This is a genomic window from Priestia sp. BR_2 (genome assembly GCF_041954005.1).
Taxonomy (GTDB): Bacteria; Bacillota; Bacilli; order Paenibacillales; family Paenibacillaceae; genus Paenibacillus_AQ; species Paenibacillus_AQ lautus_A.
Genome location: NZ_JAVFHM010000188.1, coordinates 519,044 through 560,024 on the forward strand (window position 1 = coordinate 519,044; position 40,981 = coordinate 560,024).

The 40,981-nt window shown below is 52.2% G+C and carries 30 protein-coding genes and 1 pseudogene; 30 read left to right on the forward strand and 1 reads right to left on the reverse strand.

The features are described from left to right. Positions 1-136: 136 nt before the first annotated feature. Both RB298_RS12650 and RB298_RS12655 read left to right on the forward strand, forming a co-directional pair. The gene (locus RB298_RS12650) at positions 137-703 is read left to right on the forward strand and encodes an RNA polymerase sigma factor (RefSeq protein ID WP_228468897.1); all 567 of its coding nucleotides are present in this window, start codon (positions 137-139) and stop codon (positions 701-703) included. Beyond that, entirely contained in the window at positions 696-2,000 is a 1,305-nt protein-coding gene (locus RB298_RS12655) for a hypothetical protein (protein WP_486047234.1), read from the forward strand. The genes RB298_RS12650 and RB298_RS12655 overlap by 8 nt, the downstream gene beginning before the upstream one ends. 192 nt (positions 2,001-2,192) lie before the next feature. Here RB298_RS12655 and RB298_RS12660 read toward each other — a convergent pair whose 3' ends face one another. Beyond that, positions 2,193-3,794 carry a hypothetical protein gene (locus tag RB298_RS12660; protein WP_486047235.1) on the reverse strand — a complete coding sequence of 534 codons (1,602 nt, stop codon included), beginning with the start codon at positions 3,792-3,794 and terminating at the stop codon, positions 2,193-2,195. Positions 3,795-3,925: 131 nt separating this feature from the next. On the opposite strand from RB298_RS12660, the gene RB298_RS12665 reads away from it, so the two are divergent. The 28 genes and pseudogenes from RB298_RS12665 to RB298_RS12800 all read left to right on the forward strand — a co-directional run. Beyond that, positions 3,926-4,981, forward strand: coding sequence for a GntR family transcriptional regulator (locus tag RB298_RS12665; RefSeq protein ID WP_375120068.1), 1,056 nt, complete (start codon positions 3,926-3,928; stop codon positions 4,979-4,981). A gap of 198 nt (positions 4,982-5,179) precedes the next feature. Next, positions 5,180-6,256, forward strand: coding sequence for a GntR family transcriptional regulator (locus RB298_RS12670; protein ID WP_375120067.1), 1,077 nt, complete (start codon positions 5,180-5,182; stop codon positions 6,254-6,256). Positions 6,257-6,391: 135 nt separating this feature from the next. After that, complete coding sequence (locus tag RB298_RS12675) at positions 6,392-7,777, forward strand: ABC transporter substrate-binding protein (protein WP_375120066.1); 1,386 nt, start codon at positions 6,392-6,394, stop codon at positions 7,775-7,777. 93 nt (positions 7,778-7,870) lie between these two features. Next, entirely contained in the window at positions 7,871-8,764 is an 894-nt protein-coding gene (locus RB298_RS12680) for a carbohydrate ABC transporter permease (protein ID WP_015735775.1), read from the forward strand. 11 nt (positions 8,765-8,775) lie between these two features. After that, positions 8,776-9,612, forward strand: a complete 837-nt coding sequence (locus tag RB298_RS12685) for a carbohydrate ABC transporter permease (protein ID WP_015735774.1) — start codon at positions 8,776-8,778, stop codon at positions 9,610-9,612. A gap of 5 nt (positions 9,613-9,617) precedes the next feature. Next, complete coding sequence (locus RB298_RS12690) at positions 9,618-12,086, forward strand: family 43 glycosylhydrolase (RefSeq protein ID WP_486047236.1); 2,469 nt, start codon at positions 9,618-9,620, stop codon at positions 12,084-12,086. 37 nt (positions 12,087-12,123) lie between these two features. Then, complete coding sequence (locus RB298_RS12695) at positions 12,124-13,890, forward strand: glycoside hydrolase family 2 protein (protein ID WP_404564504.1); 1,767 nt, start codon at positions 12,124-12,126, stop codon at positions 13,888-13,890. A gap of 389 nt (positions 13,891-14,279) precedes the next feature. Continuing rightward, complete coding sequence (locus RB298_RS12700) at positions 14,280-16,397, forward strand: family 10 glycosylhydrolase (protein ID WP_486047237.1); 2,118 nt, start codon at positions 14,280-14,282, stop codon at positions 16,395-16,397. Further along, the gene (locus tag RB298_RS12705; RefSeq protein ID WP_096774076.1) at positions 16,384-17,361 is read left to right on the forward strand and encodes an ABC transporter permease; all 978 of its coding nucleotides are present in this window, start codon (positions 16,384-16,386) and stop codon (positions 17,359-17,361) included. The genes RB298_RS12700 and RB298_RS12705 overlap by 14 nt, the downstream gene beginning before the upstream one ends. A 56-nt stretch (positions 17,362-17,417) precedes the next feature. After that, positions 17,418-18,299, forward strand: a complete 882-nt coding sequence (locus RB298_RS12710) for a carbohydrate ABC transporter permease (protein ID WP_096774075.1) — start codon at positions 17,418-17,420, stop codon at positions 18,297-18,299. Positions 18,300-18,456: 157 nt separating this feature from the next. Next, positions 18,457-20,007: an extracellular solute-binding protein gene (locus tag RB298_RS12715; protein ID WP_096774074.1), complete on the forward strand. Its 1,551-nt coding sequence runs from the start codon at positions 18,457-18,459 to the stop codon at positions 20,005-20,007. A gap of 152 nt (positions 20,008-20,159) precedes the next feature. Then, complete coding sequence (locus RB298_RS12720) at positions 20,160-22,259, forward strand: hypothetical protein (RefSeq protein WP_486047238.1); 2,100 nt, start codon at positions 20,160-20,162, stop codon at positions 22,257-22,259. A 110-nt stretch (positions 22,260-22,369) separates the two neighbouring features. Beyond that, a complete protein-coding gene (locus RB298_RS12725; protein ID WP_486047239.1) occupies positions 22,370-24,706 on the forward strand; it encodes a helix-turn-helix domain-containing protein in 2,337 nt (778 codons plus the stop codon). A gap of 34 nt (positions 24,707-24,740) precedes the next feature. Then, positions 24,741-25,646: an NAD(P)-dependent oxidoreductase gene (locus RB298_RS12730; RefSeq protein WP_486047256.1), complete on the forward strand. Its 906-nt coding sequence runs from the start codon at positions 24,741-24,743 to the stop codon at positions 25,644-25,646. A 386-nt stretch (positions 25,647-26,032) separates the two neighbouring features. Continuing rightward, positions 26,033-26,443: a DUF6157 family protein gene (locus RB298_RS12735; protein WP_096774070.1), complete on the forward strand. Its 411-nt coding sequence runs from the start codon at positions 26,033-26,035 to the stop codon at positions 26,441-26,443. A gap of 269 nt (positions 26,444-26,712) precedes the next feature. Further along, the gene (locus tag RB298_RS12740; RefSeq protein WP_486047240.1) at positions 26,713-27,726 is read left to right on the forward strand and encodes a LacI family DNA-binding transcriptional regulator; all 1,014 of its coding nucleotides are present in this window, start codon (positions 26,713-26,715) and stop codon (positions 27,724-27,726) included. Between the two features lie 13 nt (positions 27,727-27,739). After that, a complete protein-coding gene (locus RB298_RS12745; RefSeq protein WP_486047241.1) occupies positions 27,740-29,182 on the forward strand; it encodes an extracellular solute-binding protein in 1,443 nt (480 codons plus the stop codon). A 70-nt stretch (positions 29,183-29,252) separates the two neighbouring features. Next, the gene (locus RB298_RS12750) at positions 29,253-30,125 is read left to right on the forward strand and encodes an ABC transporter permease subunit (protein ID WP_486047242.1); all 873 of its coding nucleotides are present in this window, start codon (positions 29,253-29,255) and stop codon (positions 30,123-30,125) included. 8 nt (positions 30,126-30,133) lie between these two features. After that, positions 30,134-31,000 carry a carbohydrate ABC transporter permease gene (locus RB298_RS12755; protein ID WP_192571616.1) on the forward strand — a complete coding sequence of 289 codons (867 nt, stop codon included), beginning with the start codon at positions 30,134-30,136 and terminating at the stop codon, positions 30,998-31,000. A 22-nt stretch (positions 31,001-31,022) separates the two neighbouring features. Beyond that, positions 31,023-32,339, forward strand: coding sequence for a CehA/McbA family metallohydrolase (locus tag RB298_RS12760; RefSeq protein WP_486047243.1), 1,317 nt, complete (start codon positions 31,023-31,025; stop codon positions 32,337-32,339). A 62-nt stretch (positions 32,340-32,401) separates the two neighbouring features. Next, positions 32,402-32,986 carry a TetR/AcrR family transcriptional regulator gene (locus tag RB298_RS12765; protein ID WP_096774064.1) on the forward strand — a complete coding sequence of 195 codons (585 nt, stop codon included), beginning with the start codon at positions 32,402-32,404 and terminating at the stop codon, positions 32,984-32,986. Between the two features lie 139 nt (positions 32,987-33,125). After that, entirely contained in the window at positions 33,126-34,343 is a 1,218-nt protein-coding gene (locus RB298_RS12770) for an MFS transporter (protein WP_213578893.1), read from the forward strand. A gap of 168 nt (positions 34,344-34,511) precedes the next feature. Next, positions 34,512-35,765 (forward strand): MFS transporter, encoded by a 1,254-nt coding sequence (locus RB298_RS12775; protein ID WP_375120054.1) that lies wholly within the window; start codon positions 34,512-34,514, stop codon positions 35,763-35,765. 142 nt (positions 35,766-35,907) lie between these two features. After that, positions 35,908-36,384 (forward strand): YqeG family HAD IIIA-type phosphatase, encoded by a 477-nt coding sequence (locus RB298_RS12780; protein WP_486047244.1) that lies wholly within the window; start codon positions 35,908-35,910, stop codon positions 36,382-36,384. 453 nt (positions 36,385-36,837) lie between these two features. Next, positions 36,838-39,456, forward strand: a complete 2,619-nt coding sequence (locus tag RB298_RS12785; protein ID WP_486047245.1) for a family 16 glycosylhydrolase — start codon at positions 36,838-36,840, stop codon at positions 39,454-39,456. A 340-nt stretch (positions 39,457-39,796) separates the two neighbouring features. Further along, positions 39,797-40,249, forward strand: coding sequence for a hypothetical protein (locus RB298_RS12790; protein WP_486047246.1), 453 nt, complete (start codon positions 39,797-39,799; stop codon positions 40,247-40,249). 173 nt (positions 40,250-40,422) lie between these two features. After that, on the forward strand, positions 40,423-40,905 hold the full coding sequence (locus tag RB298_RS12795) for a DUF2975 domain-containing protein (RefSeq protein ID WP_096774057.1): 483 nt from the start codon (positions 40,423-40,425) through the stop codon (positions 40,903-40,905). A gap of 11 nt (positions 40,906-40,916) precedes the next feature. Continuing rightward, positions 40,917-40,981 (forward strand): annotated as a pseudogene (locus RB298_RS12800) (helix-turn-helix domain-containing protein); the annotation flags it as partial.

The following is a 40,981-nucleotide window of genomic DNA, read 5'->3' on the forward strand; positions in this document are numbered from 1 at the left end:
CATGTGATGATATATCCATTGTAAAAAGCTGCATTACTACAATGCACCAATATGTATGAACCTATGCAAATTTATATAATTTCGGGAACTTTCATCGACCCTAAGGAGTCTGTTTTGTTGAGGGGGGAGAACTGCTTTGAAGGAAATGCAGATGCAGCATTCCGCGGAGCTGAAAACTTCGGACATTCGGATGCTTATGGAATCCTACGGGGAGGACGTCTGGAACTATGCTTTCGTCATAACTAGAAACACGCACACGGCGGATGATGTCGCGCAGGATGTGTTTATTAAAGCCTATCAACATTTTGCTTCCTTTCGGGGGGAGGCTTCCGTCAAGACCTGGCTTTTGAAAATCACGCGCAACACCGCGCTTTCCTATCTGAAGCGAGCGTTCCTGCGCAGAGTGGTGCTGATGGGCGAGCAACCTCCCGGCACCGGGCAGAAGGGGACGATACGGACCCCGATTTCGCCATCAGCCGAAGCGGAATATTTGGAACGGGCAGAGGCCGATGAATTGTGGAAGCAGGTACTGAAGCTGCCAGCTAAATTTCGAGATCCGCTCGTGCTTAGTCTGCATCATCAGCTATCCATAGATGAAATATCCGCCATTACAGGCCTTTCGCCAGGCACGGTAAAGTCCAGAATTTTCAGGGCCAAACAGAAGGTGGCCGCCGCATGGAAAGGAGCGATCGAGGATGAATGATTGGAGACCGGATTGGAATCGAAGGCTGGCTGATCCGCCATTTAAGAACCAGCGTTTCCGGACGGACATGATGGAGGCCGTGGAGGAACGTCTTCAGGCTGTTGAAAAGAAACGATTCCGCAGGGACTGGATCCGAACTATCGGTGCCTTTGTTCCCGTAGTGCTGCTCTTGTTCGGGGTTGGAATCTGGTTCGGTTACCAGGCTGCACCCAACGCTAATCCGGTAAGCCCAGGTCCGGTTGTACCAAAGGGCGGGACGTTCCAATCCGGCTTCGTATCCGGGTCAGGAGGCGATTTCGAGTGGTGGAACCTTGCAGACCGTGAAGTCTCGCAGGAGAGTGACCGTACGATCGTGACGCTGGCAACAGCGCTTTTAAAGCGGGAGATTGGCATCTGGGGCGGCCCGACGCCGGACATCTGGGAGCATCCCGAGGTGAAATGGCCGCTTGAACGCTATGATGTGTCCAGTCCCTGGGTTTATGAAATATACGTAAACGAGATTACGACAAATGTTGAACAAACGGTATACAAGCTCCGTCTGCTGCTCCGGGATTCGATCCCGATGGTATATGAGGAAACGATAGATGTAACGATTCGTAATGATACCCACCGAATCTCGCAAATCCAACTAATAAGCACTGACGAAAAGGGAACACCACGGGACGATTTCGAGGCTGGAGACGATCAAGGAACAACCGTTACTTTAAAGGAAGATGCAGCCTTGGATCTGAAGATTACGGGTACTCTGTTCAAGGAGGCAGGAACCATTCGTTCGATCAATGTTCAATATGGCGACAGGGAACGAACCTTCGCAGATTGGAGCAGCGTGAGTAACGAATCCTATTATCCGGAAACCGCGATACTGTCCCCAGGCAGCAGTGGGAAGGAGAAGGATATACTGGCAATCGTTTTGACAACCGGTTACGGAACAGGGATGCGCGAATCCGCATTGAAACTTCTTACCGACGATCTCATCGAAGTGATGGCAGCCGACCCGGTCCTTGCGTCACAATCCAGACTAAGCTACCATATGACGGCGGAAGACGGGAAAAGGATATTTCAACTTACGTTGAGCGGCGTAACCCGCAGCTTTGAATACAAAGAGGAGGACGCCGGTTTTTGGCTGGACCAGCCCGCACTTGGCAGCATTGTCAGGTATTCCGTGGAAGAAAACACCCTCTATGCTTCGGTGCCGATCCAGGTATCGCCGGGCAACTTTCCGGCAGAGGTCCGGCTGCGCTACGAATACGACGGGAACACGTATCTTGTGGCGGAGGCAACATTAGAGGAGATGTAAGAAGGGCGTGAAGTGCGGGAACCATCATGATTGTCAGACTGACTGGGAAAAGAGGAAACTAAAAAGCCGCTCTTAGCGGCTTTTTAGTTTTCATTATTCGCTTTCATGGATTTATTAGCTGGCGTGTCCCTTTACGACAGTCTGCCAATGTTTGTTTGACCCGGATGGGATTCGGCAGAGAGCTGACTTCATTCAGTTACGAAAAAACTCAACCTGATCGATATCTGCCCACTGGGAAGAGGAGGAGTTCGACACGTAAAACCCGATCGTTGCCTTGCCCGCCGTCACTTGGATATTCGAGATCGTGACAGGCGTCCACGCCGTCGTGACCGGGCAGCCCGTTTGGCGCATCCCGCCGCCATAGTCCTTCACTTCCATGACGCAGCTGTTCTGGCCTCCGCTGCTACGCATGCGGGCCCTCATCGTATACGTACCGTTATCGAGACCGGTAATGGTCTGGCCTACGTAGGCGGTTGCAGGCCCGCTCGTGCCCGCAAGTCCAACAAAGTAAGAGCCTTCCGCCGCGGGCAGCCCGACGCCGTCATTGGCTCCGTGAATCAGGATGCGGTTCGGGTAATCGTCGCCGTACGTGGTCCAGCCAGCTACGTTCGCCGTTTCAAATCCGGGATTGTTAACGAGATTCGTCTGCGAAGGAGTAACGGTATAGCCAAAGCGCAGATAGATTCCGCTAACCGGATCAGTCGCGCTCGTCACGGCTGCGACGCGGGTCGAATCGACGGTCATCAGGGAGTTCCAATTGGAAGACTTCGTATCGGATACCGGAAAAACGTTGGTTTTGTACTGCCATGTCGCACCGTTGTCGGAACTGATCATGGTAAACATCGAAGTGTAGGGATCTCCTGTATTTGCGCTGCTCTCATCGGTTTGGAATGCGGCCATCAGACGGCCGTCGGGAAGTGTTACGACAAAAGGAGCGCCGGCTTTTTTGCCGTTGCCGACCGGCACGTACAGCGTTTGGCGCGGAACCGACCAATTCAAGCCGTCCGGGGATATTTTATATTTAATGACAAAAGGGTGGCCTGCGACGTCCGACGCTTCGAATACGGTCATATAGCGGCCGTCTTGCATCCGAGTGATGACCGGCATGCCATCGCGAGAACCGGCGGCAACGCCGTCGCTGACCGTAATCCGGCTGCCCCAGCCGCTTCCGTTCCACGTTTTCATGTACAAATTTTGCCGCCCGGTCGTACCTACCGCCGCCGGACTGTCATCTGCATAAAGGACGGCTATCGTGCCGTTAATCATTTCCAAATGCGGCTCCCACAGACCTTTAAAACTGGAGGCGGTTGAACTTCCGATCAAGCCGCCAGGCAAATCGCTCCAAGTATACCCGCCGTCGACGCTCCGCCGGACGTTTAGCTGGATATCATAGGTCGAGCCGCTCTGCACGACACGACGGTAGGCCAACCAAATTTCTCCGCTCGGCAGCCTCATCATCTGTCCGTTCCCAACATTTCCCGCGCTGCTTGAGACGGCCGTAGCCGGATTGCTCCATGTGTAGCCGCCGTCCTGCGTCCGGGAAACCACGATGCGGGTGTTCCCTCCGCCGGCGTTGGTGTCAAACGATACGAGCCATTCGCTCGGCGTTAGTTTGAGCAGCCGAGGATACCATACGCCGCCTGAAGGCGGCGTATAGACAGCAATCTTCTGCGAAGCCCATGCCATACCGGATGAGGCAGCATGAGCCGGCGACAACGGAAACGACGTTAAAGCAAGCGCAAGCATCACGATAAAGGCAAGCGGTTTCTTCCAAAAGCGTTTGTTCCGTTCCATAAGCAACAATCCTTCCAATCCAGATTAGAAAGCGCTTTCTAAAATGGATTGTATCGCAGTTAGTATAAATTAAGATATACTAAATATATATTATTTTTCAGTTTGGACTGTCGTAAAAAGCGAGGTATGACATGGAGCATCCGTTATATAAACAAATACAGAACGATATACGGCGCAGTATTCAGAGCGGCGAGCTTCCGGCAGGTGCCTTGGTACCGTCGGAGAAGGAGCTGGCTCAGCGGTACGGCGTAAGCCAGATCACATCCAAAAACGCGCTCAACGGTTTGGTGGAGGAAGGTTTTCTGGTGCGTTACCGGGGAAAAGGCACCTTTGTTAGGGAGCAGGGCTCTTCGGAAGGACCGCAGCCCCGGACGGATACGAAAAAAACGATTGCGATCATATTGCCAACGATGAAAACCAAGATCGACCAACAGCTGCTGGACGGTCTGGAACGCTACTGCGCGGAAAGAGAATATGATCTGTTGATCCGTATCTCACGCGAATCGCAGGAGGAAGAATCCCGGGCGATCGAGCAGTTCCGGGAACGGGGAGTCGACGGCTTTTTGATATTTCCGGTCGAGCAGGAGAGCTACAATAACGCAATATTGCGTTTGTCGCTTGATCGGGTCCCCCTGGTGCTGGTCGACCGTTTTTTGAAGGAGATTCGGACCTATAGCGTCAGCTCTGATAATTACGAGGGCGTACGCGAAGCCATATCCGGTTTGCTTGCGGAGGGGCACAGGCACATTGCCTTCCTGTCTCCGGAGATCACGAATTCGGTTACGGACGAAAGAGCCAAAGGCTTCGAAGCCGCATTTCTGGAGCAGGGCTTGCCGATAGACAAAAGGCTATGGTGCTTGCTGGATTTGGTTACGATTCAGGAGGGGCACGGACCGCAGGAGGTCCTCCGTTTTTTGCAGGGCTGCAGTGATGTAACCGCGGTCTTTTGCGTGAATGCGGAGCTGGCCCGCTATGCCCATTACGCCATGCGGGAAATTTGGCCGGCGACGGAGAGCAAACCGCAGCTCGCCGCCTTTGACGATCCTGATATTGAAGGCGTTCCTTATATCCGTCAGCAACCGGATGAAGTATCCCGGCGTGCCGTCGATCTGCTGTCGGAACAGCTGGCCGGTAAGCACGAGCCTCGAAGGGAGGTCGTCCCGGTCCAATGGATTTGGCCGGAATGATCAAAGTTCATCAAGGATACTGGCTTGATACACAGGAGAAATATCATCGTGAAAACGGTCTGAACTTCGTTCAGCCGTTTTTTTTCGTATATTTTGAGGCAAATCACTGGTTTGTTCAGTTTTATATTTACATTTCGAACGTTATATTATAATAATATACTAAATATACTATTTACAATATAAAGGTTGTGATGCGCGTTGAAATCGTTGCCGCTATATAAAAAAATTCAGGAAGACATCAAGCGGCTGATCGCCATCGGCAAGCTGCGGGAAGGGGACCGGGTCCCTTCCGAGAAGGAACTGTCTGAACGTTACCGCGTCAGTCAAATTACAAGCAAAAACGCGCTGGTCGGACTCATGGAGGAAGGTTTGCTCGTCAGGATCCAGGGCAAGGGTACCTTCGTGATGAGCAGGCCGGAGAACGCTTCCGCACTCGATCAGTTAGGCGAATGGACGGCAGGTCCGGGCAGAAGCGGACGGATCGGACTCGTACTGCCCACGATGAAAACGAAAGTGGACCAGCGATTTTTGGACAACATCGAGAAATATGCCACCGCCGCCGGCTTTGAGCTGATGCTGAGAATTACGCGAGAATCCCAGGTCGAGGAGTCCAAGGTCATCTCGTCCTTCTTGAACCAGGGGGTGGACGGCATCATCATTTTTCCGGTTGAAAACGAGACATACAACGATTCGATTTTAAGGCTGTCGCTGGACCGCTTCCCTTTTGTCCTGATCGACCGGTTTTTGAAGGAAATCAAGACGTACAGCGTAAGCTCGGACAACGTCAACGGGACAAAGGAAGCCGTGGAGCATTTAATTAACAATGGCCATTCGTCGATCGCGTTCATCTCACCGGAGATTACGAATACCGTGACGGACGAGAGAGCCCAAGGGTTCGAGCAGGCTTTTCTGGAACGCGGGATGTCGATCGACAAAAGCTTATGGTGCCTAATCCCGTTAGAGGAGATCGCCTCGGGGAACTCCGTCGATAAAATCAGGGAGTTTTTAGACGGCAATCCCGAAATTACCGGCATCGTTACGGCCAATACGGAGCTATGCCGAAGTGCATATAAAGCGGCGGTTGCATCCCGTAAGCGCGTACCGGAGGATCTGGAGCTGATTACGTTCGATCCGCCGGATCTGCCGCACGTGCCGTTTATCCGTCAAAATGAAGAGGAAATGTGCCGCTTGACCGTCGAGCTGCTGATCGAGCAAATTGAAGGAGCCTTTGAGGCAAGAAGGATTATGGTGCCGGTCATGCTGGTAAACGAATGAAAGGTTCGTCCGTGAAGCCGCTGAAAACCACTAATTTTATAATAAATATAGTATATAAAATTATAATAATATAAGTTATTATGATTCCGTAAAGCGCTTACAACCAAATCATTTGTTAAAGAAGAGGGGGATCGCATGAAAACGAAAAGCAAATTTGCAGGTATGTTGATGCTGCTGCTGGTGTTTGCGCTATCGGCTTGCAGCGGGGGCAGCAACGGAACAAACGGAGGGACTGCTACAAGCAACCCGGACGCGTCGAAGCCAGGTCAGGAAGCGTCCACCGGTACGGACCAGAAGGAACCCGTCACGATTGAGTTTATGGGCCACGGCAATCCGAACGAAAAAAAGATTTTCGAAAAGCTGATCGCTTCCTTTGAGGAGAAGTATCCGCACGTCACCGTTAAATACACTTCGGTGCCGCCGGGCGAATACTCGCAGAAGATGACAACGCTGATCAGTTCAGGCAAAGTGCCGGACGTATTCTATGTCGGCGGTCCGGAGTTTTACCGTTTCGCCGAAGCCGGCACCCTTCTCAACATCCAGTCATACCTGGATCAGACGTCATTGTTTAATCCCGATAACGTATGGAAGCAGGCCATGGACCGCTATCGTTTTGACGGCAGCAAGGTCGGGGCGGGCGATTTGTACGGCCTGCCGAAGGACGTAGGTCCGTGGGCTTTTGTCTACAATAAAGATTTGTTTGACAAAGCGAATGTGCCGTATCCTTCGGCCAAAGCCGGGGAATGGACCTGGGACGACATGCTGGAAGCTGCCCAGAAGCTGACGGTCGACAACAACGGCGACGGAAAGCCTGAACAGTATGGTGTAGGCGCTTACAGTCTGGAATCGGCGGTTTGGGGCAACGGCGGCGAATTCATCGATTACGCCACCGGCACGGTAAAGGTCAACGAGCCCGCATTCTACGAGGCGATGCAATTTGTTGCCGACCTGAACCTGAAGTATAAGGTCAGCCCGAATCAGGAAGCCGAACAAGCGATGAATGCGTATACGCGCTTCATTAACGGACAGCTAGGCATGTTTGCGATGGGTCCGTGGGATCAGCCGGCATTTTGGGAGCTGCCGTTCGATTGGGATATTGCGGCATGGCCTGCAAGCCCGAACACGGGACAAACGGCGACCTGGCTCGGCTCAATGGGATTTGCCGTATCGGCAAAATCCAAGCACCCGCAGGAAGCGTTCGATTTGGCCGCCTTCTTATCGCTGGATGAGCAAGGCCAGCGCGAAAACTACCAGCTCGGCCAGGCGGTTCCCAACCTGATCAACATGGCCGAAGGCGAATTTAAGGAAATGGACAAAGGACCGCAGACGCGCCAAGTCTTTCTGGACATTATCCAAGATTACGGACGACCTAACGTTATAGCTTTCTCCAAGGATACGCAATGGATGGATACGTTCAATCAGAACGCGAGTAAAGTGTGGAACGGCGAGATGTCGGCCAAAGACTTTACGGCCCAAATCCAGCCGAAGATGCAGGAACTCTACGACAAAGGCAATAAATAATGAAGCAGGCGGGGCGCCAGCCATGGATATCGGCGCCTCCCGCCGTATCAAGACGTCCTGATCAATCGAATACTGGCGAAGGTGGAATGGAATATGGGTACCAAGCTTGGCGGGTATCGCAGAAGAGAACTGGCATGGTTGTATCTGTTCGTCGCTCCGCCGGTTCTCGGGTTTCTTTTGTTCGGCCTTGTGCCGATCTTGTTCTCCATATATATCAGCTTTCACAAATGGGATATGCTATCCGATCCGCAGTGGGCGGGACTCGCCAACTATAAGGATCTTATGGGCGACGAGAAAGTGTACAAATCAATGTACAATACGATTTATTTAATGATCGGCATTCCGATCGGCATGGTGCTTTCGATGCTGCTGGCCATCCTGATGAACCGTAAATTCGCCGGCATCTCGTTCATGCGCACGATCTATTATCTTCCGGTCATTTCGCCGGTCATCGCCGTATCGCTGTTGTGGCAGTGGATATTAAATCAGGATTACGGCTTGCTCAACAATTTTCTGTGGGAAACGTTCGGCATTGCCGGCCCTAACTGGCTGGGTAAGCCGGAGTGGGTGAAGCCTTCGTTAATCCTGATCGGGCTTTGGAGCGGCATCGGCGGCAACATGGTGCTGTACCTTGCAGGTCTGCAATCCATCTCCTCGACGTATTATGAAGCCGCGGAAATCGACGGCGCTGGCGCATGGCACAAGCTGACGCGGATTACCATCCCGCTGCTCACGCCTATTCATTTTTTCGTCGTGGTCATGGGAATCATCGGGGCGTTCCAGTCGTTCAGCCAAATTTACGTGCTGGCGGTAGACGGCGGGCCTGAATACAGCGGGGCCACGGTGGTCTATTATATTTTCCAGCATGCGTTCCAGTACTTTAACATGGGTTATGCAAGCGCGGTTGCCTGGGTGCTGGGCATTCTCATCTTTGTTGTCACGCTTATACAATTCAAGCTTTCCAATCGCTGGGTTTACCAAGACTAGGGGGGAAATCTGTGAAACGGGAAAAAATGACGGACCTCTGGTCGCTGCTGCTGCTGCTTTTCGGATCGATCTTTATGATCGCTCCGTTCATCTGGACCATCTCGACTTCGTTGAAGGATCGGCGAAACGTATTCGAAATTCCTCCGCAATGGATTCCCGAACCGATTACGTTCGGCAACTATGCGAAGGTTTGGCTGGAGTCGCCTTTGCTGCATGGATTCATGAACAGCTTGATCATCGTGGTGATCGTCCTGACCATCGGAATGCTGGTATCCGCAATGTCGGCCTATGCATTCGGCAAATTCGAATTCCCTTACAAAGGCATGCTCTTCATGGGCTTGCTCGGAACGATGATGATTCCGTATTCGGTGGTAATGATACCGCAGTATATCGGGTTTTCCAGGCTGGATTGGGTAGACACCTTGCTGCCGCTCATCGTACCCGGCCTGTTCGGCAACATCGTCGTCATCTTTTTTATACGCCAATATTTGCAGAGCGCGATGCCGACCGAATTGATCGAAGCGGCGAAGATCGACGGCTGCAGCTTTCCGGGCATCTTCTTCAAAATCGCGCTGCCGATCATGAAGCCGGCGCTCGCTGCCCAAGCCGCTCTCGGCTTTATGGGCATCTGGAATGATTTCCTCGGCCCGCTGATTTACCTGCATACGCCCGAGAAGCAAACGATTCAAGTGCTGATCGCTTCCATGCAGGCGATGTACATCGGCCAGTCGGATTATCCGATGATCATGGCCGCAGCCATCATTTCCATGGTGCCGGTGATCATCGTGTTCTTTTTCTGCCAAAGATACTTTATCGAATCGATGGCAATCAGCGGAATCAAGGGGTGAGGCGCATGGCGATAAGAATGCCGCGCCTGTCAAAAATCGCATGTTGTATCGGAGCGTTAGGTTTAGCGGCCGGATTGGCATTGTCGGGATGCGATACAACCACGAAACCGGAGGCGGTCGATATGGAAATATACAATGAAATGTATGCCAATCCCTTTCCGTCGTTGGAGGAAGAATGGGAGGATTACGGCAATGGGGATCCGTATGTGCTGCGGCATGACGGCCGCTATTACCTGTATGTGAGCACTAAGGATCATCGGACGGGAATCAAGGCTTGGATGTCGGACAATCTGGTCGATTGGAGCTATGCGGGGCTTGTGACGGAAGATCCCGTATCGACCGGAGCCTATGCCCCCGAAGTGATTTACTCGAACGGGTGGTTCTATCTATACACTTCTCCGGCGGGAAGGGGACATTACGTGTTCCGAAGCGAATCGCCGACAGGCCCGTTCGAAAGAATCTCCGAGAATGTCGGAATGAGCATCGACGGCTCGGTCTTTATCGACGATGACGGCTCCTGGCTGTTTACCCATGCTGGATCGTCGGGCATTGTCGGCGTTCCGATGGACGGACCCGCCGAATTCGGCGTCGGTCAGACGATTCCCGGGCCCTATCTGGGGCATTGGACGGAAGGGTCCATGATCATCAAGCGGAACGGTACCTATTACATGACATATACCGGGAATCATGTATTCAGCAAAGGCTACCGCATTCATTATGCCGTATCGCATGATTCGCCGCTCGGTCCGTACAGCATTCCGGCCAACAATCCGCTCGTCATCAGCACTAAGCCGGACTTTTACGGGCTTGGCCACAGCTCGACGGTGATGGGACCCGATCTGGACTCCTATTATCTCGTCTATCATAACTTGACGGGAAGATCCCAGGAAGGCCCGCCTGTCCGCCGCATGAACATCGACCGGCTGGTATTCAACGGAGACAAGATGGAGATTCTGGGTCCTACGAATTACGATCAGCCTATCCCGAGAGGGCCGGTCTTTGCCGATCGGCTGGACGCTGACGCCATCGATGAGAACCGGTGGGAGTCGGAGAAATCGGAAGGAGGCGCTCGAATCATCAGCAAGGAGAGCACGGATCGCATCTATACGGCGGAATATAATTTGGTGCCGTCAAAGACGCGGGTCGCCGCATTGTTTGCCTATGAGGAGGCCAACCGTTTCGGGTTCGCCGAAATCGAACCGGAACTAAACCGACTATCCTTGGGCAGGATGGAGGATGGCAACCGTAAAGTGCTCGCCACCGCGGAGCTTCCGGAAGATACGGATTGGTCGAAACTGCACACGATTCGTATCGAACGAGGGAACGAGCGGCTTCGGGTTTACCTGGACGGCGTTGTGAAGCTGGATGAATCTTCGGAAACGTTCGGACCTGGCCGTATCGGGTATCGGTACGATAACGGCGTACCGGGATTGTCGTATACCGCATTCTCGAATCAAGCCGACGGCAGCAGTGACTTCGAAACGGCCAAGCCGCTTCCCGGCAGCATGGAAGCCGTGCATTATCTTAGTGGCGAAGGCAGGGGGTATGCGGTTCGTCAACCGTCGGAAACCGCCGCATGGCGTCATTCGGACGGAACGGCGATCCGGCAGGCGGAGGATGGCAGCTATTCGGCTGCGCTTACGGAAAAAGGCGATTGGCTGCGTTATGCAGTAAACGTTTCGGAATCGGGCACCTATGCGCTGGACTTGTCGGTCAAGGCTGACGCGGGGCCGGCAGCCTTTAAGCTGCTCGTGGACGATCAAAAAGCCGGAAGCTATAAAATCGACGGCAGCCATGACGCCAGCAGCGAACCCTGGGTAAAAATTCGGGTAGGATCCCTAAAGCTCGAAAAGGGATTACATAGCCTCGCCATTCAATTGGACAATGGGCAGCTGGAGTGGAAAACGATGGAATTCGAGCTGGTCGATGATCAAGCATTCAAGATCGAACGTTTATTGGAACAAGCAAGTTCCGAGGATGTTCACGGCCGTTGGAACGAAACCGCCGGAAGTTATGCCGGGGCAGCCGATGCCGATGCCAAGATGTATGGAGGCAGCCGCCTTTGGTCCGACTACCGCATCCGGACGACCGTAACGCTGGGCGATGATCCGTCCGGTCAAGCGGGCGTACTCTTCCGGGTGACAAACGAGTCGGATTTCAGGGATCAAGTGAGCGATTCGCTGATGGGATATTTCCTCGCGGTCACCGCCACGAAACTGGAACTGTACAAACATAATTACGATTCCGAGCTGCTTCAAAGCATCAAAGTTGAGCTGGAACGGAACAAGCCCGTCAGCTTGCGCATCGAAGCAGTTCACGGGAGGATCCGCGTCTTCGTCGAGGATGGAGAAGAGCCTGTCCTGACGTATGACGATCCCCAGGCCTTCATGCAGGGGAGGGTCGGCATTCGATCGGTTCATGCTGAACAGATCGGGCTTGGCGATTTAACGGTGGAATCCATAGGAACCAAATAGAAACGATAAACTAACAGAAGATGGAGAGTGGAACATAATGTCTAGCTCGCACAAATATATAAAGGACTATCCCAGACCGCAATTGGTACGCGAGGAATGGGTAAATCTGAACGGGGAATGGGATTTTCGCTTCGACGATGCTCTAGAAGGAGAAAGCGCCAAGTGGTACGAACGCCTTCAGGCTGACCGTAAAATCACGGTGCCTTTTGCGTACGAGACCAAAGCAAGCGGCATCGCGGATGAAACATTTCATCCTTGCGTATGGTATGAACGTAGTGTAGCCGTACCTGCCGAGGCAGAAGGCAAACGGATCATTTTGCATTTTCAAGCGGTCGATTACGCGGCGACCCTATGGGTCAACGGCAGCAAAATCGGCATGCATGAAGGCGGATACGCGGCCTTTTCCTTCGACATTACGGAAGCAGTCGAGTTTGGACGCGAGAACAGGATTACCGTTCAAGTCGTGGACGGCAACAGCTGTACGCAGCCGCGCGGCAAGCAGCGATGGATGAAGGACAACTTCGGGTGCTGGTACGTGCAGACGACCGGAATATGGCAAACCGTGTGGATGGAATACGTGAATCCGATTCACATCAGCCGGGTGAAGATAACGCCGGAACTGGAACGCGGGTCGGCGAATTTCGGTTATGAACTGGGCAATGCCGCGCACGGCTACGACGGGGTAACCCTCCAGACCATCATCCGGTTTGACGGGAAGCTGATCCGTTCGACGGAAACGAGCGTGGAACGCGGAACGGTAACGGTCGATGTGAGCGTCGTAAACGAAGCCGTGGGCGAATGGAAGGTCAAGCCGTGGCATCCGAACCATCCGAATTTATACGACGTCGAGATGATTCTGAAGCAAAATGGAAAGCCGATCGACACCGCCTATTCTTATTTCGGCATGCGGAGCATTCGGATCGCAGGGGACCAAATCATCTTGAACCATACGCCGATTTATCAGCGTTTGCTGTTGGATCAAGGATACTGGAGCGATACGCATTTGACCCCTCCGTCGGAGGAAGCGCTGCTGGAAGACATCGACAAAACGATTGCGCTCGGCTTTAACGGCGTGCGCAAGCATCAGAAGCTGGAGGATCCCCGTTATTTATATTGGTGTGACCGCAAAGGATTGTTGGTATGGTCGGAAATGCCGTCGACTTACGAATTCGGAGACGATGCGGTCGAGCGGTTCACGCAAGAGTGGATGGACGTCGTCCGGCAGCATTACAACCATCCTTCCATCATCACCTGGGTACCGTTCAACGAGTCTTGGGGAATTTCCGATATAGCGACCAACCGCAAGCAGCAGCAATTTACGGAATCGATCTATCATCTGACCAAGGCTTTCGACCAGATGCGGCCGGTGATCGTGAACGACGGCTGGGAGCATACGGTTTCGGATATCATTACGCTCCATGATTATGAAGAAATCGGAGCTATGCTGGAAGAACGGTATCGGGACAAAGATGCGCTGTTAGGCAACAAAATCGCGCATAATACACACCGTTATCCATTCGCGCAGGGATATGGCTATCGGGGCCAGCCCGTCATCATCAGCGAATACGGCGGCATCGCTTTTACAAGCGAAGAGGGCTGGGGTTACGGCAATCAGGTTCGAAGCGAGGACGAATTCTTGAAGCGGTACGAAGGAATCACACAAGCGATCAAGAATTTGCCTTATGTGTGCGGTTTCTGTTATACGCAAATTACGGACGTGCAGCAGGAAGTGAACGGCTTGCTGACGGAAGACCGTAAACCGAAAGTAAACGTGGAAGCGATCCGAGGCATCAATCTGGCATAATCGTAGCCGGAGACGTATTCTCGCTTACCCGCGCATGATTGAAAAAACTCACCCAAGGGTGAGTTTTTTTGTTGCGAGTACAAAGAAAATACATACCCATCGTTTGGATACTAACCGTAAACTCAATCGATCATGCAGACATAATCCGCCGTACAAGAGAAGGTTGGAACGGGACATTTTTTGCAGTTTTCCTGCCAAACAAGAAATGACCAATAAACTCCTGTTCTTACCTTGCGGCTCTGTCAGGTATAGGGGACCTCGGGCTGGATATCGCCCCATGCCGGATCGGACATATTTTTCCTAACGTGCTCATGCAAGAATTGTCCCTGTTCTGCTGCCCTCAGCTTCATTATGGTAGACATACACCACAAGCAAAGGAGGGAATGGGGATGAAATGGTGGTCAACGAACCGTCTCCGATTGATTCAAAATAATCTTCGCGAGACGGACGCCGATATGGATGTGGATCTTTTGATTCGCGAGCTCAAGTCGTTCCAAGCGAATGTGCTCATGATGAATGCAGGAGGCATATTTGCTTTCTATCCATCATCGCTTTTGCATCAATATGTAACGCCTTATTTAACCAAGGACCTTCTGGGGGAAGCGGTAGAAAAAGCCCATGCTAATGGATTGCGATTTATTGCACGGTTCGATTTCAGTAAAGCGCATGAATCGTTGTGGATGCGGTATCCCGAATGGTTTTACCGGGACCGGGAGGGGCGGGAGGTCAATTATCACGGCATCGTTCATACGTGCCTGAATGGAGCCTATCAGCAGGTGAAGTCGCTGGAGAGCATTCAAGAAGTGCTGGAGCGTTATCCGGTGGATGGGATTTTCTTCAATATGTTCGGCTACCAGCATTGGGATTACAGCGGAAATTTCTATGGTCCTTGTTATTGCCCAAACTGCCGCTTGCGGTTTCGCGAAGTAACCGGCGAAGATTTGCTTGCGTATACCGGTCCCGAACATCCGATGCACGAGCTGTACAGGTCCTTCCAGGAACGGACGTCAAGGGAAATGCTGGAGCGCATTCACGGATTCGTGAAGTCGCTGCGGTCCGATGTGGCCATTAGCACGTATCACCCACACCGGGTCGATATCATCCGCAAGGAATCGAATACGTCGCTGAAAAGGAGCGGCCAGCCTTGGCTGTATTCAGCCTCGGAGAATGTTGCGTCCATACAAGACAGCTGGGATGACAAGCTGGTCAGCAACTGCAGCATTAACGCCATCGACCTGACCTACCGTTTCACAGGAGTATCCGAGAATGAAAATGCGATCCGTTTATATCAAAGCATCGGAAGCGGATCGGGGCTGGATTTCTGTATTATCGGGGCATTCGAAGGATACCCGGACCGGGCAAGCTTCGAAACGGTAAAGGATATTTTCCGATACCATGCGGAGCACGAGGAGCTGTTCGGACAGCTCGGCTCCATGGCTGAAGCGGCGCTCGTCAAGCCAGCGGCCCCCGAAGCAGCAACGGAGTATCACGGTATGTTCAAAATGCTAAAGGAAGAGCACGTCCTCTTCGACGTGGTGATGGAAGAACAGCTGGTGGCCATGGAGTCCAAACTAATGCATATGCGAGCGGTTATTCTTCCCGGCGTTCAGGGATTGTCGGTGGCGGCGGCGCGAGCGCTGCATCGGGCGGCGGATGCCGGCGCGGTGCTGGTCGCAACGGGAACCGCGCTGGAGCGGCAGCCGGAGCTGCTTAAGGAATGGTTCGCGGCCTCGTTCGCCGGCGTGAAACAATCGGAGCCGGGCGCTTACCTGGACGTTTCGGACAAGTCGCATTTCCCCGGATTTGCCCATGGCCGGGACTGGATCGTCGCGGGCGGAAGCTTTGCCCGCGTTGCCTTTGACCCGGATACGACCGAGTGCCGATTGCCATTCATCGAACCGTCCACGTTCGGGCCGCCGGAGCGTGCCTACGGCCACCGCATCGGAGCAGATTACGGTTTGGGGCTGCACAGGCGGGTCGGCAAGCAGGGAACGGTCCGAACCGGCGTGTATATGCCTTGGAATCCAGGCGAGCTCTACTATCGCCACGGGTTCGAGGACTACAGGCAGGTAATGGCGGACGTTCTACATGACATCGTGCCGAATCGGGTTGCAACTACGAACGCACCCCCATGTCTAGAGTTGTTCGTTCACCGTTTGAAGGAGGGCGGATGCCTGGTTCAGCTGCTGAATCTCTCCGGATATAACGGGACGACTTTTATGAATCCCCTTCCGTTATATGATGTTCAGGTGGAACTGACCGTTGATCGCGTGGACGAAACCGCTGTAGCGAATGCGTCGGGGTCTTGGCCGCAAAAGTGGATGCTGCCAAGAAACGCGGTAGCGAAGGGCAGGCTGCTCCGTGCCGAATCCGATGCGCAGGTGGAAACCTCGCAAGATCGCGTGACGGTGACGCTGCCGAAAATCGGCCGTTATGAAGCGGTTTGGCTTCAGGCCGTGCCTGTCGGCGATCGAAAGGAGCTGATCACCAGCGATGCCAAAGCCTAAATCTGCTATACCTGCCCAAGGGGCCGGCAGGGTCATTAAGCCGGGCCTAACGCTTCGCCCGGGCAGTCTCGCGTCCCGCATCGTCAAGCACCGCGTCATTTATTTGCTGCTGTTGCCCGGGCTGCTCTTCTTCTTGCTGTTCAAAATCGCTCCGATGTGGGGGCTGCTTTTGGCCTTCAAAGATTACAATCCGTTTCTTGGCTTTGCCGGAAGCGAATGGGCTGGATTTAAGCACTTTGCGGATCTGTTCTCGAGCTCCAACTTCTATATTATGTTGCGGAACACGTTTGCGATCAATATGATCGCGCTGATCTTCCATTTTCCGCTCCCAATCCTGCTGGCCCTGATGCTGAATGAAATCCGGCATGAGAGCTTCAAGCGCCTGAACCAGTCCATAGTTTACCTGCCTCATTTCCTGTCGTGGGTCGTCGTGGCCAGCATGACGTTCTTTCTGTTGTCGACGGACGTGGGGATCGTCAATAAACTCATTGCCGAAAGCGGCAGGGATACCGTTTCCTTTCTGTCCAACCCCAATTACTTCTGGGGACTTCTGACCGCGCAAAGCATGTGGAAGGAGGCCGGATGGGGAACGATTATCTTCCTGGCGGCCATGGCGGGCGTGGATCCCCAGCGCTACGAAGCCGCCGTCGTGGACGGGGCGGGCAGGTTCCGCCAGATCTGGCATATCACGCTTCCGGCCATCCGGCCAACGATCATCATTTTGCTTATTCTTCGGCTGGGCAGCATGGCGGACACTGGCTTCGAGCAGATTTTGCTGATGATGAATCCGCTGGTGCGCTCGGTGGCGGAGGTGTTCGATACGTACTCCTACACGCACGGCATTCTTCAAGGGAAAATCAGCGTAGGGGTGACGGTCGGCATGTTCAAGGGACTGGTGGGGCTCGTCCTGATCGTGGCCGCCGACAAAATCGTAAAGCGGCTCGGCCATGAAGGCATTTATTAAGCCTCCAAAGGCGTCTGCCGAATACTCATTATGCTAAACGAAAGGAGGAATTCCGCGTGAGCTTCGTTATCCGAAAAAAAGGGCTAAGCTTGTTCGATTGGGTCAACTACAGTCTAATCACCTTGTTCTCGGTCGCATGCTTGTTTCCGTTTCTATACGTGTTCAGCGTTTCCTTTACGGATCCCGAGGTCTATGTTCCGCTTAAATTTTATTTGTTTCCCGAGCAGTGGTCCCTGGAGTCCTACAAGTACATTCTATCGACCAACAGCTTTATGAATGCGTTTAAAAGCACCGTTTTCATTACGGTCGTCGGTACCGCGCTCAACATCGTCGTTTCCTTTACGATGGCCTACGCGCTGACGAAACGGTCCATGCCCGGGAATCGCTGGGTAATGGGGCTCGTCATCTTCACGCTGGTGTTCAGCCCGGGTATCGTGCCCAACTACTTGCTGGTCAAGGAACTAGGCCTGTTGAATTCCTACTGGTCCATGATCTGGCCGGGCCTGACCAACGCCTGGAGCTTGATCGTTATCAAAAGCTTCTTGGATTCGCTTCCATCCGAATTGGAGGATTCCGCGAAAATGGACGGCTGCTCGGATATGGGCGTTTTTTTGCGAATGATAATCCCGCTGTCGATGCCGGCGATCGCCACCTTCACCCTGTTCTTTGCGGTCGGGCATTGGAACGCCTATTTTAACGCCTTGATTTACTTATCGGATTCCAGCAAGTGGACGCTTCAGCTGTTGATTAAAACGCTGGTCATCGATTCCAATTCGGTGGCGGTGGCCCAGGCCGGGGCAAGCGACGAAAACGTGGTGCCGCAAGAGACCATCCGGATGGCCTCAATTGTACTAGCGATGGTACCGATCTTGGTTGTTTACCCATTCCTGCAAAAGCATTTTGCTAAAGGGGTGATGCTCGGGTCGATTAAAGGTTGAGGAAGGATGCGGCAACGATCCCCTTACGCATCGGAATTGCGATCAAAATGCGATCGGTTAGGTTGAAAGCGTTATCCCGCCGCGAATGACGGGAAGGAGTTAGGATTTTGTTCAAGAACAATACATGGATGATGAGCATCCATAAGGAGGGGTTTACATGAAAAACACATCAAAGAAGGGGAGCTCGCATAGAAGCTGGAAGCCCTGGCTCGCGGCCCTCATGGCCGTCGTCATGCTGGCAGGCTGCGGGGGGCAGGCGGGCGAGAAACCGCAGAACGCCGGAGGATCGGAAGCAGAAGGCAATGACGGCAAGCCGATGACAATCAAAATGTTTGCCGGGCTCTATAACGAGATCCCCGACATGAACAATGACTATTGGAAGGAATGGGAGCGCCGCACCAACGTCAAGCTGGACGTGGAATGGGTGCCGTCGGGGGATCTGGACACGAAGCTGGATTTGCTGCTGGCCTCCGGCGATCTGCCCGAAGTCGTGGCCTATCAGAACCCGATCCGCCCTACGCTGATTACGGCTATCCAGAACGGCGCGTTTTGGGATTTAACCCCGTTCCTGGGGGATCTCAGCGAATACCCGAATCTGAAAAACAACCTGGCCCCGGATGCCTTGAAATATCTGTCGGTCGAGGGAAGCATCTATGCGGTGCCGCGGTCCCGTTCGCGGATCGACGGCGGGCTGAAAATACGCGAGGACTGGCTGAAGAAGCTGAACATCAAGGTTCCGACCGATTTCGAAGAATACAAGGAAGCATTGAAGAAGATCGTCGATGCCGATATGGACGGCAACGGGAAGAAGGATACGGTAGGTCTCCTATATATCAATAACCCGCCCGCATCATTCCAGGCCGGCTTCGGCGTATACAATCCGACCTATACCGATGATGGCGGGCTGATGAGCCCGTCCCTTACGCCCCAGTACGTCGAGATGGTGGAATGGCTGCGCGGACTGTACGCGGACGGCCTGATGTCCAAGGAATACGCGGTCATGAAGGAAAGCCAGGCGGAGGAGCTCTTCAAGACGAACCGCGCCGCTTCCTATGGCCGTCCGATCTGGTGGGATCATGAATGGGAGCAGGCGATGAAGAAGTCCGGTCAGCCTGATGCCAAAATCCTGAACGTGACCTTGAAGGGACCGAAAGGGGATTATGCGGTCGGTCTGGAAACCGGCGTAGCCGGCGGGTTCTACATCTCCAAGAAGGTGCCGGAGGAGAAGGTGAAGCAGCTGCTCAAATATTTCGACCAGACGGCGTCCCAGGAAATGACCGATTTTGCCTATTACGGCATTGAAGGCGTCCATTACACCGAAAAGGACGGGCAGAAGGTGCTGACGGAACAAGGGGTCAAAGAAGTCAATACGACGAGCAAGGGAGCGGGCGTACTGGCTTATGCCAAGTGGGGCAAGGTGATCAGCGCTTCCGGCGATAAAGCCTTTAACGATGCCAAAATCAAAGAGGTGGAAAATTACGACGAGATCGGAAAAATCGACCACTATCGCGTCATCACGTCCGAGGGCTGGCGCAGCACATGGCCTAAATACAGCGACGAATATGCTTCCATGGTGACAAAGGCGATCGTCGGGCATATTCCAATGGAGGAGTTCCGCGCATATGTTGATCAGCTGAACAACCAGCCGGACATTCAGGAAGCGTACCAACAAATGGCCGAAGCATACAAGCAGTTCAACGGGGAGTAACGGACAGTCGGCTCGGGCGGTCTCGCATTCTGGAGCGAATATGTTGAAGAACGGGAGGAGACAGCATCGTTGAAGCCTCTGTTCAAACCGGCTGTCTCCGCCTTGCGAATCGCCCGTTTGTTGCCAGTTTGAAATGAGAAGGAGGTAAGGCAATGACGAAGGTTAATGAGGAACGCTTCTGGTGGCACAAGCCGCTGCGCGTCATACAGCCCAATATGCAGGTCCAGGATACCGCCTGCATCGACCCACCCCGGCTTGCCGCGCAGCTGAAGGAGATGGGGGCGAATGCGATGGTCTTCAATACAGGCGGCATATATGCCTGGTATGACACGCAGGTTCCGTACCATACCGTGAACGGATATCTCCCTGAGGGGCGCGATTTGCTCGGGGAACTGATCACGGCCTGTCACCGTGAGGACCTTCGCTTTATCGCCAGGTTCGACTTCAGCAAAGCGGATGACAGTGCGTATCTCCGAAGGCCGGAATGGTTCGTCCGCAAGGAGGGCGGCCGCCCGGAGATCATCGGGGCTGAACGGCCCGGACCGTGGCCGCTCTTGATGTCCACCTGCATCAACGGCGGCTACCGCAATGCGGATGTCGCCGCTCCGGTGCTCCGCGAAGCGTTGTCGCGGTATCCGATTGATGGCATTTTTTTTAATAACCCCGGTTATGTGTTCTGCCGATGCGAGCGATGCAGGCGTAAATACGCGGAGCAGTACGGCAAGGAATTGCCGGATTCCTCGCGGGAGCTGGAGCCGGATTTCGCGGCGAGAAGCTTCGATGACAATATGGAAGCGATGTATGACCTGATCAAGCTGGAGAGGCCGGAGGTGCCCATGATTCTATACTACAACCTCCACCGCGACAATCTGTCGAAGCGCGTTCAGTTCACTGATATGCTGTGTACGGAGCCGCAGGACGTACTCTCGCTCGGCCATGCCCGGATCCCTGAATTCTGGAAGCCGGCTCTCAGCATCAAGGTGGGGCGGTCGGTTCCGGGCAGGCCGGCTCCGTTTGGCATCGTGCATTCCTGCCCGGGCATGGATTGGCGCCATACCGGGCTTCCGGTAGCGGAATACCGCTTCTGGCTGGCTCAAATTCCGGCCAACGGCGGTCAGATCTGGCACTCCGTCACGGGCATACCCGATACGATCGAAGACAAGCGGATTATGAAAACCGTAGCCGAGCTGAATCATCATGCCGCCAAGCTGGATGCTTATATGGACGGAGCCGTATCGGCTGCGGAAACCGCCCTGCTCTGGAACGAGCGCGGCGAGGCGCAGAGCTGGGCCGAAACGATGATCAACCGGCAAATCCCGTTTGACGTGCTGCTTCCCCAGAGCAGGAAGGATTGGGAGTTGGACCGCTACCGCGTTGTATTGATTCCCGAAGGAACGGAATATACCCCGTCCTTGATCCACGACTTGCGTTCGTACGTACATGGTGGGGGACAACTGCTAACGGAAGGGGCACTTCCTTCCGCTGCAGCCGACGCCGGCGTCAAGCCGCTCCATGAGCTGCTAGGCATTTCGGAGGAAGCCTTCAAAAGCGAATACCTGATTGCCTCCTATTTACGGTTTCAGGAGCTGCCGTGCGAGATCAACCCGCTTCAGCAGGGAATGGATACGACGGCGCTGATCGCTCACCGCGGACATGTCGCTTATGTTCAGCCGCACAGTGAAGCGGTTCGGGTACTGGCGACGCTCGTACCGCCGTTTTCTCCGCCGGAAAGCGTGGGAGCTCCTCCGGAGCGGGCTTCGCTGCCCGTTTCCCGCACCGATCTGCCGCTGGCTTTGGAGCATTCGTGGGGATCGGGCCGCGCCATGTACTTCGCGTTCTCGCTGGGCGCACTGCTCCGCGAATTCAGGCTGCCCGAGCATGAGATGCTTCTGGCTAACGCGATTGACCACCTGCTTGACGGGAGGCCGCTGCTGTCTGTAACGACTTCGTATCCCGGACTGCAGACGACCCTGTTCCGAAGCGGCAGTGATCTGCTGCTCCACTTCGTGAACGGAGCCGGCCGCCGGCCGCTTGCAGTGGCGCTGCCTCTGCACGACATCGAGGTCCGGCTGAGACCGGGGACTAGATGGCCTACAGGGAGCGGCTTTAAACTGGAGATGTTGATCGGCGGAGGCTGTATAGAAGGATTCGCAGCGAACGACGAATTGAACTTCACCCTGCCGCGGCTGGAGGTTTGGGAGTGCATTCGGATTCCGCTGAATTCCACCGTTAACGCTGTTGTTGAAGGATAGAGGAAGCGGGAGGACGAAGTATAACAGGTGTAGGATCATCCGTAGAGAGTTGCGGATGGCACAGTGATCCGCAGGGCAGTTCCTGCCGCGGGAACCGGAGGTGATAAATCGTGAGGTCTCTTTGGCAGCATATTCAGGCATCGTTCCTCCGCTGGTTCTCCGCGAACCGCTATCTGAAGCGTCTGATTTGGCTCGGATGTCTGTCGGCCGTAATTCCGGTGATCCTAGCCGGAAGCGCGTACTACCATTTCTCCATGAAAAAGCTGACGGTCCAGTTCCAGGAAAATAATATGGCTTCCTTGATGCAGCTGAAGGACCGCGTCGAAAATATCATAACAAGCATCGAGCATGAATCGCTTCAGCTTGCCAGCGGTCCGCTGATTCGCAGCGCGCTGGAAAATCCCGAATATGAGACGGACTACATGCAGCAATTGGATATGCTCAAGCTGTTTCAACTGCACAAAAATACCAATAACCTGATCGAAGACATCCTGTTTTACGATGTTCGGCACCGGCTGCTGCTGTCGCATTCCTATGGCCTGGTCCACCTGGACGGGTATAAAGGAAAAGAAGATATTGAGCAAGCCCTGGCGAAGGAAGGGGGAGCGAGGTGGATGCACCTCCCGAAGTCGTCGGAGAACGGATACGTCTCTTACGTCCGCCATCTTCCCGTTATGGTGCAGGGCCAACCGAGGGGCACCATCCTAATACACGTGAAAGAGGAATCGCTTCGCAGCCTTTTGAACAATTATTCCCTTTCCCTGGAGGAGCAGTCGCTGGCCATTCTGGACTCCGATCGCCGGGTCATGCTGCATACGGATGGACGCAGCGAGATCGGCAAAACCGCGGATGAAGACCCCATTTTGGGATCTTTGGTAGAGAACGGGGAAACTTCCGGCCATGACGTCATGACCGGGGAGGACGGCAAGGAACTGATCGCCTTTTACAAGACGTCTATGGGCCGTCTATACGTGTCCCGGATGCCGGAGCGGGAGATGATCGAGCAATTGAGGTGGATCCGCGTCCTGATCGTCATGTCGGTGACCGTCTTCATGCTGATCGCGGTATTGCTCACCTGGTTCTCGTCCAAAATCGCGTACAATCCGATTCAGCAGCTCCTTCGTTACGGGGAACATTTGAGAAGAAACGGCAGGAGTGGGGTGGAGAGCTCCGTCAAAGAGAATGAAATCGAATACATCCGCTCCTCCCTCAGCTACTTAAACGAGCAGGCGGAATCCCTGAACAGCTACATTCGAAAAATTCAACCGGATTTACGGGAACGGTTTCTGCAGCGTTTGCTGCTGTCCGGAAGCTCATGGCGGTCCGGCACACTGGAGGAGGGGTGCGCGAAGCACAAGATCCCGATGAGCGGACCATATGCCACGATGGTGGTGAAAGTCGAGAATCCGGTGAAAAAACGATTCTTGCCTAACGAAGGTCCGGTCATCGTGTTTGCGGTCAAAAACGTCATGTCCGAGCTGCTGGCAAACAACCGGCAGCTGGAGGGCTACGTGGTGGACCGGGAGGATCGTGAAGCGGCGGCGATCCTGAGGCTGGGAGAGCCCGGGGCTTCCCCCCAGGAGTTCCGCGACCTCCTCGCATGTTATGCGGAATCCGTCAGCCAGTCCCTGGCGCGCTATCTTTCATTTTCCGCGTCCATCGGCATCGGCAATACTGGAACATTGACCCGGGCGGCTGAATCCTATAAGGAGGCGCAGCTTGCTCTGCAATATCGCCTGTTCCATGATGCGGATACCGTACTGTTTTATGAAGACATGATCCGAATCGAGCGTAATCCCGTGTTCATGTATCCGAAGGATATCGAATCGGAGATGATCGAATATTTGTGGAACGGGGATCTTCCGCAGGCCGAGGCGTCGCTTCATGAATTTTCCCGGCGTATTCGGGTGTCGGAATCGTACAACGTAACCTCCCAGAGCTATTACGTGCTGCTCTCGGCCATAGTCCAGTCAATGGAGGAGAAAGGTCCCGGCGTGCTGGAGCTGCTGGGGGGTAACCTGTTCGACCAGCTGAAGGAGAACCAGACCTCCCGTGAAATGCATGACTGGTTCATCGGCGTGCTGTTCCCGCTGTACCAGGAAATCAGCCATGACCTGCGCACCCGATCCACCCGCCTAATCGTTCAGCGGGTATGCAGCCATATCTGCCGTCATCCCGATGGTGCTCATTCACTGGCGGACTGTGCCGAGCTGGTGGGGGTGAGCCCATCGTATCTCAGCCGGCTGTTCAAGAAGGAGATGGGCATATCCTTTGTTGAATACGTCATGAACTTCAAAGTGCAGAAGGCGAAACAGCTGCTCAAGGATACGGATTACACGGTCACGGAGATTGCTGAAATCGTCGGTTATTCCGAACGAAACCTGAACCGGGCCTTTCAGCGATTCCTGCAGATGTCTCCACGGCAGTATCGGCTGTCGGTAAGATAGGAAAACTACTTTTACAGACTCAGGCTTATATAGAATAAAAGGAGAGGATCACATGATGACAATCACACCGAATCAAACGACCGTAGGGTTTATCGGCTTGGGCGTAATGGGCCACAGCATGGCAGGGCATATCCGGAAAGCCGGCTACCCGCTGCACGTTTACACGCGAACCGCCTCCAAGGCGGAGCGGCTGGTGGCGGACGGCGCCGTATGGCACGATACCCCGGCCAAGCTGGCGCAGGCCTGCGACGTAATCATTACGATGGTGGGCTACCCGAAGGATGTCGAGGAACTCTATTTGGAACCGGACGGGCTGGTGGCGCATGCCAGGGAAGGGGCATATTTGATCGATATGACGACGTCCAGTCCGCTGCTAGCCCGCCGTATTTATGAAGCCGCCTCGTCGAAAGGGCTCCATGCCATGGATGCTCCGGTCTCCGGCGGTGACGTGGGGGCACGTGAGGCGAGACTGTCCATCATGATCGGCGGGGAAGAGGGAGACGTCAAGGCGGTGCAGCCGCTGCTGTCGACGATGGGAAGCAATATTGTCCATCAAGGGCAAGCCGGCGCCGGACAGCATACGAAGATGTGCAACCAGATCGCCATTGCCTCTAACATGATGGGAGTCTGCGAGGCGATGGCCTATGCGGAGTGCGCCGGGCTGGATCCCGAAATCGTGCTCAAGAGCATCGAGAGCGGAGCGGCGGGCAGCTGGTCGCTTAGCAATTTGGCTCCTCGCATGATTGCCGGGAATCTGGAGCCGGGATTCTATATCAAGCATTTCATTAAGGATATGGGAATCGCGCTGGAATCCGCTAAGGCGATGAACTTGGTTACGCCGGGCTTGTCCCTAGCCGAATCGCTGTACAGCCAGCTGGCCGAGAAGGGGCTTGAGGATAAAGGCACGCAGGCTTTAATTAGATATTATACGGGTGAATGAGATTCGGATTCTTGTGCCTCAATAACATAACAGTCTCAATTTCCCGGAAGGACGGATTGAGGCTGTTATTTATTCCAGGACATTAGGAAACTTATCAGGATAAAGTCATGAGCACTTCATTTTTGGCGATTACGATTTAAGAGAAGCCTGTCCATGATGTCCGTCGGGATGTTGATATTCGGACCGTTGATTGAAAAGGGATTGTTCTTGCCCGTACAACTGTTTTGATCTCCAATAAGTGAGTGGTCGAAGCCAGCATCCGCTGCCTGGAGCCGCTGCTTCGGATACAAGGCGGAAGAGATTCAAGATTCAAGCGCTAGTCTGTAGATGATGCTACGATATGATGTATACTGAATGTTAATTAGAATTGGAGGTTATTCTTACATATGAAAGACATGAATGAATACGACACCTTTATTCAAATTGCCGAAGACTGCCCTGTCAGCGAGGCTGTCATTCCGCAAGCAAAAGGTGAGTCTAAGACCATACCGGTGATTCAGTATGAGCTGCTGTCGAACCACCCTTACCGATACACGCAAGAAGATGTATTGTTCGAAGTGTTTGCCGAGCGTAATCAGATTCCGGAAACGGAAAGAGCAGCCGCTCGCGAGAAGTTTTTTTCGAAAGGGCAGCCTTGTCTCCGAACCTCGTCCTTAGGCAAGCGCTATGGCTGGGGGATTCATCATGACGCTGAAGGGAAAGTCGCAATCTACGCCGTAGAGTCAGACGAATACCTCAAACTCATGAACGATCAAAGCATTACTCAATGTAAAGCGATGCGCTCAAAGAAAGCCTAGGTGATGCACGGGAAGGATAAACTTTAACGGTAATTGAGCTCAGTAGGGATAGCTTTTCTATCATATACGTGCATACCAAGTCGCCTGATAGGCGGCTTTTTTGGTTTGTCAAAAAGAAACGAGTTTTATACCTAAGATTTAATTTTCAATTAACATAAACCTGCATTCTATTCAATTAATCTTTTTTAAAATCAATCACGTAGGGTTATTAAACCGGTTTAATGATCAAGCAATCCATCAGAATCTGCTAGAGAAAGGAACAACGATAGATGGCTACCATTGATGACGTTGCCAGGATGGCTGGAGTATCCAAGGGAACCGTGTCCAGTGTGTTCAGCAAAAAAAGGCCGATCAGCCAACAAGTGACGGAGCGGGTATTAGAGGTAGCCCAAGAGCTGGGATATTTCCCGAATCACCTGGCCCGAAGCCTGGCGATCAAGAGGACGATGAGCATCGGCCTCAAGATACCACTCCCGCCTGATGGGACGATGACGGCATTCGATACTCAGTTGATTAACGGTGTCATCAAGGAATGCTCCAAGCAAGGGTACCGCCTAGTTCTGGACACCTTGCCCGAGCAGGAGGATCCCACTTTGTATTCGCAGGATCCTGTCGATGGCGTCATTCTGCTCAACCCGCGAAAAAATGATTTGCGAATTCAACGGTACCTGATGATGGGCACTCCTTTAGTGCTGGTGGGGCGGTCGGATCCTTATGACGATACGATCAGTTACGTAGATAACAACAATGCAAACGTGGCTCAAATGGTTGGAGATTATTTGCTCCGGAGCGGACATCAAACTGTTCTCTTCCTGAATGCATCCTCCGATATGACCGTGTCCTACGATCGACAACTTGGCTTGGCGGAGGCTTATAGCCAACACGGCCTGCCGATGCCCGAAGAGTATGTGGTGTACTTTGACCACAAGCTGCATGCCAACGGAACGGAATACGGATATATGTCCATCATGAACACTTATGGAAACATGAATTATACGGCAGTCATTACGGACACGGATCGAGTGGCGCTTGGCGTGCTGAGGGCTGCCAGGGAGCTGGATATCGAGGTGCCCGAACAGCTGTCGGTCATCGCTCTCAGCAATGATGCTATTCTGGCTCAGGATATGAATCCAAAGCTGACATCCGTGGAATTGTCGGCAGAGACGCTCGGAGCGGAAGCAGCCAAGCTGTTGTTCGAGAAAATAAGCGATAAACGTATCCACAGGCAAATCATCATACCCGCGCAGCTGGTTGTGAGGGAATCCTGCAAATTTCTTTCTTAACGACAATGAAGGAGTGGTTAGCTTGGTAAAAAGAATCAAGATCATGAGTGCAATCATGGCTGTATCTCTGTTCGGCGGGCTGCTTGCGGGTTGTTCCCCGAACGCCGGCAGCAGTAGCACACAGGAAGGCGGCAATGCCGCGTCCCAAGCTGCATCGAATGCCGAAGAACGTACGCTCAAAATCATGACGGGTGTCATCGGCGGCAAAACGCCTGAGGAGAATACGCAGTTCGAGCAGGAAATCGAGCGTCTAACCGGCATCAAGGTTACGATGAACAAGCCGGCTGCCGACTATGACCAGAAGCTGCTGGCAGCCATCGCTTCCGGGGAAAAGTTCGATCTGCTGCAGATCAGCAAAGAGAAAATGTCCACGTTCATTGATCAAGGAATTCTTACACCGTTGACCGATCAAGTGAACGGCTCCAAGGTGCTTTCGGATCCCAATGTCATTCCCGCCAAGGAGTGGGAACAGGTCAAGACGAAGGATGGCGAAATCTACGGCGTGTTCACCAAGTACCAAGGAGGAACGATGCCGATCGTTCGCAAGGACTGGCTGGACAAATTAAATCTGCCCGAGCCTGAAACGCTGGACGATTATTACACCGTCCTCAAAGCTTTCACCGATCAAGATCCGGACGGCAACGGCAAAAAAGACACGTACGGACTCAGCACGGCCGGCATGTACGAATTGCAGGGCTTCTTCAGCGCCGCAGGCCTGAAACAACGATACGTGGAATCCGCTGACGGCAAGCTGGACGTTCCGTATTCCACGGATGCGGCCATCCCGGTTTATGAATGGCTGAACAAGCTGTTTGAGGAAGGCATTCTGGATCCGAACTTCACCACGAATGACACCGGTAAAATGCGCGACCTGTTCCTTGCCGATCGCGTCGGCATGATTACGTATTGGGACGCTTGGGTGGGCATGCTGAACAACACGCGCCATGAACAAGACCCGAATACGGAATTCGAAGCGAAGGGTTTGCCGGGTGCAGCCGATGCGAACGGCAACCACATGCTGCGCAGGGGCGATCCGGACGTTTGGGTTATACCCGTGAATGCAGAGCATCCGAAAACAGCTTTCGAATTCATTGAATGGTGGCATTCCGAGGAAGGGATAACCCTGGGCAGCTTAGGCATCAAGGATGTGGATTACACGGTTGACAACGGCAAGTTTACGCTGACGCAAACCGGTAAAGAGCATGCTTCCGACCATGGCGTTCCTTTCTGGTACAACCGTAATGTCGAAGCGCCTTTCGGTAAACTGCCGGGCGTGCAGGAAGCGCAGGATCTCGTCGATCAATACGCTGCTTTGGAAATGACGCCTTCCCATTGGGCGGATGCCGAGAAGATCATCAATGAACATTCCTTCAAAGCGATCATGGGCGAGATGCCGGCAGCCGACGCCGTAAAGAAAATGCGGGAAGCACTTAAAGCCGGCGGGTATATCGATTAAAAGCTTTAAGAGCAGGGGGCGGTGATCACGCCGCTCCCTCTTTATTTTTCGATCATGGTGGTGAATTTCCGTGAAAGCCGTATTCAAATACAAAACTCTATATTTTATGATGCTTCCCATCCTGGCCTATTTCCTCATCTTTTCCTTTTATCCGCTGGCCCGGGGACTTGCCATCAGCTTTCAAGATTACCGGCTGATCGGTGACCGGCCCTTTATCGGTTTCGATAACTATCTGAGGGTACTGAAGGATCCGGTGTTTTGGGAAGTTTTTCAAAATACGATCGTGATCGGTGCGGGAGGCTTTATCATCAACTTCTTTTTGCCGCTGATTCTTGCGCTCTCCTTAAATGAAGTGGCTTCCGCCTGGTTCAAAAAAATGACCCAGATGATTGTCTATTTACCTCATTTATTCTCTTGGGTGGTCGTAGGCGGGATGTGGATTCTGCTGTTGTCTCCGGATACAGGCATCGTGAACCAGATCATTCAGCTATTCGGCGGCCAGTCGGTCGGGTTCCTCTCTTCGGATCGTTATGCCCGCATCGTCATGATCCTTACTTCAGGTTGGAAGGAGATGGGATATACCTGCATTATGTACCTGGCCGCCATCGTGAACATTAATCCCTCGCTGTATGAGGCTGCTAGCATGGACGGCGCCAGTCGTTGGCAGAAGGCCCGTTACGTCACCGTTCCGATGCTTCGTTCTACCATGAAAGTGGTCATCATGTTAAATGTATTGGGTATCCTGCGTTTGTTCGATCAAATATTCGTGATGAGTAATGGCGCCATTGCCAAGAAAGTTGACGTCATTATGATGTACACCTATCAAAAAGGGATATTGGAATTTAGCGTTGGACCTGCAACCGCGGCCGGCTTCCTGGTGATTTTGGCAACATTCACGCTGACGTATGTAACAAGAGCGGTGATCCGCTATGATGAAGGGTGAGTCGGTATATGAAATCAATGAATAAAATAAGCTTGCCTGGCCGTTTGTTTGATACGATCAATGTTCTGTTCCTCCTTCTGCTCGTTTTGACTATGGTTATTCCGTTCATAAATACACTCGCGCTTGCATTCTCATCCAATTTTGCTTCCATGCAGCCGGGGATCGTACTCTGGCCCAAGGAATTCAGCCTCGAGGGATTCTCCACCGTATGGAACCGCATGAAGCTTTATTTGCCTTTTACGAACAATGTCATTGTGACCGTTGTCGGTACCTTAGGTCATGTCTTCCTAAGTTCCATGGCGGGCTATGTCCTGATACAGAAAGGACTTCCCGGTAAAAAGTGGATGTTAACCGCGATCCTGCTAACGATGATGATTCCAAGCGAGGCGATTATGATACCGCTCTATATCGTGAATCAGGATTTAGGACTCCTTAACACGCTGTCCTCATTAATACTTTCAGGTTTCGTATCCGGATTCAGTGTCATCCTCATGCGAAATTTCTTTTTGAGCGTTCCTTACGAAATGTCGGAATCTGCCCGGATTGACGGAGCCGGAGATCCTCGGATCTTCTTTACGATGTACTTGCCGCTTGCGAGCGCAGGACTGGCAACGGTTACGCTGTTTGAGTTCGTCAGTCGCTGGAACCAATTCACGCCGGCCGTCCTTTATATCAACGATTCGTCCAAATATACGCTGCAAATCGCGCTGAAATCGCTCATCGTCGATACCGATTCGACCTCGAGCAATTTCATGATCACGACCAATGTCCGAATGGCGGGGATTGTCATTGCCCTGCTCCCGCTCATCATCATCTATCCGTATGTGCAAAAGTATTTTGTCAAAGGAATGTTTGTCGGCGCAAATAAAGAATAGGCAGAGAAGAGGAGGAATTCATATGACACAACAAATCGAGCGGAGGACCACATCGGTTTACAAAAGATACATTGAGCATTCGGAACAAAGCTCGTACATTGAAATTCCGTTCCAAATGCCACCGGATGTCGAAGAAATCCACGTAAGCTATCTGGTGGATTCCCGTGGCGGCGACCCTGCCGAAGCGGTCATTGATCTAGGGATACGGGACGCGGAGAAAGTAAGAGGCTGGAGCGGAGGGGCTCGTCAGGAATTGAATATCGGTCCGAATACAGCCACCCCGGGTTATCTGCCCGGACTATTGGCCACAGGAGAATGGGCTATTCTCCATAATGCCTACAAGGTGCCCGCTGAGGGTTGCTTGGTCACGATCGAAATCGAGTTTACCTACAAAACATGGCGCTGGCTGAAGGGAGATCTTCACACGCATAGCGTTCATAGCGACGGGTCTTATACGCTGGAAGAAAATGCGGCCATCATGGAAAGCCTGGGCTGCGATTTTATGGCCATGACCGATCATAATACGAGCAGCCAGAACCTTGCCTATCCGCGCGGGACCTCGGTGCTTATGATACCGGGTACGGAGTTTACGACGAATTATGGTCATAGTAATTTCCTTGGCGTGTCGAGCCCCATGGATGATTTTCGCGTATCGGGCATATCCGATGTTCACGAGAAGTTTCGAATCGCCCGCGAGCGGGGGGCCAAGATTGTGCTGAACCATACGCACTGTGATCACTGCCCGTGGGAGTGGGATTTCGATGTGGATTACGACGGGGTAGAAATTTGGAACGGGCCATGGAGAGAGCACAACAGACGCGCGCTTTCTTGGTGGCAGGAACAGCTTGTCGCAGGGAGACGCCTGGTAGCCGTAGGCGGAAGCGATGTGCATCGCCCGGATTCCTATGTGAAGCATGCGATGCCATGCGTATGGGTCTGGACCCATGAAAAAACGGTGGTGGGTGTTCTAAACGGTATTAAGGATGGCCGCGTCGTGATTACCAATTCGCCAGACGGCCCTTTTGCCAACCTTCAGTGCGGTGATTACGGGATTGGAGATGAAGTGCCATATGAGCAAGCCAGTCACGAGGTGGTCGTTCAACTGGATGATTTAATGGCGGGCGATCTGATTCGCCTGTACAGCGAGCGCGGTCTTGAGGCAGAAACTGCTGTCGACTCGGAAGGTGGCGTTATACTGACGTTTGACGCAAAGCATAGATGCTTCTTACGGGCAGAGGTTTGGCGGCAGTTCGGACAGGCGGATGGCATGTCGATGGCTGTAGTGACAAACCCCATCTATTTTGCTTCGAATGGAGGTAGGGCGAAAATAAGTGATTGAAAAAAATACTGGAATGTTCGTTCCGAATAGTCTATACTCGTGTTGAGAAGGAGGAGGTATGAATGGGACGGACCAAAGAATTTGACCGTGAGCAGGTGCTTCGCAAAGCGATGATCGTTTTTTGGGAGAAAGGGTACGAGGGGGCAAGCATACCGGATTTATTGCAAGCGATGGAATTAAGCAGGTCCAGCATGTACGAAACATTTCAGGATAAACAAACGCTTTATTATGAGGCCATCCAGCAATACAAAAAAATGTCGCAAAAAAAACGCGATCTGATGAACCATGCCCCTTCTGCGATCGCCGGGATCCGCCAATATTTTGAACTGCATATTACGAACGCGTTTGCGACGCACGGTGAAGCTTACCCGAACGGATGTCTGATTACGAACGCTTCCGTGGGTCTGGATGCCATGGATGAGCCCTTGCAGAATACGATTCGCCAAAGCTTTACGGAGCTGGAGCAGCTGTTCTACGAGAAATTAAAAAAGGGTCAGGAAACGGGCGAAATTTCCCCCGAGAAAGACATAAAGATGCTGTCGTTCCTGCTGCTTAATCTCAACCACGGCATCAACGTGATGGCCAGGATCCAAAGCGACAGCGATAAAGTTCGCGGCATGATGAACGCCGTTATCGAGTCGCTGTAGAGCTTTTTTTTTCATCATTCCGGAACAATCATTCCGATTGGATCCCCCTTGCTTAAGCATGCAGGGGGAACGTATTCCCATATTGGAATGAACGTTCCAATATGATTACACTATCATTTTTATAAAAGGAGTGCTTCTCATGAATGTTAATGGAAATGCAAAGGGCAAGTTGGAGATTTCCGCGTCCCCCTGGATTATGCTGATTCTTGCTGTTGCGTGCGGCTTGATCGTTGCCAATCTTTACTATACGCAGCCTTTAGTTGAGTCGATCAGTTCATCTATAGGATTATCTTCAGGAGCCGCAGGGGTTATCGTCACGCTGACCCAAATCGGTTACGGGATCGGCTTGCTGTTCATCGTTCCTTTGGGAGATTTGCTGGAAAATCGCAAACTGGTGGTTACGCTGCTGATGCTGACGGCCATCGTCTTAATCTTTGCCGCCGCAGCCCGAAACGCCGCTCTGTTTCTTGCCGCCTCCTTGTTTATCGGCGTGGGGTCCGTTGCGGCCCAGATCCTGGTCCCTTATGCAGCGCATCTCTCCCCGGAGGAGACGAGAGGACGCAATGTCGGTAATGTCATGAGCGGACTGTTGTTAGGAATCATGCTGGCCCGTCCGGTTTCGAGTTTGGTGGAAAATTACTTCGGCTGGCATGCTATCTTTATGATGTCATCCGCCATTCTCTTCGTGCTGGCTCTGGTTTTGATCAAAGTACTGCCGGCAAGGAAGCCGCAAACAACCGATAAATATCCTGCAATCATCACATCCATGCTGGGGCTGCTGAAAACGACGCCGATACTACGTCGCAGGGCGCTGTATCACGCTTTTCTGTTCGGGATGTTCAGCCTGTTCTGGACAACGGTTCCGCTTGTATTAACAAGTCCGCTGTATCACTTTTCCTCTGCAGGCGTTGCGTTGTTTGCTTTGGCTGGAGTATCAGGCGCTGCCGCCGCACCGCTTGCCGGCCGCTTTGCGGATAAGGGTCTGATCCGGCCCGCAACCGGAATTGCCATCGTGCTGGTGATACTATCCGGACTTTTGCCGATTGTGTTTGCCGGCGGTTCTCTGCTTTCTATCGTGATCCTGGTACTTGCCGCCATCCTGCTGGATATGGGCGTGTCCGCCAATTTGGTGTTGGGACAACGCGCGATTTTCACGTTGGGAGCCGAGGTGCGGAGCCGGCTGAACGGCTTGTATATGGCGATCTTTTTTGCCGGCGGGGCCATAGGCTCCGCAGCCGGGGGATGGGCCTACGCTATGGGCGGCTGGAAAGCGGCGATGTGGCTGGGCGTTCTTTTTCCGGCCTTGGCATTGCTCTACTTTTTGACGGAACGCAGGGTGGAGCGCGGCAGCAAATAAGAAAAAGCGAAGCATGTTTTCATCAAGCGGTTAAAGGATAAATTATAAATGTAGGGTATATGTATCGTAGATAATCCATAATGAGCAATTAAAAAGAAATGTCGCCTAACGTTAAACGTTATAATGAGTGTAATTCGCGTGAGCGAGACCATACGAAAGGGTGGGACGATGTCAGAAACCGAAGATGCCCAGAAAATCCATTGGAAAAGGAACATCATTCTCTTTTTAAGCAGCCAAACACTCTCGCTGTTCGGGTCTGCCTTGGTTCAATATGCCATTATGTGGCACATTACGCTGACGACGCAGTCGGGCATCATGATGACGCTGTATATTATTTGCGGATTCATTCCGACGTTCCTGCTGTCGCCTTTTGCCGGGGTATGGGCGGACCGCTTCAACCGTAAAACGCTCATTATGATCGCGGATTCTATGATCGCGGTGGTTACGCTGATGTTGGCCATTACGTTTATGCTTGGCTATCAGGCGGTTTGGCTGCTGTTTATCATTTCCGCCGTACGCGCGCTCGGGGCCGGCATTCAGACTCCAGCGGTCGGAGCCATATTGCCTCAAATCGTGCCGCAAGATAAGCTGACGAAAGTAAACGGTATTAACGGCAGCCTACAAGCGCTGATCATGTTCGTAGCGCCCATCGTCAGCGCGGGATTGCTTACCGTAGCAACGATCGAAGCGATTTTTTTTATCGACGTCGTTACGGCTGCGATCGCGATCTTTACATTGTTTGCCTTTCTCAAAATTCCGCTGCACAAAAAGGCGTCGGACACGCAAAGCACGGGCTATCTGGACGATTTCAAAGAGGGCTTGGCCTACATTAAACAGCATGCTTTTCTCAAGTCGTTTTTTATCTTCTTCGCCTTTTTCTTCGTGCTTATGGCGCCTGCAGCCTTTCTGACCCCGCTGCAGGTTACCCGCAGCTTCGGGGACGATGTATGGCGCTTGACGGCAATCGAAATCGCGTTTTCCGTCGGCATGATGGCTGGAGGGGGGATCATTGCTTCCTGGGGCGGCTTTAATAATAAAGTGTACACGATGGCTATAGCCAGCTTCGTCATGGCCGTGTCCACGTTTGCGCTCGGCATTGTGCCTGTTTTCTGGATTTATTTGGCCATCATGGCTGTATTCGGAGTAGCGATGCCCATATTTAATACGCCAACGACCGTCATGCTGCAGGAGAAGGTGGATGAAAATTATCTGGGGCGTATATTCGGTGTCTTCGGGATGATTTCGACTTCCATGATGCCTATCGGGATGCTGATATTCGGTCCGCTTGCCGACGTGGTCAAAATCGAATGGCTGCTGGTCGGTACCGGATTGTTTATGCTCGTGCTTACGGTTTTCTTCATGCGCAATAAGCGATTGGTTGAAGCGGGCATGCCGCTGCAAGAGGAAGTCTCGCCGGATTAATGCAACACCGCCTGAAAAAAAGCCGCATCTTCATGCGGTTTTTTTTGGTTCTGGTGAACATGCGGGAATGATTTTAACAAAAAGAGGCATTCTATACCCTATTGGCTTACCAATATCAATATAGATATAGTGGAGGTAACCTATGCCTATTTTTAAACCTTCTCAAATTGCTCACTCCATTCAGGAGATAGACGGAGACGCTCTTCAGGGGGCAGGAATTAAAGGAATCATACTCGACTGGACGAATACGGTAGCGTTGAAGAATGCGGAATCCATGTCAGATTCGATGAAAGCGTGGCTGAAAAACGTTCAATCCAGATATGGAATCAAGGTGATCATCGTCTTCAACAGCAAACCACCCATGCATAATCACGGTCAGATTAATGAGATTCCGGCATTGTATGAAGCAGGCAAACCGAAGAAAAAAGCATTTTTAACCGCAATGAATATGCTGGGAACGCGCAGCAACGAGACTGCAGTTATTGGAAATGGCATCTTTACCGACCTCTGGGGCGGAAACCGGTTAGGGATGCATACCATTTTCCTGTCTTCTTCATGGATGAAACCACGGTTCATAGGGGTGGTAAAACGGCTTTTCCTTAAAGTGCTGCGGGTTTAGACGAAGCTGTTAGAAAATGGGGTAAAGGCGTCGGAGGGCAAAAACTTATATCCATCGTGAAGGAGCTGGTGACCTTATAGGGCAACGGCTCCTTTTGCGTTAGGACAATAACAATCATACATAGTTCGAGCGATTTTCTACTCAGGGGATCGTGAAGTTTAATGTTTACCCAATAAATATTATGTAAACTGCTTGAGATGACATAAGGCTGCCGAAGAGGCAGCCTTATGTTCATTGTCGTATGGAAAATAACTCTACGCACCATGATTCGTTAATTTCTGACGGAAAGCCAAGTCTTGTATTTGGGTTATCCAAAATATTGAGACCTCACCCTAAATATGGTACCTATTCATCAGATTAGGAATTCGATAGAATGAAGACGTCCTCAGCTGTAAGCGTTTTCTTACAGGCGCTAATGCTGAGAGCACACAATATGAACAAGGGAGGGTATTCATGAAGAGATCTTACGCGGCGGAAAGGCGGTACTTGCAAAAGGGATTAAGTTTGTTCTTCGCGGTTGTCATGCTGGCAAGTGTCGGATTATGGCCAGCTTCGAAGGTCGAGGCAGCAGATTCCACGGTTACCTCGATGGATTACTTTTCGGCGGCTGACGGACCGGTCATCTCCAAATCAGGAGTCGGACAGGCCAGCTATGGCTTTGTCATGCCCATATTCAACGGAGGCGCAGCTACTTGGAATGATGTAGCCCAAGACGTGGGCGTCAAAGTGAAAGTGGGCGGCAACTGGGTCGATATCGATAGTGTGAGCAGCTTTATTTACAATCAGAATTGGGGACATTGGAGCGACGGAGGATTTACAGGTTATTGGTTCACGCTTTCTGCAACGACAGAGATTCAGCTGTACTCGAAAGCGAATGGGGTTACCCTGGATTACAGGCTGGTGTTTCAGAACATTAACAAAACCACGATCACAGCCATGACGCCGACCCAGGGGCCGCAGATTACTGCAAGCTTTACGGGTGGCGCCGGTTTTACCTACCCTACGTTCAATAACGATCCTGCCGTGACCTATGCAGCCGTCGCTGATGATTTGAAGGTGTATGTGAAACCGGTTAACAGCAGCACCTGGATCGACATCGACAACAACGCTGCAAGCGGCTGGATCTATGATCATAATTTCGGACAATTCACCGATGGAGGCGGCGGGTACTGGTTTAACGTTACGGAGTCGATCCACGTCAAATTGGAATCGAAAGCCTCCGGGGTTAACGTTGTGTATACCATCACTTTTAATGAAGCCGTACGAAACTCATATGTCATTACGCCTTATGAGGGAACGACCTTTACGGCAGATGCAAACGGTTCGATCGGCATTCCGCTGCCTAAGATTGACGGGGGAGCGCCGATAGGCAAGGAGCTTGATAATTTCGTATACCAGATTAACATCAACGGGCAGTGGGTTGAGCTGGGGAATTCCGGCCAGAGCGGATTTACATACGCTGCCAATGGCTACAACAACATGTCGGATGCGAATCAGTGGGGATATTGGGCCGATTATATTTACGGCCTGTGGTTTCAGCCCATCCAGGAAGATATGCAGATCCGGATCGGCTATCCACTGAACGGGCAAAAAGGCGGCAGCGTGGGTAGCAATTACGTCAACTACACGTTGATCGGCAATCCCGATGCTCCTCGTCCGGATGTAAGCGACCAAGAGGATATTGCGATCGGGACACCAAGCGACCCGGCCATTCAAGGCATGAACCTCATTTGGCAGGATGAATTTAATGGCACGACATTGGATACAAGCAAATGGAACTATGAACAAGGTTATTATCTCAATGATGATCCAAACACCTGGGGCTGGGGCAACGCGGAGCTGCAGCATTATACCGATAGTGCGCAAAATGTGTTCGTGCAGGACGGGAAGCTGAACATCCGCGCATTGAACGATCCCAAGTCTTTCCCGCAGGATCCAAACCGGTATGCCCAATACTCCTCCGGTAAGATTAACACGAAGAATCATTTTACCCTGAAGTACGGACGAGTCGACTTCCGTGCCAAACTGCCGACAGGAAATGGCATATGGCCGGCACTATGGATGCTGCCGCAAGACAGCCCTTACGGAACATGGGCAGCATCCGGCGAAATCGACGTGATGGAAGCGAGAGGGAGATTGCCAGGCTCGACGAGTGGTGCCGTGCACTTCGGTGGAACATGGCCGGCGAACCAACATATTTCTGGCGAATATCATTTCCCGGAAGGGCAGAACATCAACAATGACTATCATGTCTATTCCGTCGTATGGGAAGAGGACAACATCAAATGGTATGTGGATGGCAAGTTCTTCTTCAAGGTGACGAATGAACAATGGTATTCCTTGGCGGCACCGAACAATCCGAACGCACCTTTCGATCAGCCTTTCTACCTCATCATGAATCTGGCGCTCGGCGGAAATTTTGACGGCGGCATTTCTCCGAATCCGTCCGATATTCCTGCTACGATGCAGGTCGATTATGTGCGGGTTTATAAAGAAAACGGCAGCGGAAATCCCGGAAATGTGCCGGTTACCGGCGTCACGCTGAATCCAACCTCCGGACAAGTGGAAGTGGGGCAGAGTCTTCAGTTAAACGCCGGCATAGCGCCCTCCAATGCAACGAATAAGCAGGTCACTTGGTCCGTTTCGGGTGCGAGTGTTGCCTCTGTGAGTCAGGAAGGCGTCTTGACGGGGCTCGCTCCGGGTACGGCAACCGTTACGGCTACAAGCGTCGATGGCCAGAAAACCGCTTCTTCCACGATCACGGTGGTACCGGCGCCATCCAGCGTGATTGTCATCGGCGATGAGGTGAGGGGACTGAAAAAAATCGGCAATGACCTGCTGTTCTATATCAACGGCGCAACCTTTGCCGATCTGCATTACAAGATCAATAACGGCGGGCAACTGAACGTAGCCATGGCCCCAACGGGGAACGGCAACTATACTTACCCTGTAAACAATCTCAAGCAAGGGGACACCGTCGAGTACTTTTTCACCTATAACCCGGGACAAGGAGCCCTGGATACCCCTTGGCTCACCTATATCCATGGCGTGACCCAAGGAACGCCGGAGTAAATCGATACTTCGGCAGATCATGCTATTAACTGGAGATACGGTTATTTATTTCGGTTGCAGGAGTACAATTCACATCCTCTAACAGACGGGGGCGAAGTCTTACGACTTCCCTCCGTCTGTTATTTTGTTTTTCCTATAAAGCATTGCACTGGTACCCCAACTCGGCATGATGCATCGTGACAATACGCACAGGTTCAATAACTGCTTATCATGAGCCATTGTTTCAGTCGTTTTGCCTAACGATATGCCTTGCATTTTGGTATAGTTATGGAAGAAGCTGCCGCGAACACTCGTAAACAATCTTGTAATTTTATGACCCGCCACCAGGGAGGAGATGCGGATGAGCAAGCGCTTTTGGTATGTCTTTTTGGCAATTTGCGTCCTGATGCTGCTTAGCGCGACGGTATATTCGGCAAGTCAAAACCGCACCTCGTTCAAGGAGCTGGTCCTTGATCAGCTGAAGGAGTCCGGCTCGATCCGTGAGCTGGACATTGTAAGAAACCGGAACCGCCCGAACGAGCAGCAGCTGAAAATGACGGATCAAGCGGAGATTGATCGCATCGTGAACGGCTTCTCGGATCTCAAACTGCGTAAGAACAGCGTAAGGGATCACAGCGGCGACGAATATGAGATCCGGTTGAGTACCGAAAACGGGCCGACCTTCACGCTAGTCGTTTATAGTCCGGACCATATACGGATTTATAACCATTCGAGCAAGCATAAAAGATACGGCAAGGAGTATAAAATCGTGAGCGATTTTGCTCCAGGCATCCTTGAATCCCTGTTCCGGTGACAAATTGTTGGATGAAAGCATTCTTCGTATTGAAGAATGTTTTTTTCTTTTGCAGAATACAAGGTATAATCGAGTAACAGTAATAATATAATCAAAAACAATAATGATTTATTGTAAATCGATAAATTATATGTTAAAGTCAAAAATGAAAATATCGAAGTGAGGTGCTCTTGATGAAACAAGTTTCAACGCTCTTTTTAAAGGTGGCTGTTATTCTTATCGGTATTCCGATTCTTGCTTTGTGCATCTTTTTGGTGCCGGAGATCGCGAATTTTGCTGCCGAGCTGTATCCGGATATGAGTTATATTAAATATCTCGTATTCATCGATTTTTATGCCGCGGCGATCCCGTTTTACTATGCGCTGTATCAAGCCTTTAAGCTTTTAAGTTATATTGATAAGAACAAGGCGTTCTCGGAATGGTCTGTACGAGCTTTAAAGCGTATAAAATACTGTGCAATCACAATCAGCAGCTTGTTCGTGGTTGGCCTGCCGCTGTTCTATCTTGTCGCGGAGAAAGACGATGCCCCGGGCATCATCTTGATCGGATTGGTCTTGATTTTCGCCTCCATGGTGATTGCCGTTTTTGCCGCCGTCCTTCAAAGGCTGTTACAAGAAGCGATTGATATCAAATCGGAAAACGACTTAATAATCTGAGGTGAAACGACATGGCCATAATAATCAATATCGATGTGATGCTGGCTAAACGAAAAATGAGCGTTACGGAGATGTT

Coding starts and splice junctions, on each gene's coding strand:
- RB298_RS12695 (WP_404564504.1), top strand. CDS start 12,124: ATGTCTAGCTCGCACAAATATATAAAGGACTATCCCAGACCGCAATTG.
- RB298_RS12680 (WP_015735775.1), top strand. CDS start 7,871: ATGGGTACCAAGCTTGGCGGGTATCGCAGAAGAGAACTGGCATGGTTG.
- RB298_RS12705 (WP_096774076.1), top strand. CDS start 16,384: ATGCCAAAGCCTAAATCTGCTATACCTGCCCAAGGGGCCGGCAGGGTC.
- RB298_RS12795 (WP_096774057.1), top strand. CDS start 40,423: ATGAAACAAGTTTCAACGCTCTTTTTAAAGGTGGCTGTTATTCTTATC.
- RB298_RS12655 (WP_486047234.1), top strand. CDS start 696: ATGAATGATTGGAGACCGGATTGGAATCGAAGGCTGGCTGATCCGCCA.
- RB298_RS12660 (WP_486047235.1), bottom strand. CDS start 3,794: ATGGAACGGAACAAACGCTTTTGGAAGAAACCGCTTGCCTTTATCGTG.
- RB298_RS12790 (WP_486047246.1), top strand. CDS start 39,797: ATGAGCAAGCGCTTTTGGTATGTCTTTTTGGCAATTTGCGTCCTGATG.
- RB298_RS12700 (WP_486047237.1), top strand. CDS start 14,280: ATGAAATGGTGGTCAACGAACCGTCTCCGATTGATTCAAAATAATCTT.
- RB298_RS12665 (WP_375120068.1), top strand. CDS start 3,926: ATGGAGCATCCGTTATATAAACAAATACAGAACGATATACGGCGCAGT.
- RB298_RS12760 (WP_486047243.1), top strand. CDS start 31,023: ATGACACAACAAATCGAGCGGAGGACCACATCGGTTTACAAAAGATAC.
- RB298_RS12755 (WP_192571616.1), top strand. CDS start 30,134: ATGAAATCAATGAATAAAATAAGCTTGCCTGGCCGTTTGTTTGATACG.
- RB298_RS12735 (WP_096774070.1), top strand. CDS start 26,033: ATGAAAGACATGAATGAATACGACACCTTTATTCAAATTGCCGAAGAC.
- RB298_RS12775 (WP_375120054.1), top strand. CDS start 34,512: ATGTCAGAAACCGAAGATGCCCAGAAAATCCATTGGAAAAGGAACATC.
- RB298_RS12740 (WP_486047240.1), top strand. CDS start 26,713: ATGGCTACCATTGATGACGTTGCCAGGATGGCTGGAGTATCCAAGGGA.
- RB298_RS12785 (WP_486047245.1), top strand. CDS start 36,838: ATGAAGAGATCTTACGCGGCGGAAAGGCGGTACTTGCAAAAGGGATTA.
- RB298_RS12770 (WP_213578893.1), top strand. CDS start 33,126: ATGAATGTTAATGGAAATGCAAAGGGCAAGTTGGAGATTTCCGCGTCC.
- RB298_RS12675 (WP_375120066.1), top strand. CDS start 6,392: ATGAAAACGAAAAGCAAATTTGCAGGTATGTTGATGCTGCTGCTGGTG.
- RB298_RS12765 (WP_096774064.1), top strand. CDS start 32,402: ATGGGACGGACCAAAGAATTTGACCGTGAGCAGGTGCTTCGCAAAGCG.
- RB298_RS12720 (WP_486047238.1), top strand. CDS start 20,160: ATGACGAAGGTTAATGAGGAACGCTTCTGGTGGCACAAGCCGCTGCGC.
- RB298_RS12780 (WP_486047244.1), top strand. CDS start 35,908: ATGCCTATTTTTAAACCTTCTCAAATTGCTCACTCCATTCAGGAGATA.
- RB298_RS12690 (WP_486047236.1), top strand. CDS start 9,618: ATGGCGATAAGAATGCCGCGCCTGTCAAAAATCGCATGTTGTATCGGA.
- RB298_RS12715 (WP_096774074.1), top strand. CDS start 18,457: ATGAAAAACACATCAAAGAAGGGGAGCTCGCATAGAAGCTGGAAGCCC.